50 protein-coding genes, 2 tRNA genes and 1 other RNA gene are annotated in these 51,274 nt (G+C 51.0%); 41 read left to right on the forward strand and 12 right to left on the reverse strand.

Annotated features, from left to right (window positions below; translation table 11 throughout):
* Positions 1-155 precede the first annotated feature (155 nt).
* From serA to zapA, 5 genes are all read right to left on the reverse strand, one after another.
* Complete coding sequence (serA, locus tag ACVA53_RS19620) at positions 156-1,385, reverse strand: phosphoglycerate dehydrogenase (protein ID WP_255041140.1); 1,230 nt, start codon at positions 1,383-1,385, stop codon at positions 156-158.
* Between the two features lie 274 nt (positions 1,386-1,659).
* Positions 1,660-2,319: a ribose-5-phosphate isomerase RpiA gene (rpiA, locus tag ACVA53_RS19625; RefSeq protein WP_446506013.1), complete on the reverse strand. Its 660-nt coding sequence runs from the start codon at positions 2,317-2,319 to the stop codon at positions 1,660-1,662.
* Between the two features lie 230 nt (positions 2,320-2,549).
* A complete protein-coding gene (locus ACVA53_RS19630) occupies positions 2,550-3,152 on the reverse strand; it encodes a 5-formyltetrahydrofolate cyclo-ligase (RefSeq protein WP_446506014.1) in 603 nt (200 codons plus the stop codon).
* A gap of 84 nt (positions 3,153-3,236) precedes the next feature.
* Positions 3,237-3,419: non-coding RNA, 6S RNA (gene ssrS, locus ACVA53_RS19635), on the reverse strand.
* A gap of 7 nt (positions 3,420-3,426) precedes the next feature.
* The gene (gene zapA / locus ACVA53_RS19640) at positions 3,427-3,729 is read right to left on the reverse strand and encodes a cell division protein ZapA (RefSeq protein ID WP_255041137.1); all 303 of its coding nucleotides are present in this window, start codon (positions 3,727-3,729) and stop codon (positions 3,427-3,429) included.
* 264 nt (positions 3,730-3,993) lie between these two features.
* Between zapA and ACVA53_RS19645 the strand changes: the two genes are divergently transcribed.
* The 4 genes from ACVA53_RS19645 (at position 3,994) to gcvH (ending at position 7,776) form a co-directional block, all read left to right on the forward strand.
* A complete protein-coding gene (locus tag ACVA53_RS19645; RefSeq protein ID WP_255041136.1) occupies positions 3,994-4,629 on the forward strand; it encodes a UPF0149 family protein in 636 nt (211 codons plus the stop codon).
* 34 nt (positions 4,630-4,663) lie between these two features.
* Positions 4,664-5,851, forward strand: a complete 1,188-nt coding sequence (ubiH, locus tag ACVA53_RS19650; protein WP_446506015.1) for a 2-octaprenyl-6-methoxyphenyl hydroxylase — start codon at positions 4,664-4,666, stop codon at positions 5,849-5,851.
* A 2-nt stretch (positions 5,852-5,853) separates the two neighbouring features.
* On the forward strand, positions 5,854-7,062 hold the full coding sequence (locus ACVA53_RS19655) for an FAD-dependent 2-octaprenylphenol hydroxylase (protein ID WP_446506016.1): 1,209 nt from the start codon (positions 5,854-5,856) through the stop codon (positions 7,060-7,062).
* 327 nt (positions 7,063-7,389) lie between these two features.
* Positions 7,390-7,776 carry a glycine cleavage system protein GcvH gene (gene gcvH / locus ACVA53_RS19660; protein ID WP_373689543.1) on the forward strand — a complete coding sequence of 129 codons (387 nt, stop codon included), beginning with the start codon at positions 7,390-7,392 and terminating at the stop codon, positions 7,774-7,776.
* A gap of 67 nt (positions 7,777-7,843) precedes the next feature.
* Here the strand turns inward: gcvH and ACVA53_RS19665 are convergent, their stop codons facing one another.
* Positions 7,844-8,044, reverse strand: a complete 201-nt coding sequence (locus ACVA53_RS19665) for a DUF1107 domain-containing protein (RefSeq protein WP_255041132.1) — start codon at positions 8,042-8,044, stop codon at positions 7,844-7,846.
* A gap of 463 nt (positions 8,045-8,507) precedes the next feature.
* Between ACVA53_RS19665 and ACVA53_RS19670 the strand changes: the two genes are divergently transcribed.
* From ACVA53_RS19670 to nqrM, 3 genes are read left to right on the forward strand one after another with little or no spacing between them, the layout of a single operon-like run.
* Positions 8,508-8,822: a DUF134 domain-containing protein gene (locus ACVA53_RS19670; RefSeq protein ID WP_446506017.1), complete on the forward strand. Its 315-nt coding sequence runs from the start codon at positions 8,508-8,510 to the stop codon at positions 8,820-8,822.
* Positions 8,813-9,289 carry a NifB/NifX family molybdenum-iron cluster-binding protein gene (locus ACVA53_RS19675; protein ID WP_446506018.1) on the forward strand — a complete coding sequence of 159 codons (477 nt, stop codon included), beginning with the start codon at positions 8,813-8,815 and terminating at the stop codon, positions 9,287-9,289. Before ACVA53_RS19670 ends, ACVA53_RS19675 begins: the two co-directional genes overlap by 10 nt.
* Positions 9,286-9,483: a (Na+)-NQR maturation NqrM gene (nqrM, locus tag ACVA53_RS19680; protein WP_255041129.1), complete on the forward strand. Its 198-nt coding sequence runs from the start codon at positions 9,286-9,288 to the stop codon at positions 9,481-9,483. The genes ACVA53_RS19675 and nqrM overlap by 4 nt, the downstream gene beginning before the upstream one ends.
* A gap of 82 nt (positions 9,484-9,565) precedes the next feature.
* Here nqrM and ACVA53_RS19685 read toward each other — a convergent pair whose 3' ends face one another.
* From ACVA53_RS19685 to ygfZ, 3 genes are read right to left on the reverse strand one after another with little or no spacing between them, the layout of a single operon-like run.
* Positions 9,566-10,504 (reverse strand): LysR family transcriptional regulator, encoded by a 939-nt coding sequence (locus ACVA53_RS19685; RefSeq protein ID WP_446506019.1) that lies wholly within the window; start codon positions 10,502-10,504, stop codon positions 9,566-9,568.
* A gap of 11 nt (positions 10,505-10,515) precedes the next feature.
* Positions 10,516-10,977 carry an aminoacyl-tRNA deacylase gene (locus ACVA53_RS19690; RefSeq protein WP_446506020.1) on the reverse strand — a complete coding sequence of 154 codons (462 nt, stop codon included), beginning with the start codon at positions 10,975-10,977 and terminating at the stop codon, positions 10,516-10,518.
* 3 nt (positions 10,978-10,980) lie between these two features.
* Entirely contained in the window at positions 10,981-11,961 is a 981-nt protein-coding gene (ygfZ, locus tag ACVA53_RS19695; RefSeq protein WP_446506021.1) for a tRNA-modifying protein YgfZ, read from the reverse strand.
* Positions 11,962-12,246: 285 nt separating this feature from the next.
* Between ygfZ and ACVA53_RS19700 the strand changes: the two genes are divergently transcribed.
* On the forward strand, positions 12,247-12,507 hold the full coding sequence (locus ACVA53_RS19700; RefSeq protein ID WP_255041125.1) for an FAD assembly factor SdhE: 261 nt from the start codon (positions 12,247-12,249) through the stop codon (positions 12,505-12,507).
* Positions 12,476-12,904 carry a protein YgfX gene (locus ACVA53_RS19705; RefSeq protein WP_446506022.1) on the forward strand — a complete coding sequence of 143 codons (429 nt, stop codon included), beginning with the start codon at positions 12,476-12,478 and terminating at the stop codon, positions 12,902-12,904. The genes ACVA53_RS19700 and ACVA53_RS19705 overlap by 32 nt, the downstream gene beginning before the upstream one ends.
* A 77-nt stretch (positions 12,905-12,981) precedes the next feature.
* On the opposite strand, the gene nadB is transcribed toward ACVA53_RS19705, so the two are convergent.
* Positions 12,982-14,598, reverse strand: a complete 1,617-nt coding sequence (gene nadB / locus ACVA53_RS19710) for an L-aspartate oxidase (protein ID WP_255041123.1) — start codon at positions 14,596-14,598, stop codon at positions 12,982-12,984.
* A gap of 409 nt (positions 14,599-15,007) precedes the next feature.
* Between nadB and rpoE the strand changes: the two genes are divergently transcribed.
* The 11 genes from rpoE (at position 15,008) to acpS (ending at position 24,104) form a co-directional block, all read left to right on the forward strand.
* A complete protein-coding gene (gene rpoE, locus ACVA53_RS19715; protein ID WP_255041122.1) occupies positions 15,008-15,586 on the forward strand; it encodes an RNA polymerase sigma factor RpoE in 579 nt (192 codons plus the stop codon).
* Positions 15,587-15,609: 23 nt separating this feature from the next.
* A complete protein-coding gene (locus ACVA53_RS19720; protein ID WP_446506023.1) occupies positions 15,610-16,269 on the forward strand; it encodes an RseA family anti-sigma factor in 660 nt (219 codons plus the stop codon).
* A gap of 14 nt (positions 16,270-16,283) precedes the next feature.
* A complete protein-coding gene (gene rseB / locus ACVA53_RS19725; protein ID WP_446506024.1) occupies positions 16,284-17,258 on the forward strand; it encodes a sigma-E factor regulatory protein RseB in 975 nt (324 codons plus the stop codon).
* The gene (locus ACVA53_RS19730; RefSeq protein WP_446506033.1) at positions 17,258-17,752 is read left to right on the forward strand and encodes a SoxR reducing system RseC family protein; all 495 of its coding nucleotides are present in this window, start codon (positions 17,258-17,260) and stop codon (positions 17,750-17,752) included. Before rseB ends, ACVA53_RS19730 begins: the two co-directional genes overlap by 1 nt.
* Positions 17,753-17,830: 78 nt before the next feature.
* Positions 17,831-19,627: a translation elongation factor 4 gene (gene lepA, locus ACVA53_RS19735; protein ID WP_255041119.1), complete on the forward strand. Its 1,797-nt coding sequence runs from the start codon at positions 17,831-17,833 to the stop codon at positions 19,625-19,627.
* A gap of 163 nt (positions 19,628-19,790) precedes the next feature.
* Entirely contained in the window at positions 19,791-20,690 is a 900-nt protein-coding gene (lepB, locus tag ACVA53_RS19740; protein ID WP_446506025.1) for a signal peptidase I, read from the forward strand.
* 10 nt (positions 20,691-20,700) lie between these two features.
* Positions 20,701-21,375 carry a ribonuclease III gene (rnc, locus tag ACVA53_RS19745; protein ID WP_255041117.1) on the forward strand — a complete coding sequence of 225 codons (675 nt, stop codon included), beginning with the start codon at positions 20,701-20,703 and terminating at the stop codon, positions 21,373-21,375.
* Positions 21,372-22,277 carry a GTPase Era gene (gene era, locus ACVA53_RS19750; protein WP_255041116.1) on the forward strand — a complete coding sequence of 302 codons (906 nt, stop codon included), beginning with the start codon at positions 21,372-21,374 and terminating at the stop codon, positions 22,275-22,277. The genes rnc and era overlap by 4 nt, the downstream gene beginning before the upstream one ends.
* 8 nt (positions 22,278-22,285) lie before the next feature.
* Complete coding sequence (gene recO / locus ACVA53_RS19755) at positions 22,286-22,996, forward strand: DNA repair protein RecO (protein ID WP_255041115.1); 711 nt, start codon at positions 22,286-22,288, stop codon at positions 22,994-22,996.
* On the forward strand, positions 22,993-23,724 hold the full coding sequence (pdxJ, locus tag ACVA53_RS19760; RefSeq protein WP_255041114.1) for a pyridoxine 5'-phosphate synthase: 732 nt from the start codon (positions 22,993-22,995) through the stop codon (positions 23,722-23,724). The genes recO and pdxJ overlap by 4 nt, the downstream gene beginning before the upstream one ends.
* Positions 23,724-24,104 carry a holo-ACP synthase gene (gene acpS, locus ACVA53_RS19765; RefSeq protein ID WP_255041113.1) on the forward strand — a complete coding sequence of 127 codons (381 nt, stop codon included), beginning with the start codon at positions 23,724-23,726 and terminating at the stop codon, positions 24,102-24,104. Before pdxJ ends, acpS begins: the two co-directional genes overlap by 1 nt.
* 369 nt (positions 24,105-24,473) lie before the next feature.
* Here the strand turns inward: acpS and barA are convergent, their stop codons facing one another.
* Entirely contained in the window at positions 24,474-27,266 is a 2,793-nt protein-coding gene (gene barA, locus ACVA53_RS19770) for a two-component sensor histidine kinase BarA (protein ID WP_446506026.1), read from the reverse strand.
* Between the two features lie 153 nt (positions 27,267-27,419).
* On the opposite strand from barA, the gene rlmD reads away from it, so the two are divergent.
* From rlmD to rpoS, 13 genes are all read left to right on the forward strand, one after another.
* The gene (gene rlmD, locus ACVA53_RS19775; protein ID WP_446506027.1) at positions 27,420-28,739 is read left to right on the forward strand and encodes a 23S rRNA (uracil(1939)-C(5))-methyltransferase RlmD; all 1,320 of its coding nucleotides are present in this window, start codon (positions 27,420-27,422) and stop codon (positions 28,737-28,739) included.
* 32 nt (positions 28,740-28,771) lie between these two features.
* Positions 28,772-30,997: a GTP diphosphokinase gene (relA, locus tag ACVA53_RS19780; RefSeq protein WP_446506028.1), complete on the forward strand. Its 2,226-nt coding sequence runs from the start codon at positions 28,772-28,774 to the stop codon at positions 30,995-30,997.
* 80 nt (positions 30,998-31,077) lie between these two features.
* The gene (gene mazG, locus ACVA53_RS19785; RefSeq protein ID WP_255041109.1) at positions 31,078-31,887 is read left to right on the forward strand and encodes a nucleoside triphosphate pyrophosphohydrolase; all 810 of its coding nucleotides are present in this window, start codon (positions 31,078-31,080) and stop codon (positions 31,885-31,887) included.
* A gap of 197 nt (positions 31,888-32,084) precedes the next feature.
* Positions 32,085-33,725 carry a CTP synthase gene (locus ACVA53_RS19790; protein WP_255041108.1) on the forward strand — a complete coding sequence of 547 codons (1,641 nt, stop codon included), beginning with the start codon at positions 32,085-32,087 and terminating at the stop codon, positions 33,723-33,725.
* A gap of 79 nt (positions 33,726-33,804) precedes the next feature.
* Positions 33,805-35,106 carry a phosphopyruvate hydratase gene (eno, locus tag ACVA53_RS19795; RefSeq protein WP_255041107.1) on the forward strand — a complete coding sequence of 434 codons (1,302 nt, stop codon included), beginning with the start codon at positions 33,805-33,807 and terminating at the stop codon, positions 35,104-35,106.
* 240 nt (positions 35,107-35,346) lie between these two features.
* Complete coding sequence (ftsB, locus tag ACVA53_RS19800; RefSeq protein ID WP_255041106.1) at positions 35,347-35,619, forward strand: cell division protein FtsB; 273 nt, start codon at positions 35,347-35,349, stop codon at positions 35,617-35,619.
* Positions 35,620-35,657: 38 nt separating this feature from the next.
* Positions 35,658-36,356 (forward strand): 2-C-methyl-D-erythritol 4-phosphate cytidylyltransferase, encoded by a 699-nt coding sequence (gene ispD / locus ACVA53_RS19805; protein WP_446506034.1) that lies wholly within the window; start codon positions 35,658-35,660, stop codon positions 36,354-36,356.
* Complete coding sequence (gene ispF, locus ACVA53_RS19810; protein ID WP_446506035.1) at positions 36,356-36,829, forward strand: 2-C-methyl-D-erythritol 2,4-cyclodiphosphate synthase; 474 nt, start codon at positions 36,356-36,358, stop codon at positions 36,827-36,829. Before ispD ends, ispF begins: the two co-directional genes overlap by 1 nt.
* Positions 36,830-36,892: 63 nt before the next feature.
* Positions 36,893-37,957: a tRNA pseudouridine(13) synthase TruD gene (gene truD, locus ACVA53_RS19815; RefSeq protein ID WP_446506029.1), complete on the forward strand. Its 1,065-nt coding sequence runs from the start codon at positions 36,893-36,895 to the stop codon at positions 37,955-37,957.
* Complete coding sequence (gene surE / locus ACVA53_RS19820) at positions 37,938-38,684, forward strand: 5'/3'-nucleotidase SurE (protein WP_446506030.1); 747 nt, start codon at positions 37,938-37,940, stop codon at positions 38,682-38,684. Before truD ends, surE begins: the two co-directional genes overlap by 20 nt.
* A 5-nt stretch (positions 38,685-38,689) precedes the next feature.
* On the forward strand, positions 38,690-39,319 hold the full coding sequence (locus tag ACVA53_RS19825) for a protein-L-isoaspartate(D-aspartate) O-methyltransferase (protein ID WP_255041102.1): 630 nt from the start codon (positions 38,690-38,692) through the stop codon (positions 39,317-39,319).
* A 65-nt stretch (positions 39,320-39,384) separates the two neighbouring features.
* Entirely contained in the window at positions 39,385-40,284 is a 900-nt protein-coding gene (nlpD, locus tag ACVA53_RS19830; protein ID WP_255041176.1) for a murein hydrolase activator NlpD, read from the forward strand.
* Positions 40,285-40,340: 56 nt separating this feature from the next.
* Positions 40,341-41,333: an RNA polymerase sigma factor RpoS gene (gene rpoS / locus ACVA53_RS19835; protein ID WP_255041101.1), complete on the forward strand. Its 993-nt coding sequence runs from the start codon at positions 40,341-40,343 to the stop codon at positions 41,331-41,333.
* Positions 41,334-41,425: 92 nt separating this feature from the next.
* On the opposite strand, the gene mutS is transcribed toward rpoS, so the two are convergent.
* Complete coding sequence (gene mutS, locus ACVA53_RS19840) at positions 41,426-44,002, reverse strand: DNA mismatch repair protein MutS (RefSeq protein WP_446506031.1); 2,577 nt, start codon at positions 44,000-44,002, stop codon at positions 41,426-41,428.
* 278 nt (positions 44,003-44,280) lie between these two features.
* Here mutS and pncC point away from each other — a divergent pair, with 278 nt between their 5' ends.
* The 8 genes from pncC to ACVA53_RS19880 all read left to right on the forward strand — a co-directional run bounded on the left by pncC (position 44,281) and on the right by ACVA53_RS19880 (position 51,274).
* Positions 44,281-44,757, forward strand: coding sequence for a nicotinamide-nucleotide amidase (gene pncC / locus ACVA53_RS19845; RefSeq protein WP_255041175.1), 477 nt, complete (start codon positions 44,281-44,283; stop codon positions 44,755-44,757).
* Between the two features lie 134 nt (positions 44,758-44,891).
* Positions 44,892-45,938 (forward strand): recombinase RecA, encoded by a 1,047-nt coding sequence (recA, locus tag ACVA53_RS19850; protein WP_255041099.1) that lies wholly within the window; start codon positions 44,892-44,894, stop codon positions 45,936-45,938.
* A gap of 86 nt (positions 45,939-46,024) precedes the next feature.
* Positions 46,025-46,486: a recombination regulator RecX gene (gene recX, locus ACVA53_RS19855; protein ID WP_255041098.1), complete on the forward strand. Its 462-nt coding sequence runs from the start codon at positions 46,025-46,027 to the stop codon at positions 46,484-46,486.
* A gap of 270 nt (positions 46,487-46,756) precedes the next feature.
* Complete coding sequence (gene alaS / locus ACVA53_RS19860; RefSeq protein ID WP_446506032.1) at positions 46,757-49,381, forward strand: alanine--tRNA ligase; 2,625 nt, start codon at positions 46,757-46,759, stop codon at positions 49,379-49,381.
* 16 nt (positions 49,382-49,397) lie between these two features.
* Positions 49,398-50,588, forward strand: a complete 1,191-nt coding sequence (locus ACVA53_RS19865) for an aspartate kinase (protein ID WP_255041096.1) — start codon at positions 49,398-49,400, stop codon at positions 50,586-50,588.
* Between the two features lie 85 nt (positions 50,589-50,673).
* A complete protein-coding gene (gene csrA, locus ACVA53_RS19870; protein WP_107349901.1) occupies positions 50,674-50,871 on the forward strand; it encodes a carbon storage regulator CsrA in 198 nt (65 codons plus the stop codon).
* 205 nt (positions 50,872-51,076) lie between these two features.
* Positions 51,077-51,169: transfer RNA gene (locus ACVA53_RS19875), tRNA-Ser, on the forward strand.
* Positions 51,170-51,201: 32 nt separating this feature from the next.
* Positions 51,202-51,274: transfer RNA gene (locus ACVA53_RS19880), tRNA-Arg, on the forward strand.

Below are 51,274 nucleotides of genomic sequence, written 5' to 3' on the forward strand. Positions count from 1 at the left end.
GACGAGTCCCCAAAGGGTATCAAAAATGTGTTCAAGAGAGTGGATCAACCTGACCAGTTAATTTTCCAGTTTGGTATTATTTGGCGGGAGGCAATAGCCAGAATTTAAAAGGAGAGCATTTGCTCTCCTTTGTTGTTTTCGGCTGCCGTTCGCGCTTAGTGCAGGATACGGGCGCGGATAGTGCCGTCGATCAATTTTAGCTTCGACAGAGCTTCTTCCGATCGCTCGGTCTCGACATCAATTACCACATAGCCGATCTCAGCCCCGGTTTGCAGGTACTGGGCAGCGATGTTGATCCCTTCGGAAGCAAAGATTGTGGTGATCTGGTTGAGGATCCCCGGGCGGTTTTCGTGAATGTGCAGCAAGCGTGAGCACTCTCTGTGCTCAGGCAGGGATACCTCAGGGAATCCAACTGCAGATAGGGTAGAGCCGTTATCTGAGTACTTGGCCATCTTGCCAGCCACTTCAATACCAATATTTGCTTGTGCTTCCTGGGTCGAGCCACCGATGTGCGGTGTTAGCAGCACGTTGTCGAACTTGGCCAATGGGCTCTCGAACGGATCGTTGTTGGTTTTAGGCTCAACCGGGAACACATCGATAGCAGCACCGGCAATGTGGTTGCTCTCCAGCGCGCTGCACAGTGAGTCGATATCGACGACCGTACCACGGGCCGCGTTGATGAAAATAGAACCCGGCTTCATGCGGGCAAACTCTTCGGCACCCATCATATCTTGGGTATCTGGAGTTTCCGGTACGTGCAGGCTGATCACATCACACTTATTTAGCAGCTCGGTCATCGATGGTACTTGGGTTGCGTTGCCCAGTGATAGTTTGTTTTCGATATCGTAGAAGTATACCTTCATGCCGAGGTTTTCAGCCAAGATCCCAAGCTGGGTACCGATATGGCCGTAACCGATAATACCGAGGCGTTTGCCACGGGCTTCGAAAGACTGGTCGGCAGATTTTAACCATTCGCCACGGTGAGCCTTGGCATTTTTTTCTGGAATACCACGAAGCAGTAACAGGATCTCACCCAGTACCAGTTCAGCCACACTTCGGGTGTTGGAGAATGGGGCGTTGAAGACCGGGATCCCGCGTTTGGCGGCGGCACTCAATTCAACTTGGTTGGTGCCAATACAGAAGCAACCGACCGCAATCAGTTTTTGTGCAGCGCAGAAGACTTCCTCTGTCAGTTGGGTACGGGAGCGGATGCCAACGAAATGGGCGTCTGCAATGGCTGCAAGCAGTTCGTCACCGGAAAGGGATCCTTTGTGGTATTCGATGTTGCTGTAGCCTGCCTGCTGAAGTACCTCAATTGCTGAAGGGTGGACGCCTTCTAACAGCAGGATCTTTATTTTGTCTTTTTCCAGTGAAACTTTAGCCATTGATATTCATCCTTAACGCTGGTGGCTGAGGGGCTCATGGGAGCTGGGCTGAGGCAGGAAAAGGAAGGAATAGATTTCCTGTATACGGGCAACCCATGAGCACCACATTCGGTTTGCTTACATGCTGCCAGTTAAGTTATCAAAAATTGACCAGAATGGGTAAGAATATTACAGGATTGATAATAAAAAACGGCATATATTATGCCGTTTTGAAAGTGAGTAACGCTAAAAGCGCCTTTTTCTTTGTCAGCCAAGGTAAAAAAGGGCTAAGTGATTACTTTTCGAATTTTTTCACGCCTTCAGGGCTGCCGACAAGCAGAACATCAGCACCGCGGTGGGCAAATAGGCCAACAGTCACGACACCCGGCAGGGCGTTGATTTTGTCTTCCATTGCTTTCGGGTCGGTGATAGCCATGTTGTGGACATCCAGAATAATATTGCCGTTGTCGGTGACACAGCCTTCGCGGTACTCAGGGTCACCACCAAGCTTAACCAACTCGCGGCCGATGTATGAGCGTGCCATCGGGATCACTTCAACCGGTAGCGGGAATTGACCCAGCACATCAACTTGCTTGGTGTCATCAACAATACAGATAAACTGCTTGGCAATCGCTGCCACGATTTTTTCGCGGGTCAGGGCTGCGCCGCCGCCTTTGATCATGTCGTATTCGCCGTTGATTTCGTCAGCACCGTCTACATAAATATCTAGGCTAGAGACTTCGTTGGCATCAAATACAGGGATACCGATTTGCTCAAGGCGCTCAGTAGAAGCGACAGAGCTTGATACTGCACCTTTAATTTCTTCTTTGCGGGTAGCCAAAGCATCGATGAAGTGATTAACCGTCGAGCCAGTACCGACACCTACAATGCTGCCTTTCTTTACGTACTCTAGAGCAGCCCAGCCAGCAGCTTTCTTCATTTCATCTTGTGTCATGCTTATCTCCTCGTGATGACAAACGTTGCGCGGAGCGCTGATTATAGCCAAATAGCGGTCTGGCGTCAGTCGTTATCTGGCCGGATAAATGCACCCTAAGTTGGATAAAAAGACAACCCTATTAATAACATAGGCTTAAGTGATGGCTGTGGTACAGAAAAGACAAACGTTTGCGTCTAGATGGTGATTTTTTGTCAATATCACCACTTTTAAGCCCTGTTTGTCAGTACTTACCAGTGAAAATGGTACGACGGGGTGATGATCTCGGGGAGTGGGACATCCCAGGCCTCAAACGGCAGGCTGTCGACTTGTTGGCAATCATGGGCCAAACCAACGGGGCGCGGACCACGTCGTTCATTGTGCCACAGGCTCAAGGTTCGGTCGTAATAGCCTCCCCCCATACCTAGGCGTTGGCCGGTATTGTCGAAAGCAACCAGAGGAGTGCAGATAGTATCGAGCTCAATGACCGGTTTGACGAGTCGGATATCCAAAACTGGCTCTTGAATACCATAGCGGTTGCGGTTCATCCTCGTGGTTGGCGTGTAGTGGAGGAACAGCAGATGGCCTTTGCTAAATGGGTGGAGTACCGGTAGGTAGACCTCTTTTCCTTGCTGCCACAGCCATTCGATCACCGGGGTGGTATCGAGCTCACCATCGTTGGCGAGATAGAGGGCAATATGTTGAGCGTCGAGTAGACTGGTAGCCTGCTTGCAGTGTTCGAGTAAATCGCGCGCGGCAAGTGACTGCTGGACGGATGTTAACTGCCGTCGATGTTCACGGGTTTGTGTGCGAAGTTGCTGCCGGGTGGCTGATGCAGGGACCGCAGATCTCATAGCTCGTCCAATGACAAAAGGTTCTGAGGAGTTGAGGAGTCGATAACTGTCAGCAGCGTTTGCTCATCAAGTTTATCGTAAAAGGTATGCCCCAAGGTGCCGTTGCGCATTGTGGCCCTTGAACCAGATGTTCAAGGTGGATCAGCAACATTAACCGCAGGCTTCTCGGTACGGGCCGAGCTTGCTCAATAGTTAATCAAAGCTGATCCTGGGTTTTTGCTTATCGGCTCGGGGACGTTAATCCGCTGACGCACACCCCAGGGTCAATTCATTATCAACGCTTTGGCTGATATTGCAATGCTTTCTCCAATAAATCTTCCATCTCGCTGATTCTATTGGATAGTTTTTCAGCATTACGCTGTTGTTCTTGGCGCTCACTATGCAACTCGTTACAAATGTTCAAACCGGTAAACATTAGCAGCTGTTCGGCGTTGGTGATTTTAGTCCGCTCAGAAAGATCTTTTAAGCGTTGATCAAAATCGGCGGCTGCTGCACGCAGAGCGTCTTCCTGGCCTGCTGGGCAGTTCACCTTGAAGCTGCGGCCATATACCTGAATTTCTACTGCCTGGTTACTCATAAATGTTTAATCTGCTCCGTGCCAGATCGTCCAATTTGGCATTCCGCTGCGATTTGCGCTAGGAGGCCCAATATAGAAAAAGCCCTATCAACATGCAAGTGAGCCCGTCATGCTTTAGAACTAATTGTGTCTAATTAATCAGATATTAACCAGATTGAGGTAAACATCAGCCTCAGATCTGAAATGGCGAGTGACTGATCTTTTGTATAAATGGTAGCATACCATAAAGACGATCTACCCCTATGACAATAAGGTGAACAGCCCATGAGCGACGTAAAACTCCCTGCCTATGAAACCCTAGAACCAATGCTGAAAGAGCAAGGCCTGGCCGTTACCCCGTCAGAGCTGCATGGCCTGATCTGCGGGATGATTTGCGGTGGTATGGCTGTTGACGGTGAGCAGTGGCTGGCACCTATTTGTGACTATGCCAACCAGGGCGACGCGATGACTGATGGGGCCAAAACGGTTGTGCGCTCGGTGTTTGACGCGGCAGCCTGCGAGCTGGGCGGCCTGACCCAAACCCTTTTCACCTCGACGGCTGCCGAGCTGGCTGACGTTGATTTCACTGTTGAATTGTTGCTTCCAGGCGAAGACGCTGAGCTGATGCTCCGCGCCGAAGCACTCAGTGAATGGGTGACCAATTTTATTTCTGGCCTTGGTCTGATGGGGATGAACAAGCAGCAGTTGTCTGATGATGTCACCGAGGCGGTGGCGGCGTTGGAAGAAATTGCTCAGCTTGGTGTTGATGAAGACGAAGATATGCAAGAGCAGGCGATGCTTTTTGATAACGTGGTGGCTTATGTGCCGGAATGCGTGTTGACGTGTCTGATCGGTCTGAGCCAGCGCGGTGAAGCTGAAGAGGAAACGGCTGATCCAGCAGACAAGCCAACTCTTCACTAAGCATATGCACAGTACTTTCATTTAAGGGACAAATGTGAAGCAGTACGATGTCGTGATAGCCGGTGGTGCAATGGCCGGCGCAACCTTGGCAATTGCATTGGATAAACTGGGGGGAGGGAGGCTTCGTATTGCCGTTATCGAAGCGGTAGAGCCGAAGCTGGATCTTCACCCTGGCTATGACGCGCGAAGCATTGCCATTTCTCTAGGCTCGGCCCAGCAGCTCGACAGTATCGGTTGCTGGCAGGCGCTTTCTGGTGTGGCGACCGCCATTTCCCAGATCCATGTTTCAGATCGCGGCCACGCCGGTATTGTCCACCTTGATGCCCGTGAACGGGCTGTGGAAGCGTTGGGTTACGTGGTTGAATTGGCTGATGCCGGGCGGATCTTCCATCACAAACTGGCTAAGTTGGATCATGTTGATCTGATTTGTCCGGCTAAGATCGCTGAGATCGAACGTCATCAGCACGGTGTAGATATGATCTTGGACAATGGTGACCAGTTATACAGTCGCTTAGTGGTTGCCGCTGATGGTGCCCAGTCATCTGTTGGTGACATGCTGGACTTAGGTCGCAGCGAGTATGACTTCGAGCAGGTAGCGGTGATTGCGAATATAACCACAGATGAGGCGCATCAGGGCAGAGCGTTTGAACGTTTTACCCCGCATGGGCCGGTTGCCTTGCTGCCGATGTCGGAAGGCCGGAGTTCATTGGTGTGGTGTATAAGTCCTGAGGACCAACCTGAAGTGATGGGCTGGAGTGACGAGACGTTTCTTGCCAAGCTTCAGCAAACATTCGGTTGGCGTCTCGGTCGCTTGAGCCATACCGGTGCACGGCATGCCTATCCATTGTTATTGCGCCAATCCCAACGCCTGATTTCTCACCGGGTCGCCGTGGTGGGTAATGCGGCTCAAACGCTACACCCGATTGCCGGTCAGGGGTTCAACCTTGGCTTGCGTGATGTCATGAGCCTGGCCGAGGAAATCTGTCGTGAGTGGGCTCGAACCGGTGATGCCGGACATACTCGGGTTTTGAGCCGTTACCGCCAGCGTCGTGAGCCGGATCGTGACGCGACGGTTGGCATGACCGCTAGCTTGGTCAGTATTTTTGCCAACGATAGCTTGCCTTTTGTTGCTGGCCGTAACCTTGGTTTGATGGCGATGGAATGTGTAGATGTATTGAAAGCCCCGCTGGTACGGCGGGCGATGGGACAGGTAGATAGATAATCATGATGCAAAGTGTTGATGTCGCTATTATCGGCGGTGGTATGGTCGGCCTTACTTTGGCGGCTGCTTTGGCTGATACCGAACTACGGGTTGCGGTGATTGAAGGTAAGTTGCCTGATCCGGAACTTGCTCCACTCCCGGATGTCCGCGTTTCGGCACTGAGCCGGGCCAGTGAGCGTATCCTGCGCCGAGTGGGTGCCTGGGAGGGTATTGCTGCTCGCCGAATGGCGGCGTACAGCAAAATGCAGGTATGGGAGCAGGACAGCTTTGCCAATATTGCTTTTGATGCCGCGCGACTGGCCCAGCCGGATTTGGGGCATATTGCTGAGAACCGAGTCATTCAATTATCGTTGATGGATCGTGTTAAGCAACTGCCTAATGTCACCTTGATGGCGCCGGAGCGTTGTCAGAGTATTGCTTTTGGCGAAAGTGAAGCCTGGCTGAGTTTGGAATCTGGCCGTAACTTGACAGCGAAGCTGGTAGTTGGTGCCGATGGTGCCAATTCTTGGTTGCGCCAGCAGCTAGATATACCTCTGACTCACTGGGACTATGGCCACAGCGCAATTGTTGCCAATATCCGGTGCCGTGAACCGCACCAAGACACGGCACGTCAGATCTTCCGCCCAGAAGGGCCATTGGCCTTCTTGCCACTAGCTGAGCCGGATCTGTGCTCGATTGTTTGGTCACTACCGCCCGAAGAGGCAAACCAGCTGTGCGAAATGCTAGAGCTGGAGTTCAACAAACGCCTGACCGCTGCGTTCGATAATCGCCTTGGTCTGTGCTGTGTTGAAGGCGAGCGACAGGCCTTCCCACTCAAGATGCGCTATGCCCGTGACTTTGTCCGTGAGCGTGTCGCTCTGGTCGGTGATGCTGCCCATACGATCCATCCGCTTGCTGGTCAGGGAGTCAACCTTGGCTTGCTGGATGCGGCGTGCTTGGCGCAAGAGCTTAAACAACTATGGCTGGCTGAAAAAGATATCGGGCGTCAGAGCCACCTGCGTAACTATGAGCGTTGGCGTAAAGCAGAAGCGGCGAAAATGATTGTGGCGATGCAGGGGTTTAGGGATCTGTTCGACGGCAGTCACCCGGCTAAAAAGCTGATCCGTGATTTGGGGATGCTGTTTGCCGATAAGGCGCCGGGTGTGAAGGATGAGTTTATGCGCCGGGCCTTGGGACTCAGTGGTGAATTACCAGAGTTAGCCCGATACTAAGCGAATATCCACCAGCCTCGCCAACGAAAGAGCCGTCAGTTCAAACTGGCGGTTTTTTTATATCAAGGAAGCCAGTTCAGAAACCAAGGTGTGGTGAAAGGTGGGGATTCACGGAAATGACAAAAAATTGTTATCCAATTTGGCGATTTTCTCCTACATTAAATATCAGGTAAAAAACAGAGCTGCTAGTAACTGGCCCTGGCGTTAGATTTCATCTTGTTAGCCGAACAAATACTGGCTTTTGCTCTCCCTGCGATAACTGATTCTGCTGGCCGCATTGAGAGTGCGATAGGCAGGCTTTCATAAGGACGTTTCACTATGAGCGATATTCCCTCTGAGTTGAAGTTTACCAATACCCATGAATGGATCCGTCCCGAAGGTGATGGGGTATATACGGTGGGTATAACCGATCATGCCCAATCATTGCTGGGTGACATGGTGTTTGTTGATTTGCCGGAAATTGATGCCGCAACGGAAGCGGGTGAAGACTGTGCGGTTGCTGAGTCGGTGAAGGCAGCGTCTGATATCTATGCGCCGTTATCCGGATTTGTGATTGCCATTAATGAAGACTTGGAAGGCTCACCAGAGTTGGTCAATAGTGACCCTTATGGTGACGGTTGGTTGTTCCAACTAAAGGTCGAGGATGAGGGAGAGTTTGCCGATTTGCTCGATGCCGATAGCTACTCGGACTTGGTTGATGAGGACAGTGACTAGGGCCTGTTAACCTTTCATTGTCTTGATAAAAGAAAAGCCCATCATGGGCTTTTCTTTTTCTGCGAGATTAGCAGTCTTTGAGGCGACGAATTTCCTGATTGATTTCACTCACCGTTTGGTAATGGCGATGTTGGGCCTTCATTGGCACCAGCAATTGACCATTGTTGAACTCATAGCCGCCCCGACCGTCAATGTAGATCCTTCCACTGAATAAACGACTTACGTGCTTTGCGATCATTTTCGGCACGTAGCGTTTGAACATCCGCATAGTTAGCCAACCTTTCCTTTTGTATTTGACGGCCGGAATTATAAAACAATGCGCATGATACTTTTGTGATGTCTTCAGCATAATATGGATGTTAAATAACTTAATAATTGCCATTTCTTTTATGTTGAATGAGTAAGTCAGAGTTTTATACTTTTGATTTATGATTAAAATTAAGTTGCCTGGATGAGATATTATTCATGGCCTATTGCATTATTTGCATTAAATTAAATACTTTTAGTCACTTAGGTCGTGGTGTTGACTCAAAATGAAAAGCGCTAGCCAATATCCCGATGGCCAAAGAGCCTAGAAATTCACCAGCAAAAAAGTCGCAAGTCGTGCTGTACAGATGAAAATGCTGATTGTCTCGACTGGACGGATCTGAATGAATAATGTTTTTGATCAAAGATTATTATTGGCATATGCCAATAATGGTGTTTTTTAGCGATGACATTATCAGTGAGCCATGCCTAGACCAAAAATCCAGCGACGGATCCGTTGTCGCCCAGCTTATAGCTGTTTCAAGCCCAATGGGGTGCCGATGTCTGAACTCGCCTCCCTTTCTTTGGCTGCCGATGAGTTAGAAGCGTTAAGGCTGGTCGACCTTAATGGACTGAGCCAGCAGGCTGCCGCGCAGGAACTGGAGGTATCCCGCCAGACCTTGGGCAATATTGTTGCTGCTGCAAGACATAAAGTGGCGAGCGCCTTGGTCAAGGGTATGGCATTAGAGCTGGATACTGTTAGCCATCCAAACAATCAAAAGGAGCCATCATGTCAATAGCCATCGCCGTCACGCCACATCATGAAGTGGCTGGGCATTTCGGTAAAGCTGCCGGTTTTGTTGTTTATGATGAACAAGGGCAGCAGATTGCCGAATTGATTAACCAAGGCCGCAAAGAAGTGGGATGCAAGCATAAAAAGCAGCTTCAGGCACATTTGGCAGAGCACAATGTTAAAACGTTATTGCTTGGCAATGTCGGTCAGCGTTCGCTAGCTCGCTTGCTACGAGCTGGTTTTTCAGTGTTTAGGGTTCCTAATCGTACGGCGGTGCAAGATGTATTGAATGGCAGCGTTAGCCGCGAACCCTTGCTGACTGCTGAGCAGGGGCGCCCATGTAAGCGAGAGAAAGGCGGCTGTGGCTGTGGTTGCGGCAGCAAAAAAACAGTGAAACCCGCTAAAATTGGAATGATGACTAAAGGTAATGCCAACCTGCAGGGACTGACCAAGATTGGAGGGGTTAAGTTATGACCTATTTGTTCACCGTACTGATTTTTATGCTGGTGATAGGGGCGATGGCCATCGGTTGGATATTTCGCAAAAAAGCCATCCAAGGGAGCTGTGGTGGGCTTGCCAATGTTGGGGTCGATAAGGAGTGTGGCTGTAAGGAGCCTTGTGATGAGCACAAGCTTCATCAAATCAGCGAGCCTGAATCAAAACGCTAACTTGTAGTCGCAGTTGTAAAGGAAAAGCGCAGATGTCCATCTGCGCTTTTTAGTCTCACTCTTTCGCTGTTGCTTCTCGATATCAATGAGCTTTACGTAGCTCTTCAACCCGTAGGGTGACAGCGCCGCCGACGCACTGGCGCAGCCATTCCAAACGAGGGTGGTTGGTATTGCGGCGAAGCCATAGCATGTTGATATCAAAGTCGGGAATATCGACCGGCGGACGGCATTGGTTCAATTCATCATTGAATACATCAAGCTTGGCCATCAGGGTCGACACCACGCATAACAAGTTTCGTCCACTGAGCAGGTGGCGGATGGTCAGAAAGCTGCTAGAGCCGACCGCAATGTGGCGCTGGAAACCTTGTTGCTGTAGCTGGCTGTCAACACTGGTCATCAGCTTGCCGTCCGGGGAGACCAAGGCCTGCGGCGTTTGGATATACCTAGCCAGATCAATGGGTGAGGATAAACCGGTCGCTTTGGCATCAAACAGGCAGACATGATCTTCGGTATACAGGTACTGGCTGTCGAACTCATGGGGCAAGTTGGTCATCGAGCCAATGATAAGATCAATTTTCTGGGTCTCGGTTGCCTGCTGGTAGTTGTTGCGGTCAACATTGCAAAAGCTGAGCTGGCTGTGCGGTGCCGCTTTGCGGATCGCATCGAACAGTGCTGGGGCGAACAGCAACTCGGCATAGTCGGTCAGGCCGATCCTTAGAGTTCCTTGATAGTCTGCGGCTGAGAACTTATTCGGTTGGAGGATTTCGCTGGTGATCAGCTGGAGGACATGTTCGACCACTGGAGTGAGTTCGATCGCTTTTTCGGTGGCAATCATCTGGTGGCCACGGCGTTCGAACAACGGATCATCAAGCAAGGCGCGTAACCGTGATAGGTTGTGGCTCATGGCTGATTGGCCTATCGACAGCTTGGCGGCGGCTTTGGTGACACTGTGGGTTTCCATCAGGGCAGAAAAGGCGACCAGTAGGTTGAGGTCAATACCTCGCCAGTTGATATTGTTCATTCAGCTCTCAGTTAACGGCAGATATCGGCAAACATAGGATCACACAGCACCAGAAGATCATCTGTTGCCAACTCGACGCCGGCCATTCGGTCGCCACTACTGATATTGACCAAAGTGTGGGCGGTGATCTGGTGGTCGAATATAACCGGAAGCGGGCGTTTGAGCCCGATCGGTGCAACCGTCCCTATCACCAGGCCGGTAACTTTTTCGACATCACTGGCATCGGCGCAGGTCATCCGGCGGCAGCCGAACATGGCTCGGACTTTTTTCGGATCTACTTGGGCCGGGCCGGGAACACATGCCAGCACATGGAATCCGCCCATATCTCGTAGCAAGATGGATTTCACCATCTGCTGAGGGTTAACGCCCCGTTCGCGGGCGGCTTCCTCGATGGTCTTGGCCGGTTGGCTATGAGGAAGAAGGCGGTATTCCACGCCTTCGCTGTCTAGGTAATGGGTAACCGGTGTATTCATGGCTTAGCGGTTGTCATCCAGTGAGTATGGCAGTGCTTGCTGATGCCATACGCCTTCGGTGCCAGCTAGGCGGAAAGCTGTGTTTTCATCCAGATCGTTTGGCAATACGACCAATGCGATTGCTTGGCCATTAGCAAATTGGTAACCAGCGACGATGGTACCGCCTTTGCGCCAGTTTTCACCCACGCTGCGCTCCAGACTGTCGCCCGCTTGCGGGCAGTGTTCGGCAGGGCCGCTGACGATGTACATTGCGCGCTTGTTGATACCACGGTACTTAGCGCGTGCCACGGTTTCCTGACCGGTGTAGCAACCTTTGGTGAAGCTGATCCCATCCAGCGCCTGCAGGTTGACCGCTTGCGGGATAAATTCCAGCTCGGTTGCCGCATCGATGCACGGGATCGCGGCGTGGATGTCATAAAGATCCCACAGGCTGTCATCGCTCAGCGTCGCTTTGTCCGCGAGTTGGCTGGCAACGTCATTGGCCGCGTCGGCGTTCAGTGCCAGCAGCCAGCGTTGGCTGTCAATCTTGACCGCTGTACCGCCGTGGATAGCGCGGACATCACCTTCACCACCGAATAGTTGTGCCACCTGCGCATCGGCATCGCTACCCGCAATACCCAATAGGATATCGTCGCTGGCTTCGATATCGACTTTGGAAAAAATGGCGTATTTCTTTAACTCGGGCAGTTGGCTATCCATAATGCTGCGGCGCTGCAAAAAACCATAGCCATCATTGTGGTGGAATAAACGAAAAACGGTACGCAGTTTACCTTTGGCATCACAGTGGCCGGCAAGGGTGCTTTGATCTGCGGTAAGGCCTACCACGTCACAGGTTACCTGACCTTGTAGGTACGATTTTTTGTCGTCGCCGATCAGGGTTACGAGTGCCCAGTTGGCAAGATTGACCAAGGCAAGAGAAGGCAGGGCATCGCCAGTTGCTAGGGAAAGGCGATCAAAATTGAGGTTTTCAGACCAGTTGCTCATGGGACGTCCAGTTGAGAAATCATTTATGTCTATGTTAAAGCGCTGGTTGTGATTTGTCAGCAATATTACTTGAGGAAGTTGGTCAGATATTGCTGTTCGTGGTTGCGTGCCATAACCTGCGCAACAAAATAGATCCTAGCTCTCAACTTGGGGTAATGTTTGTGCTACCTCATGGTCGCTGGCAAAACGGGCTGCTAGTATGGTGGGCATTGTTAACGTCCGGGGCAACTTTTATCGGATTACGTTTTTCTACGGTTGCTCCGGGATCAGTAATGAGGTTGTAAAATGTTAAGTGCAGACGAAAAAGCACGGGTTAAGTGGGCTTGCCGTCGCGGCATGCTGGAGTTGGATGTGCTCATTATGCCGTTTTTCGAAGAGTGTTTTGATGATCTTGCCGAGCAAGAGCAGCAGGATTTTGTCTCGCTGCTGACGTGTGACGATCCTGATTTGTTCACTTGGATGATGCAGCATGGCCGCAGTGAAAACCCGGCCCATGCTTCAATGGTCGATAAAATTGTCGCCCACAACAACAGCAAACTTCGCTGATCTTACCCTTACACCTTCCTACCGTTTAACGGGCGCATTGGCATTACTGTATGCCAGTGTGCTTATTCTGATGTTGCTCAGTGCCGGGTTCCAGTTTATTCCTTGGCCATTATCCTTCGCTGCTGGTTGGTGGTTACTTGATGAGTGTGAAAGGCGTTTCGCCGACATTTGTCACTTGACTGGCCGGTTGCAGATATCCCAACAAGGAAATATCTGTTGGCAAGGTCAACAATGGCGACTGCAGACCGCACGTATTCGCTCAAACCAGATCCTCCTATGGCGCCTTGAGGGCATTACAGGTCAAATATGGCTGCCAATTTGTCCCGATGCGTGCTCTCTTTCTGGCTACCGCACTCTGGCACTGTATTCCCACCATCATAGGTCAATATCCGGTTGAACAGGGGAGTTGCAGATGGCAACAAAAAAGCGAGGGCCATTGGGCCCTCGCTTTGGGTTCTGGCATTGCTTTTACGACTACAGCTGGTCTGGGATCAGCACGGTTGGCTTGGCCTGGTCAACGGCTTCAGGGTAGTCGAGGGTATAGTGCAGGCCGATGCTTTCTTTCCGCTCTAGGGCGCAACGAACCATGAGTTCAGCAACTTGGAGCAGGTTACGCAGTTCCAGCAGGTTGTTCGAAACTTTGAAATTGCTGTAGTACTCATCGGTTTCGTCTTTTAGCAGCTGGATACGGCGCATCGCGCGTTCAAGACGTTTAGTGGTACGGACAATCCCCATGTAATCCCACATAAACAGGCGCAGTTCGTGCCAGTTATGCTGGATCACGACCTCTTCATCAGAGCAGCTGACCTTGCTTTCATCCCAAGAAGGCAGCGCAGGTGGTAACTCGACGCTGTCCATGTCCTTGGCAATGCTTTCTGCCGCTGACCACGCGTAGACCACGCACTCCAGCAGGGAGTTGGAAGCCATACGATTGGCGCCGTGCAGGCCGGTGTAGCTGACTTCGCCGATAGCATAAAGGCCATCGAGATCAGTTTGTCCCTGCTTGTCGACCACCACGCCGCCACAAGTATAGTGGGCGGCCGGGACAATCGGGATCGGCTCTTTGGTAATATCAATGCCAAACGTTAGCAACTTCTCGTATATGGTCGGGAAGTGCTTGGTGACAAACTCGGCCGGTTTGTGACTGATATCCAAATACATGCAATCGGCACCGAGGCGCTTCATTTCAAAGTCGATAGCCCGGGCAACCACATCACGCGGTGCTAGCTCCCCACGCTTATCGAAATCGGTCATAAACCGCGAACCATCAGGGCGGCGCAGATACGCGCCTTCGCCACGCAGGGCTTCGGTCAGCAGGAAGTTGCGTGCGTCAGGATGGAACAGGCAAGTGGGATGGAACTGGTTGAATTCCAGATTGGCAACCCGGCAGCCAGCACGCCATGCCATGGCGATCCCGTCACCGGAGGAGACATCCGGGTTGGAGGTATATTGGTAAACCTTCGATGCCCCACCGGTTGCCAGCACCACAAACTTGGCGCGAACGGTTTCTACCGCTTCAAGGTTACGGTTCCATATATAGGCACCCAGAATGCGGTTTGGTTGGTCGGTATTGCCCAGCTTGTGGGAGGTGATCAGATCCAGCGCATTGTGGCGCTCGAGTACCTCGATATTCGGATGGTTGTGAACATTGTCTTGCAATGAGTTTTGCACAGCCATACCTGTGGCATCGGCGGCATGGAGGATACGGCGGTGGCTGTGCCCGCCCTCGCGGGTCAGGTGATAGCGCGGGGCTTCGTCATTGTCGCTCTCTTCGCGGTCAAACGGTACCCCGCCATCGATCAGCCATTGGACACAGTGCTTGGCATTTTCGGCAATGAAGCGGACAACGTCTTCATCACACAAGTGGGCCCCTGCTATCTGGGTATCTTCGACGTGGGAATCGACGCTGTCTGATTCATCAAAGACAGCTGCGATCCCCCCTTGGGCATAGAAGGTTGCCCCTTCGCTGCGCGGTCCTTTGCTCAGTACGATCACTTTGCCCATGGGTGCCAGCCGAAGGGCCAATGATAGTCCTGCTGCACCACTACCAACAACAAGCACGTCGCATTGATGTTCACGGTTTTCGTTCATAATGATTTCATATCCCTGTGGTAATGTCGTTATATTACCAAATTCCTTTCATTTTGTTCATTTTGTTCATTTTTGACGGATGGTTCACAAATACCCCGCCTTAAGCGATATAATGCACAAATCAGCGTGACTAAAGCGTGCATACAGCAGACATACTGCTTTAATACAATGGAAGAATCGCGCACTATTATTGAGAAATAATATTTTCCTTGGGAACTTTGCTAGTTCCCCTAGGTCTTAAATAGTGCTCACGCTCATACATTTTTATCATACTGTTTTGATTGAGCATACTCGTTATAGCTAGACGAGTTCGGCACAAGGAGCACCCACTAGAAACGTTTGTTTTTGGGGCCCAGCCGTAACAACAGATAAAAATGCGGGTGAATTTGATATAGGAGTACACGCTCGAATGAGCGAGCAGCAAACTGATCAGGTATTAATTGAGCGGGTACAGCGTGGTGATAAGCAGGCATTCAATTTATTGGTAGTGAAATACCAGAATAAAGTCTGCAACTTAGTTGCCAGATATGTCAGCAACTCCGGCGATGTACCGGATGTCGCTCAGGAAGCATTTATTAAGGCGTACCGGGCACTGCCGACTTTTCGGGGTGAGAGTGCGTTTTATACATGGTTGTATCGAATCGCTGTTAATACGGCGAAAAACTATTTGGTGGCTCAAGGGCGTCGCCCGCCCGCATCGGATGTGGATGCGGAGGATGCGGAATATTATGAAAGTGGTAGTGCACTGAAAGAAATTTCGAACCCTGAGAACCAAATGTTGTCTGATGAATTAAGGCGGGTAGTTTTCAGTACCATTGAAGGATTACCGGATGATCTCAAAACTGCGATCACCTTGCGTGAGCTGGAAGGCTTAAGCTATGAGGAAATTGCAGAGGTCATGGGGTGTCCAGTCGGTACAGTACGCTCCCGTATATTCCGAGCGCGAGAGGCGGTTGAAAAACGAATTCGACCTCTTACACAGCGATAGTGTTGGGCCAAACGGTGAAAAAGATGGCTGATAAAGAAAAAATCTCGTCATTGCTTGATGGCGAAGAGCTGGATCAGAGCATTATTAATGCATTGGCTGTCGATGACGATAGTCAGCAGACCTGGCAGAACTTCAACCTCATAGGTGATGTGATGCGCGGGGAAGCACCGCAAAACAAGGAATGGGACATTGCGGCTAAGGTAGCACTGGCGCTGGAGGATGAACCTGTTCATACGGGAACCGTACAGACAGATTCAGCCTCTGTGGTCTCTATTGCAACGGCGCGTGAGGTGCGGGTTGAAGAATCCCAGCCGACACCTCAGCAAGCTAAACGCAAGATGCCGTCTTGGCTTACCCAGTTCGGGCAGGTGGCGGTCGCCGCTTCCGTGTCTTTGGCAGTGATTGTGGGTGTCCAGCAATACAATGGTGGTGATAGCTCACTAACCATGTCGTCTGGAGAAGCACAGTTACCTGTACTGGAAACCATCCCGTTTGCGGGAACGGCAGAACCTGTGAGTTTGACTCGTGATTCAGTACGTTCGAGTCGACATGCTGGCCCGAGCGAAGATCAGGTGATGGAACAACGTCGCCGTATCAATGCCATGCTGCAAGATTATGAATTACAGCTTCGACTCAATGCTGAAGACGGATCAATTGACCGTACGATGCTCGAAGTGAATTAATCGATGGCGGAAAAATGAAGAGACTTCTGGTCGGTGTATTGACACTGGTCAGCCTCGTAATGCCGTGCCAAGCCTCTGCTGAAGAACCGGTTTCTTCTGCCGAGGCTTTGTTGCATCAAATGGACGAGGCGAGCCGAAAACTCAGTTATGAGTTGTCATATATCTTAATCAAGAAAAACAGTATTGAACCGCTGCGCTATCGTCATGCATTGGAAAATGGCGAGACCTATGCGCATTTGGTTTATCTCAGCGGGCCACCGCGTGAGGTGATTCAGCGTGGTGATGAAGTGAGCTACTTCGAGCCGGGGTTGGACCCGTTCACCATCGATAGCAATAAAATGGTGGCCCCACTGCCGCCAATCATGAAAACCGACATCAATGAGTTGGCTGGCTACTACGATTTTATTTCGATGGGCCGTGCCCGCGAGGCCGGTGTTGCCTGTGACGTAGTACGGATTGCCCCTAAAGATGGTGCCCGCTATTCTTACCTGTTGTGGATTGATACCCGCAGCAAGCTGGTGATGCGCGCCGACTTGCTCGACCGTGACGGTGAGCCGCTGGAGCAATACCGTGCGGTATCCTATGTCATCAATCCGAAGGTCGCAGATGTCTTAAAAAACCTCAAGACCGTCGAGCTGCCAGCCGTAGTGCAACTGCCACCTCAGCCTCAGGCTGAACTTGATTGGCAGGTTAGCTGGTTGCCGCAAGGGTTTGAATCCATCTCGCGCAATCGACACCGGTTGATGATGACCGAGCGTCCGGTTGAGAGCAAAATGTTCAGTGATGGTTTGTTCAGTTTCTCGATTTACATTTCATCAGCCGATAACTTTACTGTCAGGGAGCAACTGGTGCGTCAAGGCCGCAGGACGCTGCATAGCTATCTGCTCAATGACAAAGAAGTGACCGTGGTCGGTGATATTCCGCCGGCAACAGCGCGACGGGTGGCAGAATCGGTGGTGTTTGACGCGACTGGGAGCAAAGCCCCGTGATGCGTTCACTGGCTGAAGTGATCGCCGTCAAACCCGGCGAAATCACTGTTAGTTGTCAGCAACAAACCAGTTGCGGTAGTTGTGCCTCTCGTGACAATTGCGGTACTGGTATCGTCAGCAAGGCGTTACCGGGGCGTCAGCATCAGCTCAAAATTGCGACCGATAAACCAGTCAAGGTCGGTGATGTAGTTGAGATCGGCTTGTCCGAACGCAGCATGCTTCACTCAGCAACCTTAGTTTATGTGCTGCCTTTGCTATGCTTAGTGCTAGGAACGGCGCTTGGCCAATGGTGGTTTGTGACATTGGCAGGTGGCGAAGAGCTGGGAGTGATCTTGACGGCACTAGTGAGCGCGGCCCTTGGATTGGGTTTGGCACGCCGATTGGCGATGCGGGTAGAGGGGACCTCAGCCTATAAACCTCACCTGATCCAGGTACTCGGAAGTCCTGTTTCAGCAGCGTTAGCAATAAATGGCGCATCGAAAGATAGCGGCTAGCGGCGAAATTCGGTAGAATCCGTCAACTTGATCTGTAGATCCCATTCATTTTTAATCACGAGTTAGTCACGCCAATTCATGAAGCACATTCGTAACTTTTCGATTATTGCACATATCGACCATGGTAAGTCGACCTTATCCGACCGCCTAATCCAAGTCTGTGGCGGCCTTTCCGATCGTGAAATGGCTGCGCAGGTTCTGGATTCCATGGATCTTGAACGCGAACGCGGTATCACTATCAAAGCCCAGAGCGTGACGCTCGACTATACGGCTAAAGATGGTGAAACCTACCAGTTGAATTTTATCGACACCCCGGGACACGTGGACTTCTCATACGAAGTATCGCGTTCTTTGGCGGCCTGTGAAGGTGCGCTGTTGGTTGTCGATGCCGGTCAGGGGGTTGAGGCTCAAACACTGGCAAACTGTTATACAGCGATGGAAATGGACCTAGAAGTAGTGCCAATCTTGAACAAGATTGACTTACCGGCGGCCGATCCTGAGCGCGTAGCAGAAGAAATTGAAGACATTGTTGGTATCGATGCCCTGGAAGCAACTCGCTGTTCGGCGAAAACAGGCCTAGGTGTTGATGATGTTCTTGAAAATATTGTATCAGCCATTCCTGCGCCGGAAGGCGATCCGGAAGCGCCGCTGCAAGCACTGATCATCGATTCTTGGTTCGATAACTATCTTGGTGTTGTTTCTTTGGTCCGTATTAAAAACGGTAAACTGAAGAAAAATGACAAAATCAAGGTAATGAGTACCGACCAGGTTTGGGGTGTTGACCGTCTCGGCATCTTCACACCAAAACAAATCGATACCACAGAGTTGAATACTGGCGAAGTAGGCTGGGTCGTTTGTGGTATCAAAGATATCCTGGGCGCGCCAGTGGGCGATACCCTGACTTTGGCGAAAAATGGTTGCGAAGAAGCGCTTCCAGGTTTCCAAAAAGTGAAGCCTCAGGTATACGCAGGTTTGTTCCCGGTCTCTTCCGATGACTACGAGAACTTCCGTGATGCACTTGGCAAGCTAAGCCTGAACGATGCTTCTTTGTTCTACGAGCCAGAAAGCTCGGCGGCACTGGGCTTTGGTTTCCGTTGTGGCTTCCTTGGTATGCTGCACATGGAAATCATTCAAGAGCGTCTTGAGCGTGAATACAACCTTGCGCTGATCACCACGGCACCGACGGTAGTTTACGAGGTCGAGAAATCTGATGGTTCGATGATCTATGTTGATAGCCCATCGAAACTGCCACCAGTTAACGATATCGAAGTGATCGGCGAGCCTATTGCACGCTGTAATATCTTGGTACCAAGTGAATACCTCGGCAACGTGATCACCTTGTGTGTTGAGAAGCGTGGTATGCAGGTTGATATGGTTTACCACGGTAACCAGGTTGCCCTGACATATGACATTCCGATGTCTGAAGTGGTATTGGACTTCTTCGACCGTTTGAAGTCGACGTCTCGCGGTTATGCATCGCTTGATTACAACTTCCAACGCTATGAGCCATCTAACATGGTTCGTGTTGATGTGATGATCAATGGTGAGCGTGTTGATGCGCTGGCTATTATTACGCACAAAGACAATGCGAATGGTCGTGGTCGTGATTTGGTTGATAAAATGAAGGAATTCATTCCTCGCCAGATGTTCGATATTGCGATCCAGGCTGCGATTGGCGGCATGATCATTGCTCGTGCCACTGTTAAGCAGCTACGCAAAAACGTAATCGCGAAGTGTTACGGTGGTGATATTAGCCGTAAGAAAAAGCTCCTGCAGAAGCAGAAAGAAGGTAAGAAGCGAATGAAGCAGATCGGTAACGTCGAACTGCCACAGGAAGCTTTCCTTGCTATTTTGCATGTGGGTAAAGACAAATAATTATAACTTATTGTTATCACTGGACGCTTTTGTGTCCAGCTTGCTACCATAAGCAAAGACATTGATAACAGAAGCAATGCAGCAGGCTCGTCTTGCTGCATTGTTATATCGAGTGAGCTGTAATTTATGGCTGACTTGGTAATTGATATAAGTAGGGAAGATAATGGCAAATACTTTTTCGCTTATCCTGGTACTGGCAACATTGGTGACTGGGATCATTTGGGCTCTGGATAAATTTATCTGGGCGCCGAAGCGCCAATTAAAAATTGAAGCAGCGGCAGCCAATGCCGGCGATCAGGTGGATGCTAAAACTCTACAGACCGTGGCACCGCAACCGAACTGGGTAGAATCTGCCAGTTCGATGTTTCCGGTGATCGCGCTCATTATGGTATTTCGCTCATTTATTTATGAGCCGTTCCAGATCCCATCCGGTTCGATGATGCCGACCTTGCTAGTCGGTGATTTCATCCTGGTTGAGAAGTTCGCCTATGGTCTGAAAGACCCGGTTTTCCGTCATCAGATGGTTGAAACCGGTGAGCCAGAACGTGGTGACATTGTGGTATTTAAATACCCGCCTCAGCCGAACATCGATTACATCAAGCGTGTCGTTGGCTTACCGGGCGATACCGTTCGTTACAGTGCCCACAAACAAATTTGTGTGGCGACGAAAGGATCAAACGAGTGCAAGCCGGTACCGTTGACAGAGATGACCGATAGCGAATTTAGCCAGGGTATGACCCGTCTGGTGCAGTTCAACGAGCAGTTGGGCGAGCAAGAACACCAGATCCTGGTACATCCACTGAAACGCGACCGTACGTTGGCCTACCAGCCACGCCCGGGGAGCAGCGAGTGGGTTGTGCCTGAAGGCCAGTATTTCGTGATGGGTGATAACCGCGACAACAGTGCAGATAGCCGTTACTGGGGCTTCGTACCTGAAGCTAACCTAGTGGGCAAGGCGGTCGGGATCTGGATCAGCTTTGAGTTTGAACGAGGTGCTGACAGTGCACTTCCATCTTGGATTCCTACCGGTGTGCGCTTTAGCCGCATCGGTGGCATAAACTGATCGGGAAAAAATGACCACTCCTGCAAACAGGCTCCAGCGTAAGCTGGGCTACCAATTTAACAATATTGATTTGATGACCCTGGCACTGACACACCGCAGTGCCAATGGGACACACAACGAACGCCTGGAATTTCTGGGTGACTCGATACTCAGTTTCGTGATCGCTGATGATCTCTACCACCGCTTCCCTGAAGTGGATGAAGGCGACATGAGCCGCATGCGTGCCACGCTGGTACGTGGTAAGACACTGGCTGAGTTAGGCCGCGAGTTTGATCTTGGTGATCACTTGTTGCTTGGTCCTGGCGAGTTGAAGAGCGGTGGTTTCCGCCGTGATTCGATTCTGGCTGACTGTGTCGAGGCAATCATTGGCGCTATCTACCTCGATAGCGATATTGAGAAAGTCCGTGGCATCGTGCTGAGCTGGTACCAGTCCCGCCTTGAAACAATCAAGCCGGGCATTAACCAGAAAGATCCGAAAACCCGCCTGCAGGAATGCCTGCAAGGGCGTCGTCAGCCATTGCCAGCCTATACGGTGACCAAGGTGCATGGTGAGGCACATAACCAAGAGTTTACGGTGCAGTGTGAAGTGGCAGGCTTGGAGAAGCCTGTTATCGGTAAAGGCGGCAGTCGGCGCAAGGCAGAGCAGGCAGCGGCAGAAATTGCACTTAAGCAGTTGGAATCATGACAGATAAGCAACACTGTGGCTTTATTGCCATTGTCGGTCGCCCGAATGTAGGCAAATCGACACTCCTGAACCGTCTTGTCGGACAGAAGCTTTCTATTACTTCGCGTAAACCGCAAACCACGCGCCACCGTATCATGGGTGTCGATACCCGCGATGGCTACCAGGCGGTTTACGTTGATACCCCAGGCCTGCACATTGAAGAAAAGCGGACTATCAACCGTTTGATGAACCGTGCGGCCAGCAGCTCGCTGACTGATGTCGAGTTGGTACTGTTCTTGGTCGACGGTACGATGTGGACTGACGATGATGAGATGGTACTGAACAAGCTTAAAAAGAGTGAGTTACCAACAGTACTGTTGATCAACAAAGTTGATAACGTTAAAGAAAAAGGCGAGTTATTCCCGCATCTAGATGCATTGTCTAAGAAGATGGACTTTGTTGATGTTGTGCCTATTTCAGCGAAAAGCGGTACTAACGTAGATGCCGTTGAGAAGATCGTACGTGAGCACATTCCTGAAGGCGAATATTACTTCCCGGAAGAGTATGTCACTGACCGTTCACAGCGCTTTATGGCTTCAGAAATTATCCGTGAGAAACTTATGCGTTTCTTGGGTGATGAACTGCCATACTCGGTAACGGTAGAAATCGAACGTTTCGATTTCAATCCACGTACTAACGGTTTTGATATCAATGGTTTGATTCTGGTTGAACGTAAAGGCCAGAAGAAAATGGTGATCGGTAAAAACGGTGAGAAGATGAAAGTCATCGGCCGTGAAGCCCGTATTGATATGGAAGATCTGTTCGAGCGCAAGGTGTACCTTGAGCTGTGGGTGAAAGTGAAATCCGGTTGGGCAGATGATGAACGTGCCCTGCGTAGCCTAGGCTATATTGACGATCTATAAGGTAGCGAATGGAAGGGCTTCAGCGTTGTTTTGTCCTTCATTCTCGTCCTTATAGCGAGACGAGCCTGATCCTCGACGTCTTCAGCGAGGACTCGGGCCGTCTTACTCTCCTGTCAAAAGGAGCGCGCCGCAAGCGCTCTAACCTCAAAGGGGCACTCCAGCCCTTCACTCCTCTGTTCATGAAATGGTCCGGCAAGGGCAGTATGCCCATATTAACGCATGCCGAGCCAATCAGTATCGGTCTGCCGATGCGCAGTTATATCTTGTATTCAGCCATGTACGTCAATGAGTTGCTAGCTCGCGTACTGGAAACGAATACCCCTTACCCTGTGTTGTTTCTGGATTACCTGAATGTGTTGCGTGAACTGGCACAGGCGGAGAATCCAGAGCCAGCATTGCGGCGTTTCGAGCTCGCGTTACTGCAACATTTGGGTTATGGCATCGACTTTCTCCACTGCGCGGGCAGTGGCCTGCCGGTCGATGACACCATGACCTATAACTACCGTGAACAGCTGGGCTTCATAGCCTCGCTGAAAATGGGGCAATTGACCTTTACCGGTGAACAGCTAAAAGCTGTTGCGGCCCGCCGCTTCGAAACCCCAGACCAGCTCCGGGCGGCAAAGCGCTTTACACGCATCGCCCTAAAGCCTTATCTTGGCGGCAAACCATTAAAAAGCAGGGAATTGTTTATCCCTAGAGGAAGGAGTACCGGAAAATGAACAACATCTTACTCGGCGTGAATATTGACCATATTGCGACTTTACGTAATGCACGTGGCACCCGTTACCCAGATCCAGTGCATGCGGCCGAGGTGGCTGAGCGCGCCGGAGCAGACGGTATAACCATCCACTTGCGTGAGGATCGTCGCCACATTACCGATCGTGATGTCCGTATCCTGCGCGAGACTATCCAGACCCGTATGAACCTGGAAATGGCAGTGACCGAAGAGATGGTTCAGATCGCACTGGACACCAAGCCGGAGTTTGTTTGTCTGGTACCGGAGAAGCGTGAAGAGCTGACCACCGAAGGCGGCTTGGATGTTGCGGGCCAGCTTGAAAAAATCAAAGCGGCGACAGCGACGTTGACGCAAGCCGGTATTAAGGTTTCGCTGTTTATTGATGCCGACCGTGCTCAGATTGATGCAGCCGTTGCCTGTGGTGCACCTTACATCGAGTTGCACACCGGCCACTATGCTGATGCCGAAACGGAAGAAGAGCAGCAGGCTGAGCTGAAGAAAATCGCTGCAGCGGCAAGCTACGCCGATGATCAGGGTATCAAGGTCAACGCGGGCCATGGCTTGACTTACCATAACGTGAAACCGATTGCTGCCCTACCTGAACTGTACGAACTTAACATCGGCCATTCTATTATTGGCCGCGCGGTATTCGACGGCTTGGATAAAGCGGTTGCTGATATGCGCGAAGAAATGCTGAGTGCGCGCCGGTAATGGCTATCATTGGTCTGGGAACGGACATTGCCGATATCGAGCGGGTGGAGAAAGCCTTTGCCCGCACTGGTGATGCCTTTGCCTTGCGTTTGCTAGCCCCGAGCGAGTATGCCGTTTTCCAATCGCTCAAGCATCAGGGCCGTTACCTGGCAAAACGCTTTGCGGTCAAGGAAGCGGCGTCAAAAGCGCTGGGAACCGGCATTGCCTGCGGGGTGACCTTCCATGACTTCACCGTCACCAATGATGAGCGCGGTAAACCCTTGTTGGCGTTATCGGGCAAAGCTGCCGAGCTTGCTGAGGCGATGGGGGTGGCACATGTTCATTTGACCATTGCCGACGAGAAGAAATACGCCGTCGCAACGGTGGTATTGGAGAGCTAGTTTCATTTTGGCGAGGGGCACGGGGCCAGTGGCGATGGGCGGGAAAAGCTGTGCTACGGTGCTTTGGTTGAATCGTTATTGGTTTTCTAGAGTGTTAAGAAAAATCCCCGAACGATGTTCGGGGATTTTTTATATTGCTTGATACCAATCTGGATAAGTAGTTGATCAAGTATTTGCACTGGAAAAATCGTTGTTATCAAGGCAGAGATTGCAGTAACTAGTGGCTCTAATTACAAAATATCTAACGCAGAGAACAGCGATTTTAACCTGCAAGACTGATCAAATATTTATGTAGGTTGGTATGATTCGTCGTGGGCGACTTCAGCATTTGCACTTTTTCCTCTAGCCTCTAGCCTCTAGCCTCTAGCCTCAATGCCGATACGCCTTCGATGCCTTGACCACGTTGTTCATCTCATCGATAAGCTCGAACAGTTCCGGCTCGATATCATCGGTAGATGCGCCAGCCTTGAGCTCGGTCTCGATAGTGTGGCACAGGCTCTTGAGGCGCGGTACGCCACTATAGGCGCAGCTGCCGTGGAGCTTGTGGATTGACGGCCACAGCTCGATATCTTTGCCATCGATCGCTTCGTTGACCAACATTTCGACCTCAGGCATGAAATCGAGCAGCATCTGTAGCATGTCTTTGGCCAGATCTTCCTTTCCGGCTGCTTGTTTCAGTGCCAAATCCCAATCCCAGCTGACATTGGTGTTGATGGCTGCGGCTGTTTCACTGCTTTCGGTTTCTGGTTCGGTGTCAGCTTGCTCGGTGCTTGGGGTTTCTAGCTCGGTAATCGGCTTGTCGTGCGGCGTGGTCCACTTGGCTAGAATTTGCTGCAGGATACGCTCTTCAATTGGCTTAGTCAGGTAATCATCCATCCCAGCCTCAATCAGGCGCTCGCGTTCACCGGCCATGGCATGGGCGGTAACCGCAATCACGGGGGTAGCATGGTTGAGATCGGTTTTATGGATAGCCTGGCAGGCCATGACTCCATCCATTTCCGGCATTTGGATATCCATGAAGATCAGATCAAACGCTTTTTGGTGGGCATATTCGACTGCCTTGCGGCCTCCGCTGGCAGTGATCACCGTTTCGACCCGTTCGCATAACAGTGCCGAGATCAGTTTGAGGTTAGCCGGGTTATCATCGACCGCCATGACCGTCAGCGGCTGGATACTTGGCGCTTCGTTGCTGATTGGTTGTGGCTCTGGCTCGCTGAACGGATCCGGTTCACAGACCAAGGACTCGAATAATTTACGGTGTCCCAAAGGCTTAGGTAGGCACGAGGTAACACCGGCATTGATTAGGCGCTCGGAGAGGGCCAGTTCGGTGGTCGGCAGGCTGACAATCACTTTCTCACTCAGTTGCTCGGCCTTGAAGACCTGATCGAGCAAGGTCGCAAGTGGTGGCTGCTCACCGGGTGACAGGTTGAGTAGGGTAAAGTCGTGGTGCTCGGCATCGTCTGGCATGCTTGACCGGTACGTGACATGGATACCCGCACGGATCAGGCGCTGTTGGATCACCGAAGCTGCCTGCATGTTTGGCTCGATCAGTAGCAGCTTCTTATTCATCAGCGAATGGGTGTCGATTGGCTGGGACACCGGTAGATCGGTCTTGTTCAGACGCAGGCTGAACCAGAAGGTTGAGCCTTGGTGCAAGCGGGACGTTAAGCTGACTTCACCGCCCATATGACTGACTAGTTTCTGGGTGATCACCAGGCCAAGTCCGGTACCGCCATAGCGGCGTGAAATACTGGCATCTGCCTGGCTGAAGGCTTGGAATAACTGTGCCTGCTGGCGTTCAGAAATACCGATCCCAGTATCGCGAACCATAAATTGCAGTTCCAGGCTTTCATCGCGATCGGTTTTGAGCTCGACAGAAACATCGATATTGCCGCGCTCGGTAAATTTCACCGCGTTACCTATAAGGTTGGTCAGTACCTGCTGGATCCGCAGTGGATCACCAATCATACCGCTCGGGATGCGGTGATCGACCTTGAGGGTTAGCTCAAGCCCTTTTTCGTGGGCGCTCGGGGCTAGTAGCTTCATGACTTCATCCAGCGACTCAGTGAAGTCGAATGGGATATTTTCCAGCAGCAGCTTACCGGCTTCAAGCTTAGAGAAATCGAGGATATCGTTGATGATAGTCAACAGGTTGTTGGCCGACTTCTCGATAGTCAGCAGGTAATCATGTTGGCTGGTGCTCAGGCGGGTTTTGAGCATCTGGCGGGTAAAGCCGATCACCCCGTTAAGCGGGGTGCGTAATTCGTGCGACATATTGGCCAGGAACTCGGATTTGACCCGTGCTGCTTCCTGTGCCCGCTTCTTGGCGATATCCAATTCTACGTTCTGGATTTCCAATTGCTCTAGGGTTTCGCGCAGATCCGAGGTGGCCTGGTCGATACTCTGTTGCATTTCGATATGGTATTCCGACAATGAAATCGCCATCGCATTGATCCCGTTTTTCAGGGTATCCAGCTCACCCAGCAACTGGCCTTCGATACGAACATCAAGGTGGCCACGGCGGATCCGGTCAACCACGCTTACCATGTGTGAAATAGGGCGGGTCACATCCTTCATTAACCGGTAGGCAAACAAAGATGATAGCGTCAGGCCCAATAGCAGCACCATCAAGGCGGTGAACACCTCTTGGTATTGCTGTAGGCGCAGCGCACTCAAGTCGAGTTCTAGGGCGATGTAGCCAAGGACTTCGTCCTGGTAGCCGGGAATAGACGAGTTGCTAAACTGCCCCTCTTTGAGGATCGGCGCCCGTAGGATCAGCGAATTTTCATTGAGCCGGGTTTCCAGCAGCATGGGGATCGGCTGATCATCGGGGTACATCAAAGCTTCGAAGTTGCGGTGGAAATTCGACGTAACGAACAGCTCATTTTCGGTATTGAAAACCGCAATGCTGCGCACGATTTGCGAATGCTTACGATGGGCGTAGCTGATCAACCGCCGAACCGGTTCGCGGTTCTTGTCGGCCATGCCATATTCGGTAGAGATCGCCAGAGGCTCGATAATGCTAGCACCGGTAGAGATCAGCTGGTGTTCTAGATCGCGATATCGGCTCATGGTAAAAAATGTGCTCAAAAGCAGGCCAATAATCAGCGTCGGTGCTAATGTCAGGGTGAATACCCTGGCACGAAGTCCATATTTGGTCATGGTTCTCTTAATTACAAGAATGCGATTCTATGGGACAATTATCCCATCTATGGCCGCTAGCTTAATGAAAGTCAGGCTATTCGACAATCAACTCATCTCAAACTGTTGTTGAAATCACCAGTTTGGACCAATTGCTCCGTGGATCCAATTACTATGGCACGCTTTTTCAAGCCTCAGAAACGAAAATTAACCGATACCAAGCATAAAGAAATTACCATCAGCCGTCTCGACCACCTTGGTGCCGGTATTGGTCACCTCGACCGCAAGCCGGTCTTTGTCGAGGGGCTATTGCCTGGGGAAAAGGCAATTATCCAGCTGACGGACGATAAAAAGCAATTTGCCCGCGCTAAAGTGATACGTCGCTTGAGTGACAGTCGCGAGCGGGTGGCCCCAGCTTGTCCTATCTACGACCAATGCGGCGGTTGTAACTTGCAGCATTTATCCCATCAGGGTCAAGTTGCCGCCAAGCAGCAGTCGCTGGGAGAGCTGATGGGCAAGTTTGCCCGTACTGGCGATCACATTGAACAGGCAGCCCCGATAACTAGCGAAGAGTGGCAATATCGCCGCTGTGTGCGCCTCAGCATCATGCCGAAGGGCGGAGAGCTGAAGATTGGTTTTCGTAAGAAGCAGAGCAAGGAAATTGTTGATGTCGAGCACTGTCCGGTGCTGGCGCAGTCACTGAATGAACTGTTACCCGCTTTGCGCACGTTGTTATCTGGGTTGAAAGGGCGTAAGCACCTAGGCCATGTTGAACTGGTTGAGGCCGATAACGGCCGGGTGGTGCTAATTCGTCATCTTCAGCCTTTTTCTGACAAAGACATGACCACCCTCCGTCAGTTTGCTGACCAACACCAGCTAATGTTATACCTAGCGGCCACTTCGGATGCTCTAGATAGTCTTTCCGGGCCGGTCCCTTATTATGAGCTGGATGGACAGCAGCTTGCCTTTTCGCCAAAAGATTTTATTCAGGTCAACCGCGAGGTGAACCAGAAAATGGTGGCCCAGGCTATCGACTGGCTGGCTGTCGGATCTGATGACCGGGTACTTGATCTATTCTGTGGACTTGGTAATTTCAGTTTACCGCTCGCAAAGCGAGCAAAAGCACTGGTTGGTGTTGAAGGTGTCGACGAGATGGTGCATCGTGCATCAGAGAATGCAAAAAATAATCAACAGGTTAATGCTGATTTTTATCAGGCGAACCTGGAAGAGGATGTCACGGCCAAATCGTGGGCGAAAGAAAAATTCAGTAAGGTATTGCTCGACCCTGCCCGGGCCGGTGCGGCTGGTGTTATGCAGCACGTGGTGAACCTGGGGCCGGAGCGAGTGGTGTATGTCTCCTGTAATCCAGCAACGCTGGCACGAGACAGTCAGGAGCTACTGAAACAAGGTTATCAGTTGGAACGGTTGGGTATGATGGATATGTTCCCTCATACCGGGCATTTGGAGTCGATGGCATTATTTATAAAGCGATAGGCTCACATTATTAGAGTAAACAGGATAGAAAAATGGTCGCAGTTCGCGGTGCGCATTTAAAGGAAAATGATACATTTGAGCTAAGCTCTTGGGTTGACAGCCTGCAGCAGGATGCCAAGGTTGCGAAGCATCTGACCAAGACCTATCAGCGATGTATCGAGTTGACATCAGTGGAAGAGTCCGCGCCATTATTGCTATGGCGTGGCCGCGAGATGGTGGAAATCTTAGTGACTTTAAGCATGGACAAAGACACGCTGGTGGCAGCGTTGTTATTTCCACTGTTTGAGGCTGGGGTTTATCAGCCAGACCAATTGAAAGAAGATTACAACGGTACGATTTTACAGATGGTGGTCGGGGTAAGCCAAATGGCGGCCATCGGACAACTGAATGCAACGACGGAAGGTGCAGAGCAGTCGGCGCAGGTGGATAATATCCGCCGGATGCTGCTGTCGATGGTCGATGACTTCCGTTGTGTGGTGATCAAGCTTGCCGAGCGGATCTGTAACCTGCGTGAAGTGAAAGACGAGCCGGATGCGGTGCGTCGGGCTGCGGCGAAGGAATGTGCCAATATCTATGCGCCGCTGGCCAACCGATTAGGTATTGGTCAGCTCAAGTGGGAGATTGAAGATTATGCTTTTCGCTACAATCACCCCGACACCTATAAACAGATTGCCAAGCAGCTGTCTGAGCGCCGAATAGATCGTGAATATTATATCGAACATTTCGTGACAGATTTGGCCGAATCGATGAAGGCGTCACAGATCAGAGCCGAGGTGCATGGTCGACCGAAGCACATCTATAGTATCTGGCGAAAAATGCAGAAGAAAAACTTGGCGTTTGATGAGCTGTTCGATGTCCGTGCCGTCCGTATTATTGCCGACCAGCTGCAAGACTGTTATGCCGCGTTAGGGGTGGTACATACCAAGTACCGCCACCTGCCTAAAGAGTTTGATGACTATGTCGCCAACCCCAAGCCGAATGGTTACCAGTCGATCCACACCGTGGTATTGGGACCGGAAGGTAAAACCATAGAAATCCAGATCCGTACCAAACAGATGCATGAAGAGTCGGAGCTGGGGGTGGCTGCTCACTGGAAGTACAAAGAAGGTTCATCAGGGGGCGCGAAATCGTCTTATGACGAAAAAATCAACTGGTTACGTAAACTTCTTGCCTGGCAGGAAGAGATGTCTGACTCGGGCGAGATGCTCGATGAGCTACGCAGTCAGGTGTTTGATGATCGTGTTTATGCCTTTACGCCGAAAGGGGATGTGGTCGACCTGCCATTGAATGCGACCCCGCTGGATTTTGCTTACCACATTCACTCCGAAGTCGGTCACCGCTGTATTGGCGCGAAGGTTGAAGGGCGCATTGTGCCTTTCACCTATCACCTGCAAATGGGCGAGCAGGTCGAAATTATCACTCAGAAAGAGCCGAACCCATCGCGCGACTGGCTGAATCCTAATCTTGGCTTTGTGACGTCGAGCCGTGCCCGTTCCAAGGTGCATGCGTGGTTCCGCAAACAGGATCGGAACAAGAACATTGCAGCAGGCCGGGAGATATTGGAAACCGAGTTGGTGAAAATCGGTGCGACCATGAAAGATGCTGAGGCCTATGGGTTCAAGCGTTTTAATGTTAATTCGGCTGATGAGTTGTTTGCCGGGATCGGTAGCGGTGATCTGCGCATTAACCAGGTCATCAACCATATCAATGCTCTGGTCAACAAGCCGACGGCTGAGGAAGAAGATCAGCAGTTGCTGGAGAAATTGACCGAAGCAGGCAGCAAGCCGGCGACGAGCAAAAAGCCACAGCGTGATGCGGTGGTGGTGGAAGGGGTCGATAACCTGATGACCCACCTAGCTCGCTGCTGTCAGCCTATCCCAGGCGATGATATCCAGGGGTTCGTTACGCAGGGCCGGGGGATCTCGGTTCACCGCAGTGACTGTGAACAGCTTGAGGAGCTGCGCCATGTAGCTCCTGAGCGGATCATCGACACGGTATGGGGTGGTGGCTTTGTTGGCAACTACCATATCACGGTCCGAGTGACGGCCGCTGAGCGCAACGGTCTGCTCAAAGAGCTTACCAACACTTTGGCCAACGAAAAAGTCAAAGTGGCCGGAATGAAGAGCCGAGTCGATTACAAGAAGCAGATGTCGATCATGGATTTCGATCTCGAATTAACCGACCTTGAGGTCTTGAGCCGGGTACTCAAGCGTATCGAGCAGGTCAGAGACGTCGCCGAGGCCAAGCGATTGCACTAAAATGGCAATCAGAACATAACTATTTGAAGCGGGAAGCGAAGGCGACCCGCTTTTTTTAGCCAAAGAAAGGAAATCACAGTATGAGCGAGAACAAAGCGCCCATTGAGCAATTGGTTGAGATTATGTCCACGTTGCGCGACCCACAGCAGGGGTGCCCTTGGGACTTGAAACAGACCTTCGCGTCCATTGTGCCGCATACTCTGGAGGAAGCTTACGAAGTGGCTGATGCTATCGAGCAGCAGAATTGGGATGATGTGCGTGAGGAGCTCGGTGATCTGTTGTTCCAGGTGATTTTCTACAGCCAGCTTGGCAAAGAGCAGGGGCTGTTTGATTTTGATGATGTGGTCCGTGGTATCAACGAGAAGCTGACCCGTCGTCATCCGCATGTGTTTGCTAATACTGAGTTTGCCAATGAGGCCGAGATCAATGCCAACTGGGAAGCGGAGAAAGCCAAGGAGCGTTCAGTCAAAGGGGAGGATTCCAGTGTGCTGGCTAACATCCCGCAAGCGATGCCTGCGCTCATCCGGGCCGATAAAATCCAGAAGCGCTGTGCCAAGCATGGATTTGATTGGGATACCCTAGGGCCGGTTGTCGATAAGGTGCATGAAGAGATTGAAGAGGTGATGGAAGAAGTCATTCAAGTGTCACCTGATCAAAGTAAAATCGAAGAAGAAGTGGGGGATTTGTTGTTTGCTGTCGCCAACTTCAGCCGCCATGTGCAGGTCAAACCGGAAGTGGCACTGAAGAAAGCCAACCAGAAATTCGAGCGTCGTTTTCGCGAAGTGGAGAAAACTGTGCTAGAAAGAGGAAAGCGTATTGACGATTGCTCCCTGGAATATTTGGATGCTATCTGGGATGAGGTCAAGCGTAGCGAGCTGAAGACAAAGTAAGCGAGGTGGGGGAGTTAAGGGCAGTCACACGGATGAATGCTCAATCTATAGTCATCTAGTTTAGTAGAATTGATTTGAGACAAAAAAAAACCAAACGTGCTGTGATAGTTTTCACGTTGTGGCAATAAAGTGTGTCTGGTATACTAATTTCCCGTCCAGATACATTTTATCCTCTATACCAATCTTCCAGGTAAAACATGACGACGAATTACATTTTTGTTACGGGCGGGGTCGTATCCTCACTAGGTAAAGGTATTGCTGCAGCATCGCTGGCGGCTATTCTAGAAGCGCGTGGTCTTAACGTGACCATGATGAAGCTAGACCCTTACATCAACGTTGACCCAGGCACAATGAGCCCAATTCAGCATGGTGAAGTATTCGTAACGGAAGACGGTGCAGAGACTGACCTTGACCTAGGCCACTATGAGCGTTTCATCCGTACCAAGATGACCAAGCGCAATAACTTCACTGCGGGACGTGTTTACGCTGATGTACTGCGTAAAGAGCGTCGTGGTGACTACCTAGGTGCAACGATTCAGGTTATCCCACACATCACCAATGCGATCAAAGAACGTGTTATTGCAGGTGCAGAAGGCCACGACGTAGCTATCGTCGAAGTTGGCGGCACTGTAGGTGATATCGAATCTCTACCATTTATGGAAGCAATCCGTCAGCTAGCGGTTGAGCTAGGCCGTGAACGCGCAATGTTCATGCACCTGACACTTGTTCCATACTTGGCTGCAGCTGGCGAAGTGAAAACCAAGCCAACTCAGCACTCAGTGAAAGAACTGCTTTCTATCGGTATCCAGCCTGACATCCTTGTATGTCGTTCTGACCGTAACATCCCTGCTAACGAGCGTGCGAAAATCGCCCTGTTCTGTAACGTGCAGGAAAAAGCAGTTATCTCAATGAAAGACGTAGATTCTATCTATAAGATCCCACAACTTATCAAGGCTCAAGGCCTGGATGACTTGGTTTGTCAGCGCTTCGGTATTACAGCTCCAGAAGCTGACCTGACTGAGTGGGAACAGGTGATCTACGAAGAAGCCAACCCAACAGCCGAAGTGACTATCGGTATGGTGGGTAAGTACATCGAACTACCAGATGCATACAAGTCAGTGAATGAAGCACTGAAGCATGCCGGTCTTAAGAACCGTCTGTCAGTGAAGATCAAGTATGTTGATTCTCAGGATGTTGAGTCTAAAGGTACAGAAGTACTGGAAGGCCTTGATGCTATCTTGGTTCCTGGTGGCTTCGGCGGCCGCGGTGTAGAAGGTAAAATCCAAACTGCACAATACGCCCGTGAAAACAAAATTCCGTACCTTGGCATCTGCCTAGGTATGCAGGTTGCCCTTATCGAGTTTGCTCGTAATGCGGCAGGCCTTGAAGGCGCGCACTCGACAGAGTTCGACGCCCAGTCTAAGCACCCAGTGGTCGGCTTGATCACTGAGTGGGTTGACGGCGAAGGTAACGTGGAAGAGCGTACTGAAAAATCGGATCTTGGCGGTACAATGCGTCTGGGTTCTCAGCTATGTCACTTGGCTGAAGGTTCTAAAGCGCGTGAGCTATACGGTAACCCAACAGTACATGAGCGTCACCGTCACCGCTATGAAGTAAACAACAACCTACTTCCTCGTCTAGAGAAAGCAGGTCTGAAGGTTTCTGGTCTGTCAGCAGACAAGAAATTGGTGGAAATTATCGAGATCCCTAACCACCCATGGTTTGTGGCTGCTCAGTTCCACCCTGAGTTCACCTCTACCCCTCGCGATGGTCACCCTCTGTTTGAAGGGTTCGTGAAGGCTGCTGGCTCCAACCAGCGCGGTGAGCTTAACAAGTAAGGATTACGGATAGCTGTAGCCGTGATAGCTGCAGCTATTTTTTAGCTTTTAATTTCAAGATAAAGCAAGAGGAAACACAATGTCTAAGATCGTTAAAGTTCTAGGTCGTGAAATCATTGATTCACGTGGTAACCCAACTGTAGAAGCTGAAGTTCACCTAGAAGGCGGTTTCGTAGGTATGGCTGCTGCTCCATCTGGCGCATCAACTGGTTCTCGTGAAGCTCTTGAGCTACGCGACGGTGACAAGTCTCGTTTCCTAGGTAAAGGTGTTCTTAAAGCTGTTGAAGCTGTGAACGGCCCAATCGCGGAAGCTCTTGTTGGTAAAGATGCTAAAGCTCAAGCTGACATCGACCAGATCATGCTTGACCTAGACGGCACTGAAAACAAATCTAACTTCGGTGCAAACGCAATCCTAGCTGTATCTCTAGCGAACGCTAAAGCTGCTGCAGCTGCTAAAGGCATGCCTCTATACGAGCACATTGCTGAGCTAAACGGTACTGCTGGTCAGTTCTCTATGCCTCTACCAATGATGAACATCATCAACGGTGGTGAGCACGCTGATAACAACGTTGACATCCAAGAGTTCATGATCCAGCCAGTTGGCGCGAAAACTCTTAAAGAAGGTCTACGCATCGGTGCTGAAGTATTCCACAACCTAGCTAAAGTACTTAAGGCTAAAGGCCTAAGCACTGCTGTTGGTGACGAAGGTGGTTTTGCTCCTAACCTAGAGTCAAACGCTGCTGCACTAGCTGCAATCAAAGAAGCGGTTGAAGCTGCAGGCTACGTACTTGGTAAAGACGTTACTCTAGCGATGGACTGTGCTGCATCTGAGTTCTTCGACAAAGAAGCTGGCAACTACAACATGAAAGGCGAAGGTAAAATCTTCACTTCTGAAGAGTTTAACCACTACCTAGCTGATCTAGCTAACCAGTACCCAATCGTTTCTATTGAAGATGGTCTTGACGAGTCTGACTGGGATGGCTTCAAGCACCAGACTGAACTACTAGGTGACAAGCTTCAACTAGTAGGTGACGATCTATTCGTTACAAACACTAAGATTCTTGCTGAAGGTATCGAGAAAGGCGTAGCTAACTCTATCCTTATCAAGTTCAACCAGATCGGTTCTCTAACTGAGACTCTAGCTGCAATCAAGATGGCTAAAGATGCTGGTTACACTGCAGTTATCTCTCACCGTTCTGGTGAAACTGAAGATGCAACTATTGCTGATCTAGCGGTAGGTACTGCTGCTGGCCAAATCAAAACTGGTTCAATGAGCCGTTCTGACCGTGTTGCTAAGTACAACCAGCTAATCCGTATCGAAGAAGCGCTAGGTGAGAAAGCACCTTACAACGGTCTTAAAGAAGTTAAAGGCCAAGCTTAATTAAAAGCTGCGCATCGGGGTTACCCGAGCTGATACTAAAAACCGTCCTTTAAGGGCGGTTTTTTTATGGGCGAATAGTCGGTTGGGTATTAACTGACCCTAGTGTCAAACTACAAGTTATGGGAATATACCAAACTGAGCAATGTTCAGTTTGGTATTTTTACCAGCGGCTTGACACGTCTTTGTGTTTCAATCTGTTATGATTAGCTTAATTTCTTATACCATTGCCAAGAGGGTGCAATGCGATTGTTAAACCTCCTGCTGTTGGTCATCCTCAGCTGGTTACAGTATGACTTCTGGCTCGGCAAGAATGGCATGGTCGATTACCTAGCGGTGCGCGATAATGTAGCGGTGCAACAACAGGCTAATGCCGAACTGGTTCAACGGAACCAGCAGATGTATTTCGAAATTCATGACTTGCACCGTGGTCAGGAAGCCGTCGAAGAACGCGCCCGCAACGAGCTGGGAATGATTGGAACGGATGAAACATTTTTCCGTATTGTCAGCGACTGAACTCCAGAGACTTGCCTGGCGTGAGCCAGCTTTTTAATATGAATGAAAAATTGATCGCAGTCGTACCGGCTGCTGGTGTCGGTAGTCGAATGGCGGCTGACCGCCCAAAACAGTACTTGCACATCGCTGGCAAGACGATTCTTGAACATACCATTGACCGTTTGCTCCAACACCCAAAGGTCGAACGGGTGGTGGTCGCGATCAGCGAGCATGACCCCTATTTCCCAACCTTACCGTTGGCGGATCACCCGCAGGTGACCCGGGTTGATGGTGGTGCAGAGCGGGCTGATTCCGTATTTTCCGGCTTGGCCGCTATTGGTGATCCTAATGCCTGGGTGCTGGTCCATGATGCCGCACGTCCTTGTTTACGTCAGCAGGATCTCGACCGGTTGATCCTCGAGGCGCAGGCGAGCGAATTCGGTGCTATTTTAGCAGCACCGGTTCGCGACACCATGAAACGTGGTAATGGCCAGCAAGCGATAGCCGTCACGGTTGAGCGTAGTGATCTTTGGCATGCCCTGACGCCGCAGATGTTCCGTGCTGGTCAGTTAACGCTCGCGCTGAAAAAGGCGCTGGCCGACGGGGCGGTGGTCACAGACGAGGCCTCGGCGCTGGAGCATTGTGGCATGGCGCCTAAATTGGTCACCGGGCGTGCCGACAACCTAAAGGTTACCCAACCTGAAGATCTCGCGCTCGCGGAGTTTTATTTGCAACATTTATTGAAGGATGAGCAATGATGCGTATTGGACACGGTTTTGACGTCCATAAATTTGGTGGCGAAGGCCCAGTAATTATTGGTGGCGTTGCGATTCCTTATGAGCAGGGTCTGATTGCCCATTCCGATGGTGATGTGGCTCTACACGCGGTATGTGACGCATTGCTGGGTGCCATTGGCGCTGGCGATATTGGCCGCCATTTCCCGGATACCGATGCCGAGTGGGAAGGGGCTGACAGCCGTATGTTGCTGCGCGACGTATACCGCAAAGTAAAAATAAAAGGTTATCGCTTGGGGAACCTTGATGTCACCATCATTGCCCAGGCGCCGAAAATGGCCCCGAATATCGGTGCAATGTGCCAAGCTATTGCCGAGGATTTGGAAACGGACGTTGAGAACATCAATGTAAAAGCGACCACCTCGGAGCGTCTTGGTTTTACCGGACGCAAAGAAGGCATTGCCTGTGAAGCGGTTGTGCTGATCAGTAAAGAATAAATCAGGCAGGGCTATGTAGCCTTGCCTTCTGGCATCTCGGTGCTGCTAAAGAATGGTGTAATTATGTCTACGGTAATGGACAACTTCAGCTGGTTGTATGGAAAACCAAGCTGTCAGGGCCGCATTAAGGTTGAACCTGAAGATTTTGTAGTAAAGGAAAACCTTGGCTTCGAGTTTGCCGGAGTGGGCGAGCATTTTATGGTGAAGATCCGCAAGACCGGGGAAAACACCAAGTATGTGGTCAATGAACTGGCCAAAGCCTGCGGTGTTAAGTCGCGCGATGTAAGCTGGGCTGGTTTGAAGGATCGCCATGCTGTGACTGAGCAGTGGCTCAGTGTGCACCTGCCAGGTAAACCGGATCCGGACTTGGCACAATTTGTTGCCGAACATCCGGGTGTCGAAGTGTTGGAAACCGCCCGCCATGATAAAAAGCTACGTCCTGGTGATTTGGCGGGTAACTGGTTTCAGCTGACCTTGCGCGATCTGGATCTAGCCGACGATGTAATGGCGCGCTTGGAGCAGGTTAAGCTGCTGGGTGTGCCGAACTATTTCGGTGAGCAGCGTTTTGGCCATGGCGGTAACAATGTCATCAAGGCCCGTGCTTGGGGGAATGATGAATTCCGCGTTCGTGACAAGAGTAAGCGTAGCTTCTACCTATCGGCTGCACGCTCGTGGTTGTTCAATATGGTGCTTTCAGAGCGTATCGAGCAGCAAACTGTCCATACGGTGGTCGCCGGTGATCTGTTAGAAACGGAAGAAGACGATCGCGGCCGCTTGGTGGAATCAAACCTCGAGCAGTGGCAGCAGGCGGTGGATAATGGCACAGCAAGTATTACTGCACCTATGATGGGTGATAATGCCCTTCCGACCACAGCCCAGGCAGAAGCCTTTGAAATGGCTATTGTCGAGCAGGAGCCTTTGCTACTCAAGCTGATCCGTGACAACCGAATGCGCCACGAGCGTCGCTCGCTATTGTTGAAACCTAAGCAGATGGTATGGCAGCAAGATGGCGATACCGTCACCGTTTCTTTTGCGCTGCCTGCGGGCTGTTTTGCCACCGCGGTCGTTCGCGAGCTCATGGTTGAGCAGGAACAACAGGAAGGACACGATGCGAATTCTGATCAGTAACGATGATGGTATCTTTGCCGAGGGGATCAACACCTTGGCAAAGGTATTGAGCGATATCGGTGAGGTCACGGTGGTTGCACCGGACCGTAACCGTTCTGGTGCATCCAACTCGCTGACGCTGGATAACCCGTTGCGGATCCGCCATGAAGGTGAAAAGCGGATTTCGGTGGAAGGGACGCCGACTGACTGTGTCCATTTCGCACTCAATGAATGGCTGGGTGAACGTCCGGATGTTGTTGTTGCAGGTATCAACCACGGGGCAAACCTGGGGGATGATGTGCTGTACTCGGGTACGGTTGCCGCTGCAACTGAAGGCCACTTCCTCGGTGTGCCGGCAGTTGCTGTTTCGCTGGTGGGACATCAGCACTTTGAGACGGCAGCGCGGGTTGTCAAAGATTTGCTGCTAAAAGCACAGTCACAGCCATTGCCAAGCAATAAAATATTGAATATCAATGTGCCGGATGTCGCTTATTCTCAATTGGGAAGCTGGCAGGTGACACGTCTCGGTGCCCGTCACCGTGCTGAGAATATGGTTAAGGGTACGGATCCGCGAGGCAAAGAGCTTTACTGGTTGGGGCCGCCGGGACCTTGTCAGGACGCTGGTCCGGGAACGGACTTTTATGCTATTGAGCAACAATGTGTATCGATTACCCCACTACAGGTAGATCTCACCGCGCATGATGCGCTGGAAGGGATCAGTATGTGGGTTGAGCAACAGGAGAAATAGTCGCAATGCGCAATGTGGACGAGCGGACGCTTTTGCTGAACTATTTACATCAGCAGGGGGTTTGTGATGATAAGGTGCTCCAGGCGATGGCGTCTGTCCCGCGGGAGCGGTTTATCGATGAAGCCCTGTCACACAAAGCTTATGAAAATAATGCTCTGCCTATCGGTAGTGGGCAGACCATCTCGCAGCCGTACATTGTCGCCAAAATGACGGAGTTAATGGCCCTGTCTGCTGACTCAAGAGTACTGGAGATCGGTACTGGCTCAGGTTATCAAACGGCGGTGCTGGCACACTTGGTTAACCATGTGTTTTCGGTTGAGCGGATCAAGGCACTGCAATGGCAGGCCAAACGACGTCTAAAACAGCTTGAGCTGCATAATGTCTCGACCAAGCACAGTGACGGTTGGTTGGGGTGGGCTGGAAAGGGCCCGTTCGATGCCATCATTGTGACGGCGGCGGCCGCTGAAATTCCCATGGAGCTACTCAATCAGTTGGCTGATGGGGGCCGCTTGGTGATCCCTGTGGGTGAGCATGCACAGGTATTGAAAGTGATTGTTCGCGAAGGAGAGCGTTTTGCATACCGCGATATTGAAGCGGTACGATTTGTCCCTCTTGTCGCCGGGGAGTTGGCATAGGTCATATGATAAGGGTGTTGTCTTCAGCAAGGACGCGGAAGCTGGCAGCGATAGCTGTCAGCCTGATGTTGTTTGGCTGTAGTAATCATAGTCCTGCTCCGGTGATGAGCCTTGGCAAGGACTACAACAGCCTGGAGCGTGGTAGCTACCGCGGTAGCTATTATCAAGTCCGGGAGGGCGATACGCTTTACTTCATTTCTTACATTACTGGACGGGATGTCGACGATATTATTACAAGTAATAAATTGTCGAAGCCTTATACCATTTTTCCTGGTCAAAGGTTGCAATTGTGGCGGCCAAAATACGTTGCCCCCAAATATGGCCAGGCTGCACCGGTTGCTGTAGCTGCCATACCGGCAGCTAAAACTCCAACAAAAACAAAAGTCTCAAAACCTGCTCAACCCAAACCAGCGGCTAAGGCGCAGCCTGTGACGCAACCGGCCTCCCAGAAACCGGTTCAGTCAGCGGCAAGCAAGACGCAAAGCGAGCAAAAAGTCGCCAATAAAAATGTTGATCCGGCTCCCACAAAAGAGTACTCTCAAAAAACCAAAAGTAACAAAGTTGTTACATCTAAGCCGCAATCTAGCAACGCCAAAGTGGCTAAATGGTCTTGGCCGTCGAAGGGGCGTGTGATTGCCAAGTTCTCCAACTCGGAGAATGGCAATAAAGGGATCGACATCGCTGGGCAGCGTGGACAATCTGTCAATGCGTCTGCCAATGGGGTGGTGGTTTATGCCGGTAACGCGCTTCGGGGATATGGCAATTTGGTGATTATCAAACATAACGATGATTATCTCAGTGCCTATGCCCACAACGACCAAGTTTATGTCAAGGAGCAGCAAAAGGTATCGGTTGGCCAGAAAATTGCTTCTATGGGAAGCTCAGGCACAAGTACTGTGAAGTTGCATTTTGAGATCCGTTACAAGGGTAAGTCCGTCGATCCAATGCGGTACTTACCCAAATAGATAACATGGCATAGTAAAGTTGTAATGTCTTGCTAACTCGCCATCTGGGAGGCGCTATGAGTGGAAGCAATACTGCTGCAGATATTGAAGACTTTGAATTCGATGAAGAAGCGGAGACTGAATCCGCAACCGTTGAAACCAAAGCCGAAGATGTTAGTGCTAGTGACGATGATGTCGATATGTCGCAATATGGGGCTACGCAGAAAGCTCTTGATGCGACCCAGCTCTACCTTGGGGAAATTGGCTTTTCACCTTTGTTGACCGCAGAGGAAGAAGTCCTCTACGCCCGACGTGCTCTTCGTGGTGATGAAGTTGCCCGCAAGCGCATGATCGAAAGTAACCTTCGACTCGTGGTCAAAATTTCTCGCCGTTACAGTAACCGTGGCTTGGCTCTGCTCGACTTGGTCGAAGAAGGCAACCTTGGTTTGATCCGTGCGGTTGAGAAATTCGATCCGGAGCGTGGTTTCCGTTTTTCAACCTACGCAACATGGTGGATCCGTCAGACTATTGAACGGGCAATTATGAACCAGACCCGGACTATCCGTCTGCCTATCCATGTCGTTAAAGAGCTGAATGTTTATCTCCGCACTGCCCGTGAGTTGGCACAGAAGCTGGACCACGAGCCAACGGCGGAAGACATTGCGTTGAAACTGGACAAATCGGTTGATGACGTCAACCGGATGCTACGTCTCAATGAGCGTGTGGGTTCGGTAGATAATCCTATTGGTGGTGATTCCGAAAAAGCCCTGCTTGATATCATTCCGGATGAAAAGAGCGGCGGTCCCGAAACATCAACTCAAGATGACGACATCAAAGCATCTATTGTCCACTGGCTACAGGAACTTAACCCTAAGCAGCGTGAAGTGCTGGCACGCCGTTTTGGCTTGCTTGGTTATGAAGCGTCGACATTGGAAGATGTTGGTCGTGAGATCGGTCTGACCCGTGAAAGAGTGCGTCAGATCCAAGTTGAAGGCTTACGCCGTTTACGCGATATGCTAACTCATCAAGGGTTGAGCATTGAGTCGCTGTTCAATCAGGAACAATTGTAAACCGGTCCACTTTAACTTTACTTTTTCCGGTTCAATCAAAAAGGGATGCCAAATGGCATCCCTTTTATTTTCCTTTATCTCTACCAGCCCGGCTACATCAGGGCTTTCAAGCGGTACAACTCATCCAGTGCTTGGCGTGGTGTCATTTCGTCTGGGTTGATCCGCGCCAGTGCTTCTTCGACTTCGCTTGGCTCCGGCAGCAGGCTCAGCTGCTGTTCGACTAACGGTTCTTGGCTGTTGGCGCTAGGTGAAACCGCTTGCTGGTGGCCACTGGCTTCGAGTTGCTGAAGCTTGAACTTGGCACGTTTGATCACCGACTTAGGGACACCGGCTAAGCTAGCAACGGCCAAGCCGTAAGACTTGCTGGCTGCCCCTTCCTGTACCGCGTGCATAAAGGCGATTTCATCACCGTGCTCTACGGCATCAAGGTGGACATTGGCCAAACCGTCCATCAGCGATGGTAACTCTGTCAGTTCAAAGTAGTGGGTCGCGAACAAGGTCATGGCCGAAATTTTATCGGCTAGCCATTCGGCACTGGCCCATGCCAGCGATAGGCCGTCATAGGTACTGGTACCGCGACCGATCTCATCCATCAGTACCAAACTATTCTGCGTGGCATTATGCAAGATATTGGCAGTTTCGGTCATTTCTACCATGAAGGTCGAGCGGCCCGAAGCCAGGTCATCGGAAGCACCGATACGGGTGAAGATCCGATCCAGCGGACCGATCTTAACGGCTTCGGCCGGCACAAAAGAACCGACATGGGCAAGCAGAGCGATCAAAGCCGTCTGGCGCATGTAGGTCGATTTACCCCCCATATTCGGACCTGTGATGATCAACATCCGGCGGTCATGGTGGAGTGATATCGGGTTGGCGATAAATGGTTCGCTCAGTACTTGTTCGACCACCGGGTGGCGGCCGGCGGTGATTTCAACTCCGGTGGCTTCTGTTAGTTTAGGGCGGCAGTAGTTCAGGGTATCAGCACGCTCGGCCAAGTTGGCAAGGACATCTAGTTCCGACAGGGCATTAGCCGTATTTTGCAGTTGTTCAAGGTGCGGTAGCAGTTGATCAAACAGCTCTTCCCAAAGCTTCTTCTCTAATGCCAACGCTTTAGATTTCGAGTTCAGTACCTTGTCTTCGTGTTCCTTGAGCTCAGGGATGATGTAACGCTCAGCATTTTTCAGGGTCTGGCGGCGTACATAGTGGCTCGGCACCAGGTGGCTCTGCCCACGGCTGACTTGGATATAGAAGCCGTGAACATTGTTGAAGCCCACTTTCAGGCTATCGATGTCATGGCGTTCGCGTTCGTTAGCTTCCATCTCTTCAAGGAATTTGGTTGCGCCGTCGGCTAGATCTCGCCATTCGTCCAGTTCGGCATTGTAGCCTGGAGCCAGTACACCACCGTCACGAATTACCACTGGTGGGTTGTCGATAATGGCGCGCTCAAGCAGTTCGCACAGCTCGTCCATCGGGGCGGCAAGGCCAGCTAATTCACCAATACGGGACTGGTTGATCTCACCAAGTAGTTCAGCCAGCTCCGGCAGGTGTTGGAGCGCAGTCCGCATACGAGCGAGATCGCGAGGGCGAGCAGAGCGCAGAGCCAGGCGGGCAAGGATACGTTCCAGATCACCCATGTGGCGCAATACGCCGGCAAGATCCAAAAATAGTCCGGTGTCCTTAAAAGCGGCAATGGCATCAAGGCGACCGTTGAGCTGCTGGCGGTCACGGATTGGTTGGTGCAACCAACGCTTTAGCAAGCGGCTACCCATTGGCGTGGCTGTTTGGTCAAGAACGGAAGCCAAGGTATTGTCGAAGCCGCCAGCCAAGTTCTGGGTTAACTCGAGGTTACGGCGGGTAGCAGCATCCAGGATCACCGAGTGATCCTTGGTATCTAGGGTGATCGCCCGGATGTGAGGCAGGGCTGTGCGCTGGGTATCTTTGACATATTGCATCAGGCAGCCTGCCGCACATAGACCGTGCTCGGCCTGTTCGACCCCGAAGCCAACCAGATCACGGGTACCGAACTGCATGGTCAGTTGCTGGCGCGCAGTCTCGAGATCAAACTCCCAGACCGGACGGCGTCGGGCACCTTTCATACCGTGGAACAGGCCTGGCAGGTCAAAATCTTCCGGATACAGCAATTCAGCCGGGCTGGTACGCTGCAACTCGGCCTGCATGGCTTCTTCAGTCTCCGGCTCGGCGAGCATAAAGCGACCCGAGGTAATATCCAGCGTGGCGTAACCGAACTTGCTGCCTTCATGGTAGATGGCGGCAATCAGGTTGTCCTGGCGCTCGCTGAGCAGTGCTTCGTCGCTGACGGTACCCGGCGTGATAATTCTCACTACCTTACGCTCGACCGGCCCTTTGCTGGTCGCGGGATCACCAATTTGCTCACAGATAGCCGCGGAGACACCTTGCTGAACCAGTTTGGCAAGGTAGCCCTCAATGGCATGGTAGGGGACACCTGCCATCGGGATCGGCTGGCCATTGGAAGAGCCACGCTTGGTCAGCGAGATATCCAGCAGTTGCGAAGCCTGCTTTGCGTCATCAAAAAATAGTTCGTAGAAATCACCCATCCGATAAAACAGCAAGACCTCCGGATTCTCTGCTTTGATCCGTAAAAATTGCTGCATCATAGGTGTATGTTTTTCTAAGCCTTTTATTGTCACGTTGTTGCCTGCTACATTGTGCCGGAGGGCTGGGTGACCCTACTATATCCGGGGGAAGTTTCTGGTCGCTTAGGATACGTGATCCCGACCTTTCGGCAAAGGGGAGAGCGTGTATTTTTCCCGCAGCAATAATTGTGGTGGACAACAGGCTTGCCCGCTGTGGGTGAGCTAAGTAATGTGTACGCAGTGGATGGCTAGTGGCGTATTCAGTGACGCGGAACAATCTCGTCATACTAGCTTTATCGTTTTAGGTTGGCCGTATTAACTAGGGAGTGATGATGGCATTAGCACAACAGGTCGGGCTGGCCCTGGCCCAGCGTAACTGGGTGGCAGTCACCGCCGAGTCCTGCACCGGGGGCGGGGTCTCTACCGCCATCACGGATATTGCCGGCAGCTCGGCATGGTTTGACCGGGCATTTGTGACCTACAGTAATGAGGCCAAGCAGGAGATGCTTGGCGTGAGCGTACAAACATTGGCCCAGTATGGTGCTGTCAGTGAGCAGGTCGTGGCTGAAATGGTAACGGGGGCACTGGCTCATTCGCGTGGCGACATCGCCGTTGCCATCAGCGGTATTGCTGGGCCTGGCGGTGGTAGCGAAGAGAAGCCGGTCGGTACCGTGTGTTTTGGCTGGGCTGATCAAACAGGCAAGTTAAAGGTGGAAACCTGCCTTTTTGATGGCGACCGGCCAGAGGTACGGCAACAAGCCGTTGACAAAGCGCTATCTGGGTTGCTTGCGCTGATGGCACAATCCTGAGGCGTTCATGAGCCGAGAGCAATTTGGCGAAAAAAAATTCATCCAGTGCTAGACACTGTATGAATAGACAGTATACTAATCATCAATATCAGTACTTAGTTTAAGCATTAATTAAGCATCCCTTGGAGAGTCTAATGGACGACAACAAGCAGAAGGCACTCGCCGCCGCGTTAGGTCAAATTGAAAAGCAATTCGGTAAAGGCTCGATCATGAAGTTGGGCGACAACCGCACTATGGATGTCGAAACCGTGTCTACCGGTTCTCTGTCTCTAGATATCGCCTTGGGTGCTGGTGGTCTGCCAATGGGCCGTATCGTTGAAATCTACGGTCCTGAATCTTCAGGTAAAACCACGTTAACACTAGAAGTTATTGCTGCTGCCCAACGTCAAGGCAAAACCTGTGCCTTCATCGATGCTGAGCACGCGCTTGACCCAATCTACGCGCAGAAACTGGGTGTAGATATCGACCAGCTATTGGTTTCCCAGCCAGATACTGGTGAGCAAGCATTGGAGATTGCCGATGCCCTAGCTCGTTCTGGCGCGGTTGATATTCTGGTTGTCGACTCCGTTGCTGCCCTAACGCCTAAGGCCGAAATCGAAGGTGAGATGGGTGATTCACACATGGGTCTACAGGCACGTATGCTGTCTCAGGCTATGCGTAAAATCACCGGTAACCTGAAGCAGTCGAACTGCATGTGTATCTTCATCAACCAGATCCGTATGAAGATCGGTGTGATGTTCGGTAATCCAGAAACCACAACTGGTGGTAACGCACTGAAATTTTACGCTTCTGTTCGTCTTGATATCCGTCGTACCGGCGCTGTCAAAGAAGGTGATGAAGTGGTAGGTAACGAAACCCGTATCAAGGTTGTGAAAAACAAGATTGCGGCACCGTTCAAACAAGCTGAAACCCAGATCCTTTACGGTAAAGGTTTCAACCGCTACGGCGAGCTGATCGACCTTGGCGTGAAGAACAAGATGGTTGAGAAAGCGGGTGCATGGTACAGCTACCAGGGTGATAAGATCGGTCAGGGTAAGGCAAATGCGTGTAAGTACATCGAGGAAAACCGCCATATTGCTGAAGAGCTTGAAGCTAAACTGCGTGAGCTACTGCTAACGCCGGCTGTACTTGAAGAAGCGGCAGCTGAAGCGGAAGAAGATGCCGAAGATAAGGCATTTTAATCATGCTTAGCCAACAAGGCTGAATGACAGAATAGAAGAGCGGGCGGGTATGATTACCACGCCCGCTTTTTTTACTGGAGAGGATAATGAAAGTGAAGAAACCGGCCCGAAGTGCCACGCAATTGGCGGTCAGGTATCTGTCACGCCGTGACCATGCCGAGAAAGAGCTGCAGCAAAAGCTGCTGGCCCGTGGCTACGAGCTGGCCGAAGTTGATGACGCGGTGGCGCTTTGTCAGGATTATAACTGGCTGGATGATGCAAGGTTTGCCGAGCGCTTGTTAGGTAATGGTATCGCCAAGGGCTGGGGGCTGTTGCGTATCCGCCAAGAAATGAAATTCAAGGGGATACACGAAGAGATTATCCGCCAGTTGTTCGAAGATGATGAGTTTGATTGGTATGAGCACGCCCGTGAGGTTGCCCTGAAAAAATTCGGCGAAAGTCCGATGGAGAGCGAGAAAGAAAAAGCCCGACGACTGCGTTTTATGCAGTACCGAGGGTTTGACTTAGAGCAGATCCAATATGCCCTCGATGTTGACGATGAATACTGACCAGGTGTTCCTCTTCCCCTAAACACCGCCAAAAAACACCATATCCCCCTCTGTTATCCGCATGGCGGGGATAAATTGCCTTATTTCTGAACATAACATTTCCCGTATTGGCTACCGTTGTTTTACAATAACCGCCAAAGAATTTATTTTAGTCTCATCACTGCCTGCCCAAATTGTCCTGCCGAGGGCATGGTGGAACTCAGGGCAGGTGATAAAGACAGTTAAATTCGACCATTCAGTTTACATAAAAGCATTATTCAGGATTTGCCAATGTACATGAGCACTGATGAGATTCGCCGTGCGTTTCTTGCGTTTTTTGAGAGTAAAGGCCACCAGATAGTTGAGAGTTCATCTCTTGTGCCTGCCAATGACCCTACGCTGTTGTTCACCAACGCGGGTATGAACCAGTTCAAAGATACATTCTTAGGTCTGGAAAAGCGCAACTACACTCGAGCAACAACCGCTCAGCGCTGTGTTCGTGCCGGTGGTAAGCACAACGACCTGGAAAATGTTGGCTTTACCGCTCGTCACCACACGTTCTTCGAGATGTTGGGTAACTTCAGTTTCGGTGATTACTTCAAGCAAGACGCGATTAAGTTTGCTTGGGAATTCCTTACCGTCACACTGAAACTGCCAGCAGATCGTCTGTTGGTTACCGTTTACGAAACCGATGACGAAGCCTTTGACATCTGGAACAAAGAAGTTGGCGTACCGGCTGATCGCATCGTGCGTATCGGTGACAAGAAAGGTGGCAAGCCATTCGAGTCAGACAACTTCTGGCAGATGGGTGATACCGGCCCTTGCGGTCCTTGTACTGAAATTTTCTACGACCACGGTGATCACATCTGGGGTGGCCGTCCGGGCACACCTGAAGAAGATGGCGATCGTTTCATCGAGATCTGGAACAACGTATTTATGCAGTTCAACCGTCAGGCTGACGGTACGATGGATCCGCTACCTAAGCCGTCGGTAGATACCGGTATGGGCATCGAGCGTATCTCTGCCATCATGCAGGGTGTGCACTCTAACTACGAAATCGATATCTTCCAGACGCTGATCAAAGAAGCGGCAGCTGTGATTGGCCACGACGATCTGGGCAACCAGTCGCTACGTGTTGTTGCTGACCACATCCGTTCTTGTGCGTTCTTGATTGCTGATGGTGTGATGCCGTCAAACGAAGGTCGTGGTTACGTTCTGCGTCGTATCATCCGTCGTGCGGTTCGCCATGGTAACAAGCTAGGTGCCAAGGGTGCTTTCTTCTACAAACTGGCTGCTCCGCTAGCTGAAATCATGGGCACCGCCGGTGAAGAGCTGAAGAAGCAGCTGGAAATGGTCGAGAAAGTACTGAAGATCGAAGAAGATAACTTCGGTCGTACACTGGACCGCGGCATGACGATTCTGGCTGAAGCGTTGGATAACCTTGACGGCAAAGTGCTTGACGGCGAGACCGTGTTTAAGCTGTACGATACCTACGGTTTCCCTGCGGATCTGACCAATGATGTCGCGCGTGAACGTGGCTTCTCTATTGATGAAGAAGGCTTCAACAATGCGATGGAAGCACAGCGTCAGCGTGCTCGTGATGCAGGCCAGTTCGGCGTTGACTATAACGACGCGATCAAAGTAGACGCGGAGACTGAATTCTGTGGCTACGGTGCAACCGAAGGCCAAGCAAATGTAGTTGCCCTTTACCGTGAAGGTGAAGCGGTTGATGCTATCAATGCTGGCGAAGAAGCCTTGATTGTTCTGGACAACACACCGTTCTATGCCGAGTCTGGTGGTCAGTGTGGTGACACAGGTGCAATGACCGCTGACGGTGTTCAGTTTGTGGTTGCAGATACCCAAAAGTTCGGCAACGCTATCGGTCACACCGGTAAGCTGGCTGAAGGTTCACTGCAAGTGGGTGACAAGCTGACAGCAACCGTTGACGCAGCACGTCGCGCAGCGACCAGTCTGAACCACTCAGCGACACACTTGCTACATGCTGCACTGCGTAACCTGCTTGGTGAGCACGTGACCCAGAAAGGCTCACTGGTTAAGCCGGAAGGTTTACGTTTTGACTTCTCTCACTTAGAAGCGGTTAAGCCGGAAGAGCTACGTGAAATCGAACGTGTGGTGAACGAACAAATCCGTATTAACCACGCGATCAATACTGTTGTAACGGACATCGATTCAGCCAAAGAAAAAGGCGCTATGGCGTTGTTTGGTGAAAAATATGATGACGAAGTTCGTGTCCTTAGTATGGGTGACTTCTCTGTTGAACTGTGTGGTGGTATCCATGCTGCTAACACCGGTGATATCGGTTTGTTTAAAATCGTTTCTGAAGGGGGGATCGCTGCTGGTATCCGCCGTATCGAAGCGGTTACGGGGGAAGCGGCTATCGCAACACTGCACGATCAGGAAGCACTTCTGGCTGAAACAGCAAGCCTTGTGAAGTCTGACGCGGCATCAGTTGCGACCAAGGTGAGCGCGCTTGTGTCTCACAGCAAGCAGCTGGAAAAAGAAATTCAGCAACTGAAAGACAAGCTGGCTGCACAAGAAAGTGCAGGCCTGATCAACAAAGCTCAGGAAATCAACGGCGTTAAGGTGTTGGTCACCAAGCTTGACGGTGCCGACAACAAAGCCCTTCGCGGTATGGTTGATGAGCTGAAGAACCAGCTAGGTAGCGGTATTGTCGTGTTGGGCAATGTCAGCGGTGATAAGGTTGGCTTGATTGCCGGTGTAACCAAAGATTTGACGAGTAAAGTCAAAGCAGGCGAGTTGGTTAACCTGGTTGCCCAGCAAGTTGGCGGCAAGGGCGGCGGTCGCCCGGACATGGCGCAAGCTGGTGGCACTGATGCGGCAGCATTACCTGCAGCACTTGAGTCTGTTACCCCTTGGTTGATTGAAAAACTGTAATAGTTGGAGAGGTGAAGTGGCACTATTGGTGCAAAAATTTGGTGGTACGTCGGTCGGGAGTATCGAACGTATTGAAGCGGTGGCTGAGCGCGTTATTCAGGCGCGCCAGCGTGGTCATCAGGTTGTCGTGGTCGTTTCAGCGATGGCTGGTGAAACCAACCGTTTGTTGGGACTGGCAAAACAGATTGATGCCGTTCCGACCCAGCGGGAGCTGGACGTATTGTTGTCAACCGGCGAGCAGGTCACCATTGCCCTGCTTGCCATGGCCCTCAACAAGCGGGGGTACCAGGCAACATCATTGACTGGTGAGCAGTTAGGCATCCGCACTGATACTGTATTCAATAATGCCACCATCACCGAAGTAGAGACTGAGGTGGTAACAGAACTGCTTGAGCGTGACCACATTGTTGTTGTCGCGGGCTTCCAGGGGCGTGATAGTCAAAATAACATCACAACCCTAGGACGCGGAGGTTCTGATACCACCGCTGTTGCTATCGCTGGCGCTCTGGCTGCCGATGAGTGCCAAATCTTCACGGATGTTGACGGGGTGTATACGACTGATCCCCGTTTGGTCAGTGAAGCGGCTCGTTTATCGACGATTCATTTCGATGATATGACGGCAATGGCACGTCACGGCGCAAAAGTGCTACAATTACAGTCGGTTGAATATGCTGAGCAACATCAGGTTCCGTTGAGGGTCCTTTCATCATTCGCTGAAGGGGAAGGAACCTTGGTCGATTTCTCGACGGTATCATCCCATGGTGCCGCCGGGGTTGCTGTCAAAGGCAGGCAGGCATTATACCGAGTTGCACAACCGCTTGAGAAGGTGGAGCAACAACTTGGCTTGTTAGGGGTAGATGCTTGGTGCTATGGTGATAGCCAGCAAGCAACCTATCCTGCAACCTATATAGTTGCGGCTGATGATGAATTGGCCCGACTGAATGTTATCTTAGAAAAAACAGAATTAACTCAACCCTCCGTCGCTATACTGACTCTTGTCGGGGAAGGAATAGAAGGGGATAGCACGCAAGTGGCTGCCTCGCTGACAGAAAAAGGGATGAGGGTATATCAACAAAAAAGTACTGCTCGTTGTGTTTCACTATTGATCAATGGGCAACATTTACAGTTAGCCGTAGAACACATCCACAAAAAATTTGTGGTTGAGCCAGAAAGTCTGGATAATCGACCACTTCTCGCTGTTTCTTGAGCAGTGAACATTTACGTAATTGTAAATATTGTTGGATAATAAACGTTAACACTTATAATACTGAGATTACTCAAGGAGCACACGAATGCTAATTTTGACACGACGCGTAGGTGAAACGCTAATGATCGGTGATGAAGTCACCGTTACTGTTCTTGGCGTTAAAGGTAACCAGGTTCGAATTGGTGTAAATGCACCGAAAGAAGTCTCTGTACACCGCGAAGAAATTTACATGCGTATTCAAGCGGAAAAAGAATCAGGTTCCCAGGGTTCTGGTAACTACTAATTCGAAGAAGGCCAGCATTTATGCTGGCCTTTTTTGTTATTGCCTGCCGCGCCATATTCTTGAATCTAGAAGAGATACTGGGCCATTACGCGCGATAATATGCCGTGTTGGCTATTAAGTGTGCATCCGCGCAGTGGATGTCATTTTTTCACGATAAAGTGTTTGACTTATTTTCGGCTGGCAGTAATATGGGCCCCCGCAAGACGGTGAGGTGGCCGAGAGGCTGAAGGCGCTCCCCTGCTAAGGGAGTATACGGTTTATAGCCGTATCGAGGGTTCGAATCCCTCCCTCACCGCCATTCCTTATTATTAGTGAATGGGCTTGCATTGCGCGCTCGTAGCTCAGCTGGATAGAGTACCTGGCTACGAACCAGGCGGTCGGAGGTTCGAATCCTCCCGAGCGC

The organism is Photobacterium sp. DNB23_23_1, assembly GCF_052873815.1.

What these genes read in the sequence shown, in the direction of transcription:
- serA (WP_255041140.1), bottom strand. Translation starts at nt 1,385, where the DNA reads ATGGCTAAAGTTTCACTGGAAAAAGACAAAATAAAGATCCTGCTGTTA.
- rpiA (WP_446506013.1), bottom strand. Translation starts at nt 2,319, where the DNA reads ATGACACAAGATGAAATGAAGAAAGCTGCTGGCTGGGCTGCTCTAGAG.
- ACVA53_RS19630 (WP_446506014.1), bottom strand. Translation starts at nt 3,152, where the DNA reads ATGAGATCTGCGGTCCCTGCATCAGCCACCCGGCAGCAACTTCGCACA.
- zapA (WP_255041137.1), bottom strand. Translation starts at nt 3,729, where the DNA reads ATGAGTAACCAGGCAGTAGAAATTCAGGTATATGGCCGCAGCTTCAAG.
- ACVA53_RS19645 (WP_255041136.1), top strand. Translation starts at nt 3,994, where the DNA reads ATGAGCGACGTAAAACTCCCTGCCTATGAAACCCTAGAACCAATGCTG.
- ACVA53_RS19655 (WP_446506016.1), top strand. Translation starts at nt 5,854, where the DNA reads ATGATGCAAAGTGTTGATGTCGCTATTATCGGCGGTGGTATGGTCGGC.
- ACVA53_RS19665 (WP_255041132.1), bottom strand. Translation starts at nt 8,044, where the DNA reads ATGCGGATGTTCAAACGCTACGTGCCGAAAATGATCGCAAAGCACGTA.
- ACVA53_RS19670 (WP_446506017.1), top strand. Translation starts at nt 8,508, where the DNA reads ATGCCTAGACCAAAAATCCAGCGACGGATCCGTTGTCGCCCAGCTTAT.
- ACVA53_RS19675 (WP_446506018.1), top strand. Translation starts at nt 8,813, where the DNA reads ATGTCAATAGCCATCGCCGTCACGCCACATCATGAAGTGGCTGGGCAT.
- nqrM (WP_255041129.1), top strand. Translation starts at nt 9,286, where the DNA reads ATGACCTATTTGTTCACCGTACTGATTTTTATGCTGGTGATAGGGGCG.
- ACVA53_RS19685 (WP_446506019.1), bottom strand. Translation starts at nt 10,504, where the DNA reads ATGAACAATATCAACTGGCGAGGTATTGACCTCAACCTACTGGTCGCC.
- ACVA53_RS19690 (WP_446506020.1), bottom strand. Translation starts at nt 10,977, where the DNA reads ATGAATACACCGGTTACCCATTACCTAGACAGCGAAGGCGTGGAATAC.
- ygfZ (WP_446506021.1), bottom strand. Translation starts at nt 11,961, where the DNA reads ATGAGCAACTGGTCTGAAAACCTCAATTTTGATCGCCTTTCCCTAGCA.
- ACVA53_RS19700 (WP_255041125.1), top strand. Translation starts at nt 12,247, where the DNA reads ATGTTAAGTGCAGACGAAAAAGCACGGGTTAAGTGGGCTTGCCGTCGC.
- nadB (WP_255041123.1), bottom strand. Translation starts at nt 14,598, where the DNA reads ATGAACGAAAACCGTGAACATCAATGCGACGTGCTTGTTGTTGGTAGT.
- rpoE (WP_255041122.1), top strand. Translation starts at nt 15,008, where the DNA reads ATGAGCGAGCAGCAAACTGATCAGGTATTAATTGAGCGGGTACAGCGT.
- ACVA53_RS19720 (WP_446506023.1), top strand. Translation starts at nt 15,610, where the DNA reads ATGGCTGATAAAGAAAAAATCTCGTCATTGCTTGATGGCGAAGAGCTG.
- rseB (WP_446506024.1), top strand. Translation starts at nt 16,284, where the DNA reads ATGAAGAGACTTCTGGTCGGTGTATTGACACTGGTCAGCCTCGTAATG.
- ACVA53_RS19730 (WP_446506033.1), top strand. Translation starts at nt 17,258, where the DNA reads ATGCGTTCACTGGCTGAAGTGATCGCCGTCAAACCCGGCGAAATCACT.
- lepA (WP_255041119.1), top strand. Translation starts at nt 17,831, where the DNA reads ATGAAGCACATTCGTAACTTTTCGATTATTGCACATATCGACCATGGT.
- lepB (WP_446506025.1), top strand. Translation starts at nt 19,791, where the DNA reads ATGGCAAATACTTTTTCGCTTATCCTGGTACTGGCAACATTGGTGACT.
- rnc (WP_255041117.1), top strand. Translation starts at nt 20,701, where the DNA reads ATGACCACTCCTGCAAACAGGCTCCAGCGTAAGCTGGGCTACCAATTT.
- era (WP_255041116.1), top strand. Translation starts at nt 21,372, where the DNA reads ATGACAGATAAGCAACACTGTGGCTTTATTGCCATTGTCGGTCGCCCG.
- recO (WP_255041115.1), top strand. Translation starts at nt 22,286, where the DNA reads ATGGAAGGGCTTCAGCGTTGTTTTGTCCTTCATTCTCGTCCTTATAGC.
- pdxJ (WP_255041114.1), top strand. Translation starts at nt 22,993, where the DNA reads ATGAACAACATCTTACTCGGCGTGAATATTGACCATATTGCGACTTTA.
- acpS (WP_255041113.1), top strand. Translation starts at nt 23,724, where the DNA reads ATGGCTATCATTGGTCTGGGAACGGACATTGCCGATATCGAGCGGGTG.
- barA (WP_446506026.1), bottom strand. Translation starts at nt 27,266, where the DNA reads ATGACCAAATATGGACTTCGTGCCAGGGTATTCACCCTGACATTAGCA.
- rlmD (WP_446506027.1), top strand. Translation starts at nt 27,420, where the DNA reads ATGGCACGCTTTTTCAAGCCTCAGAAACGAAAATTAACCGATACCAAG.
- relA (WP_446506028.1), top strand. Translation starts at nt 28,772, where the DNA reads ATGGTCGCAGTTCGCGGTGCGCATTTAAAGGAAAATGATACATTTGAG.
- mazG (WP_255041109.1), top strand. Translation starts at nt 31,078, where the DNA reads ATGAGCGAGAACAAAGCGCCCATTGAGCAATTGGTTGAGATTATGTCC.
- ACVA53_RS19790 (WP_255041108.1), top strand. Translation starts at nt 32,085, where the DNA reads ATGACGACGAATTACATTTTTGTTACGGGCGGGGTCGTATCCTCACTA.
- eno (WP_255041107.1), top strand. Translation starts at nt 33,805, where the DNA reads ATGTCTAAGATCGTTAAAGTTCTAGGTCGTGAAATCATTGATTCACGT.
- ftsB (WP_255041106.1), top strand. Translation starts at nt 35,347, where the DNA reads ATGCGATTGTTAAACCTCCTGCTGTTGGTCATCCTCAGCTGGTTACAG.
- ispD (WP_446506034.1), top strand. Translation starts at nt 35,658, where the DNA reads ATGAATGAAAAATTGATCGCAGTCGTACCGGCTGCTGGTGTCGGTAGT.
- ispF (WP_446506035.1), top strand. Translation starts at nt 36,356, where the DNA reads ATGCGTATTGGACACGGTTTTGACGTCCATAAATTTGGTGGCGAAGGC.
- truD (WP_446506029.1), top strand. Translation starts at nt 36,893, where the DNA reads ATGTCTACGGTAATGGACAACTTCAGCTGGTTGTATGGAAAACCAAGC.
- surE (WP_446506030.1), top strand. Translation starts at nt 37,938, where the DNA reads ATGCGAATTCTGATCAGTAACGATGATGGTATCTTTGCCGAGGGGATC.
- ACVA53_RS19825 (WP_255041102.1), top strand. Translation starts at nt 38,690, where the DNA reads ATGCGCAATGTGGACGAGCGGACGCTTTTGCTGAACTATTTACATCAG.
- nlpD (WP_255041176.1), top strand. Translation starts at nt 39,385, where the DNA reads ATGTTGTTTGGCTGTAGTAATCATAGTCCTGCTCCGGTGATGAGCCTT.
- rpoS (WP_255041101.1), top strand. Translation starts at nt 40,341, where the DNA reads ATGAGTGGAAGCAATACTGCTGCAGATATTGAAGACTTTGAATTCGAT.
- pncC (WP_255041175.1), top strand. Translation starts at nt 44,281, where the DNA reads ATGGCATTAGCACAACAGGTCGGGCTGGCCCTGGCCCAGCGTAACTGG.
- recA (WP_255041099.1), top strand. Translation starts at nt 44,892, where the DNA reads ATGGACGACAACAAGCAGAAGGCACTCGCCGCCGCGTTAGGTCAAATT.
- recX (WP_255041098.1), top strand. Translation starts at nt 46,025, where the DNA reads ATGAAAGTGAAGAAACCGGCCCGAAGTGCCACGCAATTGGCGGTCAGG.
- alaS (WP_446506032.1), top strand. Translation starts at nt 46,757, where the DNA reads ATGTACATGAGCACTGATGAGATTCGCCGTGCGTTTCTTGCGTTTTTT.
- csrA (WP_107349901.1), top strand. Translation starts at nt 50,674, where the DNA reads ATGCTAATTTTGACACGACGCGTAGGTGAAACGCTAATGATCGGTGAT.